General features: G+C 45.1%; 46 protein-coding genes, 2 pseudogenes and 2 riboswitches (2 of these 50 only partly in view). Of the genes and pseudogenes, 27 read left to right on the forward strand and 21 right to left on the reverse strand.

Going from position 1 to position 57671, the window contains the following annotated elements; all coding sequences use genetic code 11:
- Positions 1–1578, reverse strand: partial view of a BglG family transcription antiterminator gene (locus tag H0266_RS11065; RefSeq protein WP_181472447.1) — the 5' portion only. Its footprint begins 534 nt before the window's first position; the window shows 1578 of its 2112 coding nt (coding positions 1–1578); it begins with the start codon at positions 1576–1578; the stop codon falls past the left edge of the window.
- A gap of 515 nt (positions 1579–2093) precedes the next feature.
- Positions 2094–2945: a dimethylarginine dimethylaminohydrolase family protein gene (locus H0266_RS11070; RefSeq protein WP_246363865.1), complete on the reverse strand. Its 852-nt coding sequence runs from the start codon at positions 2943–2945 to the stop codon at positions 2094–2096.
- 216 nt (positions 2946–3161) lie between these two features.
- On the opposite strand from H0266_RS11070, the gene H0266_RS11075 reads away from it, so the two are divergent.
- Together H0266_RS11075 and H0266_RS11080 are read left to right on the forward strand one after the other, a co-directional pair.
- On the forward strand, positions 3162–3995 hold the full coding sequence (locus tag H0266_RS11075; RefSeq protein WP_181472448.1) for an alpha/beta fold hydrolase: 834 nt from the start codon (positions 3162–3164) through the stop codon (positions 3993–3995).
- Between the two features lie 378 nt (positions 3996–4373).
- A complete protein-coding gene (locus H0266_RS11080; protein WP_181472449.1) occupies positions 4374–6602 on the forward strand; it encodes a YcdB/YcdC domain-containing protein in 2229 nt (742 codons plus the stop codon).
- A gap of 559 nt (positions 6603–7161) precedes the next feature.
- Here the strand turns inward: H0266_RS11080 and H0266_RS11085 are convergent.
- Entirely contained in the window at positions 7162–8820 is a 1659-nt protein-coding gene (locus H0266_RS11085; protein WP_181472450.1) for a peptide ABC transporter substrate-binding protein, read from the reverse strand.
- A gap of 342 nt (positions 8821–9162) precedes the next feature.
- Here H0266_RS11085 and H0266_RS11090 point away from each other — a divergent pair, with 342 nt between their 5' ends.
- From H0266_RS11090 to H0266_RS11100, 3 genes are all read left to right on the forward strand, one after another.
- The gene (locus H0266_RS11090) at positions 9163–10695 is read left to right on the forward strand and encodes a BCCT family transporter (protein WP_181472451.1); all 1533 of its coding nucleotides are present in this window, start codon (positions 9163–9165) and stop codon (positions 10693–10695) included.
- Positions 10696–11074: 379 nt separating this feature from the next.
- Positions 11075–12619, forward strand: coding sequence for a hypothetical protein (locus H0266_RS11095; protein ID WP_181472452.1), 1545 nt, complete (start codon positions 11075–11077; stop codon positions 12617–12619).
- A gap of 45 nt (positions 12620–12664) precedes the next feature.
- Positions 12665–13771, forward strand: coding sequence for a glycerate kinase family protein (locus H0266_RS11100; RefSeq protein ID WP_181472453.1), 1107 nt, complete (start codon positions 12665–12667; stop codon positions 13769–13771).
- A 53-nt stretch (positions 13772–13824) separates the two neighbouring features.
- On the opposite strand, the pseudogene H0266_RS11105 reads toward H0266_RS11100, so the two are convergent.
- Positions 13825–15107 (reverse strand): annotated as a pseudogene (locus H0266_RS11105) (sugar porter family MFS transporter).
- A 332-nt stretch (positions 15108–15439) separates the two neighbouring features.
- Here H0266_RS11105 and H0266_RS11110 point away from each other — a divergent pair.
- The 6 genes and pseudogenes from H0266_RS11110 (at position 15440) to H0266_RS11135 (ending at position 23266) form a co-directional block, all read left to right on the forward strand.
- Positions 15440–16360: an LCP family glycopolymer transferase gene (locus H0266_RS11110; RefSeq protein WP_246363867.1), complete on the forward strand. Its 921-nt coding sequence runs from the start codon at positions 15440–15442 to the stop codon at positions 16358–16360.
- A 135-nt stretch (positions 16361–16495) separates the two neighbouring features.
- The gene (locus H0266_RS11115) at positions 16496–17362 is read left to right on the forward strand and encodes a sulfurtransferase (RefSeq protein ID WP_181472454.1); all 867 of its coding nucleotides are present in this window, start codon (positions 16496–16498) and stop codon (positions 17360–17362) included.
- Positions 17363–17896: 534 nt separating this feature from the next.
- Positions 17897–19717, forward strand: a complete 1821-nt coding sequence (locus H0266_RS11120) for a dienelactone hydrolase family protein (protein WP_181472455.1) — start codon at positions 17897–17899, stop codon at positions 19715–19717.
- Between the two features lie 583 nt (positions 19718–20300).
- The gene (locus H0266_RS11125; RefSeq protein ID WP_181472456.1) at positions 20301–20564 is read left to right on the forward strand and encodes a hypothetical protein; all 264 of its coding nucleotides are present in this window, start codon (positions 20301–20303) and stop codon (positions 20562–20564) included.
- 25 nt (positions 20565–20589) lie between these two features.
- Positions 20590–21990 (forward strand): annotated as a pseudogene (locus tag H0266_RS11130) (FAD-binding oxidoreductase).
- On the forward strand, positions 21983–23266 hold the full coding sequence (locus tag H0266_RS11135; RefSeq protein ID WP_181472457.1) for a (Fe-S)-binding protein: 1284 nt from the start codon (positions 21983–21985) through the stop codon (positions 23264–23266). The pseudogene H0266_RS11130 and the gene H0266_RS11135 overlap by 8 nt, the downstream one beginning before the upstream one ends.
- Positions 23267–23535: 269 nt before the next feature.
- Here H0266_RS11135 and H0266_RS11140 read toward each other — a convergent pair whose 3' ends face one another.
- From H0266_RS11140 to H0266_RS11175, 8 genes are all read right to left on the reverse strand, one after another.
- Positions 23536–23673 (reverse strand): hypothetical protein, encoded by a 138-nt coding sequence (locus tag H0266_RS11140; RefSeq protein WP_181472458.1) that lies wholly within the window; start codon positions 23671–23673, stop codon positions 23536–23538.
- Positions 23674–23766: 93 nt separating this feature from the next.
- Positions 23767–24270, reverse strand: coding sequence for a peroxiredoxin family protein (locus tag H0266_RS11145; RefSeq protein ID WP_181472459.1), 504 nt, complete (start codon positions 24268–24270; stop codon positions 23767–23769).
- A gap of 56 nt (positions 24271–24326) precedes the next feature.
- Entirely contained in the window at positions 24327–26732 is a 2406-nt protein-coding gene (locus H0266_RS11150; RefSeq protein ID WP_181472460.1) for a DEAD/DEAH box helicase, read from the reverse strand.
- 521 nt (positions 26733–27253) lie between these two features.
- A complete protein-coding gene (locus tag H0266_RS11155; RefSeq protein ID WP_181472461.1) occupies positions 27254–28342 on the reverse strand; it encodes a glycosyl hydrolase in 1089 nt (362 codons plus the stop codon).
- 27 nt (positions 28343–28369) lie between these two features.
- On the reverse strand, positions 28370–29647 hold the full coding sequence (locus tag H0266_RS11160; RefSeq protein ID WP_181472462.1) for a glycosyltransferase family 2 protein: 1278 nt from the start codon (positions 29645–29647) through the stop codon (positions 28370–28372).
- Positions 29640–31361 (reverse strand): polysaccharide deacetylase family protein, encoded by a 1722-nt coding sequence (locus H0266_RS11165; RefSeq protein WP_181472463.1) that lies wholly within the window; start codon positions 31359–31361, stop codon positions 29640–29642. Before H0266_RS11165 ends, H0266_RS11160 begins: the two co-directional genes overlap by 8 nt.
- A 54-nt stretch (positions 31362–31415) precedes the next feature.
- Positions 31416–33017, reverse strand: a complete 1602-nt coding sequence (locus H0266_RS11170) for a DUF2334 domain-containing protein (protein ID WP_181472464.1) — start codon at positions 33015–33017, stop codon at positions 31416–31418.
- A gap of 281 nt (positions 33018–33298) precedes the next feature.
- Positions 33299–33391 carry a YjcZ family sporulation protein gene (locus tag H0266_RS11175; RefSeq protein ID WP_181472465.1) on the reverse strand — a complete coding sequence of 31 codons (93 nt, stop codon included), beginning with the start codon at positions 33389–33391 and terminating at the stop codon, positions 33299–33301.
- 570 nt (positions 33392–33961) lie between these two features.
- Between H0266_RS11175 and H0266_RS11180 the strand changes: the two genes are divergently transcribed.
- The 4 genes from H0266_RS11180 to H0266_RS11195 all read left to right on the forward strand — a co-directional run bounded on the left by H0266_RS11180 (position 33962) and on the right by H0266_RS11195 (position 36960).
- Positions 33962–34828: a DUF2268 domain-containing putative Zn-dependent protease gene (locus H0266_RS11180; RefSeq protein ID WP_181472466.1), complete on the forward strand. Its 867-nt coding sequence runs from the start codon at positions 33962–33964 to the stop codon at positions 34826–34828.
- 154 nt (positions 34829–34982) lie between these two features.
- A riboswitch (cyclic di-GMP riboswitch) is annotated at positions 34983–35067 on the forward strand.
- Positions 35068–35090: 23 nt separating this feature from the next.
- Positions 35091–35243 (forward strand): anti-repressor SinI family protein, encoded by a 153-nt coding sequence (locus H0266_RS11185; RefSeq protein ID WP_246363869.1) that lies wholly within the window; start codon positions 35091–35093, stop codon positions 35241–35243.
- Positions 35244–35373: 130 nt separating this feature from the next.
- Entirely contained in the window at positions 35374–36018 is a 645-nt protein-coding gene (locus tag H0266_RS11190; RefSeq protein ID WP_246363870.1) for a YczE/YyaS/YitT family protein, read from the forward strand.
- Between the two features lie 498 nt (positions 36019–36516).
- A complete protein-coding gene (locus tag H0266_RS11195; protein WP_181472467.1) occupies positions 36517–36960 on the forward strand; it encodes a DUF2231 domain-containing protein in 444 nt (147 codons plus the stop codon).
- A 66-nt stretch (positions 36961–37026) separates the two neighbouring features.
- On the opposite strand, the gene H0266_RS11200 is transcribed toward H0266_RS11195, so the two are convergent.
- Positions 37027–37494 carry an Lrp/AsnC family transcriptional regulator gene (locus tag H0266_RS11200; protein ID WP_181472468.1) on the reverse strand — a complete coding sequence of 156 codons (468 nt, stop codon included), beginning with the start codon at positions 37492–37494 and terminating at the stop codon, positions 37027–37029.
- Positions 37495–37781: 287 nt separating this feature from the next.
- Between H0266_RS11200 and nikB the strand changes: the two genes are divergently transcribed.
- The 8 genes from nikB (at position 37782) to H0266_RS11240 (ending at position 45928) form a co-directional block, all read left to right on the forward strand.
- Positions 37782–38723, forward strand: a complete 942-nt coding sequence (gene nikB / locus H0266_RS11205; protein ID WP_181472469.1) for a nickel ABC transporter permease — start codon at positions 37782–37784, stop codon at positions 38721–38723.
- A gap of 86 nt (positions 38724–38809) precedes the next feature.
- Positions 38810–39649 carry an ABC transporter permease gene (locus H0266_RS11210; RefSeq protein ID WP_181472850.1) on the forward strand — a complete coding sequence of 280 codons (840 nt, stop codon included), beginning with the start codon at positions 38810–38812 and terminating at the stop codon, positions 39647–39649.
- A gap of 12 nt (positions 39650–39661) precedes the next feature.
- Positions 39662–41215, forward strand: coding sequence for a glutathione ABC transporter substrate-binding protein (locus tag H0266_RS11215; protein WP_181472470.1), 1554 nt, complete (start codon positions 39662–39664; stop codon positions 41213–41215).
- A gap of 4 nt (positions 41216–41219) precedes the next feature.
- Positions 41220–42224 carry an ABC transporter ATP-binding protein gene (locus tag H0266_RS11220; RefSeq protein ID WP_181472471.1) on the forward strand — a complete coding sequence of 335 codons (1005 nt, stop codon included), beginning with the start codon at positions 41220–41222 and terminating at the stop codon, positions 42222–42224.
- On the forward strand, positions 42196–43170 hold the full coding sequence (locus tag H0266_RS11225) for an ABC transporter ATP-binding protein (RefSeq protein ID WP_181472472.1): 975 nt from the start codon (positions 42196–42198) through the stop codon (positions 43168–43170). Before H0266_RS11220 ends, H0266_RS11225 begins: the two co-directional genes overlap by 29 nt.
- Positions 43171–43184: 14 nt before the next feature.
- Positions 43185–44798, forward strand: coding sequence for a gamma-glutamyltransferase family protein (locus H0266_RS11230; RefSeq protein WP_181472473.1), 1614 nt, complete (start codon positions 43185–43187; stop codon positions 44796–44798).
- Positions 44799–44822: 24 nt separating this feature from the next.
- On the forward strand, positions 44823–45395 hold the full coding sequence (locus H0266_RS11235; RefSeq protein WP_181472474.1) for a chromate transporter: 573 nt from the start codon (positions 44823–44825) through the stop codon (positions 45393–45395).
- Positions 45392–45928 (forward strand): chromate transporter, encoded by a 537-nt coding sequence (locus tag H0266_RS11240; RefSeq protein ID WP_181472475.1) that lies wholly within the window; start codon positions 45392–45394, stop codon positions 45926–45928. Before H0266_RS11235 ends, H0266_RS11240 begins: the two co-directional genes overlap by 4 nt.
- A 153-nt stretch (positions 45929–46081) precedes the next feature.
- On the opposite strand, the gene H0266_RS11245 is transcribed toward H0266_RS11240, so the two are convergent.
- Positions 46082–47044 (reverse strand): nuclease-related domain-containing protein, encoded by a 963-nt coding sequence (locus tag H0266_RS11245; RefSeq protein ID WP_181472476.1) that lies wholly within the window; start codon positions 47042–47044, stop codon positions 46082–46084.
- A 410-nt stretch (positions 47045–47454) separates the two neighbouring features.
- Here H0266_RS11245 and purU point away from each other — a divergent pair, with 410 nt between their 5' ends.
- The 3 genes from purU (at position 47455) to H0266_RS19460 (ending at position 51032) form a co-directional block, all read left to right on the forward strand.
- A complete protein-coding gene (gene purU / locus H0266_RS11250) occupies positions 47455–48354 on the forward strand; it encodes a formyltetrahydrofolate deformylase (protein ID WP_181472477.1) in 900 nt (299 codons plus the stop codon).
- Positions 48355–48453: 99 nt separating this feature from the next.
- Positions 48454–49983 carry a cryptochrome/photolyase family protein gene (locus H0266_RS11255; RefSeq protein WP_181472478.1) on the forward strand — a complete coding sequence of 510 codons (1530 nt, stop codon included), beginning with the start codon at positions 48454–48456 and terminating at the stop codon, positions 49981–49983.
- 104 nt (positions 49984–50087) lie between these two features.
- The gene (locus H0266_RS19460; protein WP_246363872.1) at positions 50088–51032 is read left to right on the forward strand and encodes an SEC-C metal-binding domain-containing protein; all 945 of its coding nucleotides are present in this window, start codon (positions 50088–50090) and stop codon (positions 51030–51032) included.
- A 541-nt stretch (positions 51033–51573) separates the two neighbouring features.
- Here the strand turns inward: H0266_RS19460 and H0266_RS11265 are convergent.
- The 7 genes from H0266_RS11265 to H0266_RS11295 form a co-directional block, all read right to left on the reverse strand.
- Positions 51574–52143 carry a YdcF family protein gene (locus H0266_RS11265; protein ID WP_181472479.1) on the reverse strand — a complete coding sequence of 190 codons (570 nt, stop codon included), beginning with the start codon at positions 52141–52143 and terminating at the stop codon, positions 51574–51576.
- Positions 52144–52268: 125 nt separating this feature from the next.
- Complete coding sequence (dapA, locus tag H0266_RS11270) at positions 52269–53156, reverse strand: 4-hydroxy-tetrahydrodipicolinate synthase (protein WP_246363874.1); 888 nt, start codon at positions 53154–53156, stop codon at positions 52269–52271.
- Positions 53157–53253: 97 nt separating this feature from the next.
- Positions 53254–53432: riboswitch (Lysine riboswitch) on the reverse strand.
- 312 nt (positions 53433–53744) lie between these two features.
- Entirely contained in the window at positions 53745–53864 is a 120-nt protein-coding gene (locus H0266_RS11275; protein ID WP_246363875.1) for an anti-repressor SinI family protein, read from the reverse strand.
- 14 nt (positions 53865–53878) lie between these two features.
- Positions 53879–54076: a helix-turn-helix domain-containing protein gene (locus tag H0266_RS11280; protein WP_181472481.1), complete on the reverse strand. Its 198-nt coding sequence runs from the start codon at positions 54074–54076 to the stop codon at positions 53879–53881.
- Positions 54077–54753: 677 nt separating this feature from the next.
- Positions 54754–55962, reverse strand: coding sequence for a helix-turn-helix domain-containing protein (locus H0266_RS19690; RefSeq protein ID WP_181472482.1), 1209 nt, complete (start codon positions 55960–55962; stop codon positions 54754–54756).
- A 62-nt stretch (positions 55963–56024) separates the two neighbouring features.
- A complete protein-coding gene (locus tag H0266_RS11290; protein WP_343063263.1) occupies positions 56025–56165 on the reverse strand; it encodes an anti-repressor SinI family protein in 141 nt (46 codons plus the stop codon).
- A gap of 158 nt (positions 56166–56323) precedes the next feature.
- Complete coding sequence (locus H0266_RS11295; RefSeq protein WP_246363878.1) at positions 56324–57178, reverse strand: GAF domain-containing protein; 855 nt, start codon at positions 57176–57178, stop codon at positions 56324–56326.
- A 229-nt stretch (positions 57179–57407) separates the two neighbouring features.
- Here H0266_RS11295 and H0266_RS11300 point away from each other — a divergent pair, with 229 nt between their 5' ends.
- Positions 57408–57671, forward strand: the start of a protein-coding gene (locus H0266_RS11300) for an Ig-like domain-containing domain (protein ID WP_181472483.1). 1122 nt of this gene lie beyond the right edge of the window; the window shows 264 of its 1386 coding nt (coding positions 1–264); the start codon lies at positions 57408–57410; the stop codon falls past the right edge of the window.

Genomic DNA, 57671 nt, shown 5'->3' on the forward strand with positions numbered 1-57671 from the left:
ATTATGAACCGTGGCATGCTGGTCGATGATCGACATCAGCTGCTCTTGTTTCGTCAACTCGCTCGTTGTATTCGTGAACAGCTCATTCATTTGTTCCAGAACGTGTTCTTTGTCCTGGTTCTTCATAATGACCGGAACATGAATGACAGGTGTATCTTTCGGCTTTATATAATTGGTTGAAAAAATGACGTCGACGGGTTCGGTGAACTGGTGGAATTCCCTGATCGATAACGTATCGGTGATCTCGAGCCCGATGATCATGTTCTCGAGCTGCGTCTTGACCATGTTGGATGTTCCAATCCCGTTCTCACAGACGATGACCGCTTTGTATTGCGTTTCGACTTGTTTCTTTTCCCTCGTCAGCCAGCCACCGAAGTGTATGGCGATGTAGGCGATTTCTTCTTCCGGAATCTTCTTACCGACATAATATTCGAGATGATAGATCGTTCGCTCGGTAAGCCGGTAGATTTCACTGTACTTCTCCTGAATTTGGTTGGACCATTCATTGGAAAGGTTCACTCCATATTTCAGTCGATAGTACGTCGGCTTCAAGTGCGCCATCAAGTTGTTCTCGAGTTCCTTTGTTTGGTCAAAAACAACGCAAGCGTAGGTCTGGAAGTCGCGGATCATACGCTGGATGACTTGTCTCAAGCCTTTAAGCTCTTCTTCCATACGCTCAGGAAATTCATCGTGGTGCACTTTCGACCCGAGAAGAGCCATCGTCAGGAAGTACGTTTCTTCTTCCGGAATCTGCACATCAAAATGCTCTTGTAAGCGCTGAGATAAGTGAACCGCACCTTGATACGCGGCTGTTTCGTGAAGAACCGCTTTTTCTTCCTGGTTCACAGATACGAGCTGGTTCTCCTTGATTCGTCTTAACAAAATGACCACTTGGAGTGACAGTACTTCCATCATGGCATCTGTGAACGTCATCCCGATGTCTTCCTCCGTCTGGTAAAGAAGACGTTTCACCGTTTCACGATTCATCTCATCCGCCTGAGACTCTTGTTGCTGGTTCCAAACGATCTTCTGGATTTCATTCCGGATATTCTCTGACTCGGACTGTGCGAGTACTGTCGTGAAAATGTCCGATAAATATCTCCTTTTCGTTTCCTCCGAACCATCTAGCCGGTAACCGACATTCTTCTTGTAATGAAGATAAAGTCCAGCTTCATTCAAGTCCTGTTTAATGGCCTTCACATCTTTCGCGACGGTCCCGCGACTGACTCCTGTGAGTTCCATCCAATGATTCATGGATGTATTCTCTGGTTGAAGAAGAAGTACAGTCGAGATGAGCAACCGCCTCTCTTCTGAAGAAAAGTGGTAGGTCCACCTCTTTTGGGTGGCAGGTTGATTGAGCGTTTCTTTCGTCTCGCTTTCTAAATAGAAACCTTTTCCACGCTTATTCTGAATAGGTTGCAGGGACTTCCCTTCCAGCCAATCATTGATGCGTTCCATGTCATAATAAATGCTTCGCTGTGAAACATTCATTTGCTCCACCAGCTGTTTCATTGATAATGCGGTGGGCGATTGTTGAAGAATGGATAAAAGGTGCATGCTTCGATTATCCAATGTCATAAGGAGGCCTCCTTATATTATTTGCAAAACTATACTTGTTTGGTTGTGATAATTATCTTGGTTCTTACTATATCAGCGTTCATGCAGTTATGTAAGGGCTTTCGTTGTGCAAACTTCTTCAATGCTGTTTTTGCAAAAATATACTCACTGGACTCGGTTGAGGTGGAAATGATTGACTGTAAAAAAAGCCACGGAAACGATTGGTCGTTTCCGTGGCTTTGATTTTTATTCTTAGATGGGATTGCCTCACCACCTTTTCTAAGTGCTCTAGCACTTAAAATGGTCGAGAGAAGGCTCATCACGTCGGTTTTGAGGTCTATTCATTTTGAAAAGTGAGGAGAGGATGTGTATCACAGCACTTTTATGCATTATCTGATGTCAAAAAGTGACGTGATAGCGCTCCTATCAACCTTTCTGCTTCTTCTTAACTGATAAAAACGTCGTGAACGATTTGGTCTTTGCGTTATTAGCTGATTTAAAGTTTGTTCTCATTGCCATTAACGGTCAGCATCACTTCATGCTCTATAAATCGGTAACGTGCAACAACGGAAGGATCCACCTGATTTGATGATTTCACTGAAATCGATTCCAATCACATTGAATCCTCTTTCTTCCATTAAATGATTCAACCTCTCGTTTTGCTTCAGGCTGATGATCGTGCCATCTCCAATGGATAAGACGTTCGGGCCGAGGGTGAAGTACTCTTCATCTGTGACGGTAATGAAATCAAACCGTTCTTGAAGACGTGTGAAATCTCTTGGGGTAAAGGCGGGCGGATAGATAAGTGCTGCCTGATCACTAATTGGATTAAAGGCGCAATCTAAATGGAGAATGTTTTCTTCCAGCTGAATCGGATGGATTTCAAAGGAAGGCAGTCTCTCTCGCAATTCTTCAATTGCCTCAATAGAAGTCCGTCCACTTTCTCCGACCCAAATGGTGTAGTCATCGACAATGACATCACCGCCTTCTATCGTGCCGCTCGTCAACTCGTGATAGGGAATCGATTGTTGCTCGCACCAATTCATCAAAGGATGGGTTTCTGATTTGCGAAGAGGTTCTTTCATTGTCGCTACAAAAAGTTCGCTTCCAATGGTAAACCCGATATCCCTCGTAAAAACCTGCTCATTGAGTTTAGGAGTGACGGGTAGTTCAATGACTTCTATATGATAGTCTCGTAGGGTGTCGGTGAGGCCGGTATGTTGGTGCATAGCTAGCTTTTGGTCGATGTTTTCATTTTTGAATTGCTTTTGGGTTTGATTCATGATGCTTTCGATTCTCATATACGTAGGGGGAGCAACGACAACACGCTTCAGGGCTGTGTATTCAGAAGTGCAGAGAGTAGAATTGCTTCTGATCGCATCCTTCAACTATGAAACCTCCGTTATAGGGATTTTAGTTTTTCTATAATATGGTCATTTTCCCGTCTTTTGTTCGATTCAAACTAAATCGTTCAGAGAATTGTAAAAGTTGAAGATGGCGAGATGCTAGTGTCTGTGTTATCTTTAGCTAGAGATTGTTTGATTTATGTAAAAATTTCAGTTTTACTGTTGAATATTGCCAGATTGCTAGAAAGAGGTGCGCCATTGTTAGAATACAAAGTCCTTGGTGATAATCCTGCTAAAGAAAACGTTGTGTTACTTCATGGTATCGGAGGGAGTGCCAATATCTTTTTCCCTCAAATCAAAGCTTATAAAGAACATTTCAATGTCATCGTGCTTCATTTGCGTGGGCATAAGAAATCCCCGAGCGTGCATGATGTCGACGACTTTTCTTTTCATAGAGCGGCCCAAGATGTTTTGGATGTCCTAGATGAAGTGGGAGTAGAGAAAGCCCATTTTGTCGGCATTTCACTCGGCTCCGTGTTGACTCATCAAATTCTTGCCATCGCTCCCGAGCGCGTCGAGAGTGCCGTGTTAGGGGGAGCGATCACGAAGATGAACCTAACATCCAAATTCTTATTCACGGTGGGAAAGTTATGTAAAAACTTCATGCCTCACATGTGGTTGTATTCGTTGTTTGCTAGAATCCTGATGCCGAGAGAAAACCACCGGGAATCTAGAAATGCGTTCATCAAGGAAGCATCTCAAATGAAGCGGGAAGAGTTCATGGGTTGGTATGATATCGTTCACAACGTAAGAGGCACCTACTCTCCCGTTCCGAAAACGGCCGCTCATGTTCCGAAGCTCTACGTCATGGGTGAAGGAGATCACATGTTCAAGCGCGATGTCACAAAAGACATCCAGAACACACCGAACTCCCGGTTGATCATCGTCTCAGGTGCCGGTCATGTGGTGAACCTTGATCAGACGGAAGCGTTCAACGAATGTTCCTTAGCCTTCATGCAGTCCAGAGGTGGAGTGCAGCAATCCACGTTGGACGAGAAAGCGAAGGTTACGGAACAAGTGAACGAGCAGTAAGAAATATGAGGCAGGTTTGTTGGCATTTAGCCTGCGAATCTGCCTTATTTGTTTTTAGAGGGTCGTTAGAAGCATAATGCTTTTTGTTTCATGCCAACCACCTATAAGGTCTGTTAGAATTCCTCTATCATCCATCTTTTTACTAGAAAAACATGCCACCTTTAATACCTATCCGTCCAAAAGTAATCAATCTATCCGAATCCCTTAATAATCTGTCCAAACTTTCGTCTAAAACCCTGTCTAAGTCTACATTTTCTAAAGGTCAGTCCCGGGTCCTAGTTCTATCTAAATACCATTTTGGTAATTATGGCAATATTTCACTTTTAGAGAAAATTGTAGTACCCTAATAGTGAACCAAATTCATAGGGGGTACATAATTTGAAGAAAGTAAATAGGACAGGAGTCTTGACTTTGTCGACGCTTCTTTCGTTCGGAGTACTAGCACCGACCGTGAGTGCGACGACAAATGAGAATCCAGAGGAAGAGCAAATGAAAATCGAGATTTTGTCAGCTGAAAAAGTGGTGACGAAAGATGATTTATTAAAGAAATTCAGAGACGTTTTTCCAGAACGTTTTGACTTTCTGAGCGATTCTGAGTTCCATATGAGTGGCAGTCATCGATATCCGGATGAGGACATCATTCGTCACGAATTGAACTTCCACAAACAAGTTGGAGGTAAAGACGTTCATGGTAATATCGCGTTCGTCGGGGAAGACTTGGACATCGAACATTTCTATTATAGTCCTGCCAATGAAGCGGAGGCTCTATTTCCTGCAAAAGTGAGCGAAGAGGAAGCGAAGGAATTAGCGCTGACATTCTTGGATGAGAAGCTAAACGAAACTAATTTTAAAGTAGAAGAAGGCCGAAACTATTATTATAGTAACCAAACGCTTACAGAACCGATTCGTTACTCTTTTTCCTTCGTGCGCTTGAAGAATGATGTTCCGGTATCTGATCAGCGCATTCATGTAGAAGTGCTCGGAAACGGGGACATCGTGCAATTCTCTCGCCACTCAGATGGTGAGGAATCTTCGAGTTACGATGAAGTCACGAACGTATTGTCAGAACAAAAAGTGCTGGATAAGCTGAAAGAGAATTTATCCGTCAATCTAAGGTATCAGATTTGGTCAGATCCGCAAAATGGCGATCGCCAAGTGCAACTTGTTTACCAACCGTTGAATGATGTTCAAGGGATAGACGCTGTTACAGGTAAATGGCTCACTCAGGATGGATTTACGAAGGAGCTGCCTGAGAACAAAGAGGTAACGCCGATCACAGAAGAAGCGTTGGAACCGAGGCAAGTTGACTTTACTGTCGAAGATGCCGAAGCAACGGCCAAAGAGTTGCTTGCGATTGATTCTGAAAATATGACGTTGAGGATTCAAGGCATAGAGGAGCGCAAGAATCATCTTGGAAAAGAGATTATCAGCGTTCACTATATGTATGAATACAGAAATGGTGGCCATGGGGCAGGTTTAGAGTTTGACCGTGATACAGGGGCGATTCTTCAATATCGCGATATTCAGCGTGATGTTCTACGAGAACAAGGCGAGGACGCGGATGAAGAAGAAATCTCGAAAGAAGCCGCTCGTGATCAAGCAGTCGAGTATTTGAAGGAATATGCCCCTTCTTATCTTGATGATTATGCGATGCCGGTAAATGGGGTGCAATATGACGAAGAGCGAGATACCTACCGTTTTGCTTTCCCTAGAGTCGTGGATGGTGTCCTTGTAAATGGTGACCATATTTCGGTTCAATTATCTGGTGCTGGTGAATTGTTAGAGCTGAACGTGAGAAACCATAGTATCGAAGAGTGGCCTTCCAAAGAGGAGGTTCTCTCTGAAGAGGAAGCGCTTGAAACAATCAAAAGTGAATTGAGTATAGACCTTCAGTATATGCAGGATAGACAGTCTGACGAAAATCATTATAATCTTGTCTACACACCTGCGATTAATGACAATCCTTCCAGCTTTTTGAATGCGAATACAGGGGAGTGGGATAGTCAGTTTGATGATGAAACAGATGATGGGAAGATATCTCACCCATGGGCAGAGAAAGAGTTGAATTATCTGCTCCGCGCGAATATCTTAGATGTGGAAGATGCCGAGGCCTTTGATGCCGATCAATCGATTACAAAAGGCGAAGCCATTGAAGTCATCATGAAATCACTCACACGTTTCTATCAGCAACATTATCCAGAGGGACAAGAGAATCTTAGTCAATCCTTTGAGAATATTGATCCCGATCATCCTTTATATCAAGTGATCGAGCGTTCTGTTACGATGGGAATTCTTGATGAGGAAAAAGATACGTTTGACACAGACGAGCCTATGACTAGAGAGCAGCTGGCAGTTTGGTACGTGCGTGCTTTAGGTCTGGAAAAAGCGGCTGAGTTCAGTGGTATCTATCAGCTGGATTTCAAAGACTTGGATAAAGTAGAAGAAGAGAATACAGGTTATGTTGCGCTCGCTGATTCTTTAGGATTACTGACGGATAATCACGGCCGTTTCTATCCGGATCAGGAAGTGACGTATGCGCAGCTTGCGGTATCGAATATCCGCTTAGCCCATGAAGCCTATGAGGAAGATATGAGAATGAGATACTAAGAAACATATTTTAATAAAAAGACGCTTGTGCACTAGACTCAAGCGTCTTTTCAGGTTGCCTGCAGAAGTCTGTGCAGAGGTTGTGTTTGATTTTATAGGGATACCGTGGGATGGAAAACGACTCGCTTTCCTGCGGGGGAGCCGGCAAGCCTCCTCGGTCGTTGACACTCCCTGTGGGGTCTCGCCTAGGTCCTTCTCCCGCGGGAGTCTCCCCGTTTTCCACCCCACTATGCTACAAATAGCGGGAACAGAAACTCACCAAGTATTGGGCTGCCATCAGTAGAGCTCCACGGTGTAGTTGAATCTCTAGAGGTTCAGGCTTCCTTTGTTGAGGTGGCGTGGAAACGGCGACACTCCTGCAGGATTCTGAGGCTTGGGTGAGATCCCGCAGGACGCGAGAGCGATCCGAGGAAGCTCACCGCCTCCTGCGGAAAGGGAGTCGTTTCCACGCCACCGGTCTCTTCTCAACTTGGAAGAACCGAAAGTAGCTTTCCCAGGCACACTGAAAAAGACGCTTGAGCACTAGGCTCAAGCGTCTTTTTGTCATGAAAAATCGATCTTACTTCTCGATATACGCGTATTTATACGTGTACGGTGCACCCATTGGGTTTGCCGTAACATTCTTCACATAAGGCTTACGAAGCTGTGCGATTCCGTCTTGGTAAAGTGGTGCAAGAACGGCGTCTTCCTTGATCAGCGTTTGCTCTGCTTCAAGTAACGTTTCGAAACGCTCGACAGGTTTCAAAGCAAGCTCATCAGCTGATTTCTCGATCAAGCTGTCGTACTGCTCGCTTGAATATCCCGTCTTATTGTTTCCACCGTCTGTAACCCACAAGTTCAAGAAGCTATACGCATCCAAGTAGTCTGGTCCCCATCCGTAGTTCTGCAAGTCGTAATCCATATCGCGATCGCGTTGCAGACGGACTTTGAACGGTACGCTTTCCAGTTGAACCGTCAGTCCTTCTAGTTCCTCAAGTTGCGCTTTCAGGTAAGCGTCCATGTTTTTAGAAACTTCTGTATCGCCACCAAGCAGTCGCAGTTCAGCCGTTTCCATGCCGAGTTCTTCTTTCGCTTCGGTCCACAACTCTTGTGCTTTTTCTTTATCTGTTGTGATCAATTCACTGTTCAGTTCACGGAAATCTTCGTCGGACTCTGGGTGAGATACGAAATCACCAGGTACGATTCCGCTGACCGCTTTCGAACCGTCATTCAAGATGACATCAACCATACTCTGACGGTCAATCACTCGTTGAATCGCTTTGCGTGCTTTTTCATTCGCTAGAATTTCGTTCTCTTCGTTCATCTTCAGGAAGAATGTCGTAGGTGCAGACATCAGTTTGAAGTCATCAGATGTTCTGTACTGGTCTACGAATTCAGCCGTAAGGTTCGTTTGATCGATCGTGTCTGTTTCGTAAAGGTTCACGCCTGCTGCCGTATCCTTCACGACTTTCACGTTGATCGTTTCAAGTTTCACTTGGTCCGCGTCCCAATAATCTTCGTTCTTTACAACCGTCCATCCTTCTCCTTGATTCCATTCGGTCATTTTAAAAGGACCGTTGGATAGAAGGCTGTCCGCGCTCAACGCATAATCGTCGCCTTGCTCGGTAACGAACGCTTCATTCATTGGAAGGAACGTTGGGAATGCGGTCATCGATTGGAAGTACGGAACCGGCTTCTCGAGTGTAACCTCAAGCGTCGTATCGTCGACCGCTTTCACTCCAAGTGTGCTCAGTTCTTTTTCTCCTTTTGATACGGCGGTTGCGTTCTTGATGACGCCGTTCATCATATATGGACCGTATTCAGAACCGGTTTCTGGGTTAACGGCACGCTGCCATGCGAAAACGAAGTCGTTCGCCGTCACCGATGTACCGTTCGACCAAGTTGCATCTTCACGTAAATCGAATGTCCATGTAAGACCGTCTTCACTGACTTCGTGAGACTTCGCAATGCCGGGCTCGGGCTTGGCATCTGGACCTAAACGGTATAGCCCGTCTTTAGTCGATCCCATCCATTGAGAGGCAATTTCATCAATACTAAGAGAGGAGTCCATTGTCGGAATCTCTGCTCCTGCAACTAAGGTCAATTCTTGTTTTGCTTGACTACTGCTATCACCTGAGTCATCGGATGATGATGTGTTCGTGTCTTCTCCAGAACATGCTGCTAGAAAAGCAGTCAAGAGAAGGACCATGGTAAGTACGATTTTCTTAGTGTGTTGCATGCTTTCATCTCCTATATGTTAAGTTTATACAAATTAAGTATGAGCGCCATTATACAGAGTTCGACAATAATTGACAAAAGTGGCATTTGTCAGAATAAAACGTCTAATTGGATATTATTTCATAATATGGTGAGAGAATATCTAATACTTTAATATTATATAACTTCAAAAAAATGTTTTGTAAACGTTGTATACTTTTAGGTCATTTAAAGAGCTAGCGTAATAAAATAAGCGAAAAGATCTAATGATTTATCAATGTGAATGATAAATTCCAGTTTACGACAGTTTTATTCCGGTTACTATACCAACATAATTTAATTTCAGACACCAAGGAGGAGTATCATGAAGCGGAACAGAACAATCGATTATTCAATTTTTCTGCCATCATTATTAATCGTCATCGCCATCAGCATTCCTTTTGCTCTTTATGAAAAGGAGTCTTTGAAACTACTTCAATCTATCTTTGATTACATAGTAGATGTCTTCAGCTGGGGGTACTTATGGTATGGCATTCTATTAGTCGTAGCTGGATTGTATTTATCTTTTTCGAAATATGGAAAAGTCGTACTCGGAGATCCTAGTGAGAAGCCGCGCTTCAGTTTATTTGAGTATGCCTCGATTTTGATTGCCATGGGAATCGGGTCCACTATTATGCGCACAGGCATGTTGCAGTGGACCTCTGTTGCGAACGATCCGCCTGCTGGAGTCGAACCAGGCTCAGCGGAAGCCATCTTATGGGGGAATGCCTATAGTATGTTCTTATGGGGCTTTCAAGTGTTTGCGATTTTCGTCCTGATTGCTCCGGCGATGGGCTATATTCTGCATGTTAGGAAACGTCCTTTGCTGCGCATTTCAGAAGCTTGCCGCGTCTTGTTCGGCGACCGCTTCACAGATGGAATCGGAGGCAAGGTTCTCGACCTGTTGTTTTTAGTGAGCATTTTGACAGGGGCGGCTGTAACCCTTGGACTTGGTGCGCCGATTGTCACATATAATCTATCTGCTTTGATTGGTGTGGAAGTCGACTTCACGATGACGATCATCGTGACCCTCATCTGGGTATTCATGTTTTCGGTAAGTGCTTATTTAGGTGTGGAAAAAGGAATAAAACGGCTGAGTACCTTTAATATGTATCTGGCTGCTTTATTCGGTCTGTTCATCGTCATCGTAGGACCAGGCGTATTCATATTGAATTACTTCTCCGATAGCGTGTCATTCTTACTATCGAACTATATCAATCTATCATTGAACACGGATTCTGTTCATCAAGGAGAGGCGTCACATGTGCAGAGTAATACCGTCTTCTGGTTCGCTTACAGTGCCACATGGGCGATGCTTCACAGTGTGTTTGCTGCGAAAATATCACGTGGGAGAACGATTAAAGAAATGATTCTCACCTATTTCCTGGCTCCGACGTTCATGTCTTGGATTGCAACGGGCATTCTAGGTGGATTAGGGGTTCATCGTTATTTGGTGGGTGACCAAAGCATTTTGCAACTCGTTCAAGAACAAGAGCGTATGTCAGCCATTCCAGAAATCTTACAGACCTTACCTTGGGGTGGATTGGCCATTGTCATCTTCATCATCGTTTCTTTGATATTCTTGACGACGACCTTGGACTCGACGACTTACACGGTCGCCGCTTACACGAGCACACGAGATATGAGTAAATATGAACCACCTAAGATGTTAAGAATCGTCATTGCCGGTGTCATCACGACACTCGCTTTACTATTGATGCGGATTGGCGGCCTTCCTCCACTTGAGGTGATTTCGGGCTTGATGGGACTGCCAGTCATCTTAATCCAGTTCATTTTGATTTATGCAGCGAAACGGATGATGGATGAAGACAGGGCATGGGATTCGAATGTGAGATAGAAGGATCGCAGAAAAATAGGGCAGGCTCTTGATGGGTAGACGCTAGAGAGTCTGTCCGTTTTTTTGCTCTTATTTCCTACATGTTCAGAAAACGAGTTTTCTATTCGTCGTATTAATAGACGTCTTTCACACGATACTTCATCTATTCTTTATTTTATGTCATAGGATTTGCCGTCCTGTTTCTTTCTGGGCTATTGAACTTGTCTCCTTTTTATCGTTTCTACCTCACTTCATCATTGGACTAATAATGATTATTATGAAAATCACAAATAGCAACTTTATTATCAAGAATATTACATTTCCTGTAGAAAGTTCTTCAACCATGAGGGTCGATTCCGATATGAAAAAAAATACACGGTAAATTAAAGGGGAAATGGTAATGCGTACATTATGCAAAGTTCAATTATTTTTAGTGGTTTTATTTACAGCTTTTTTCATCGGTGGACAAGCTTCCTCGGCGGAGATCGATGGCGAGAAAGTATGGGAAGAAGAGAATGTGGTTCCGGAAAAAATGTGGACCGTTACGTTTAACACACCCGTCTCTATGGAGTCCGCGAACCAATACATTTATGTGGAAGAATCATCAGGTGAAGAGTTACCGATCGAGTTATTCTCATTAAAAGATGGTAAGCAGGTCATTGTGTTTGTGGAGGAATGGGGTTTGTATAAGGTAGATGAAAAATACACGTTAGTCGTGGATCAACAATTGACTTTCGAAAATAAACAACAGCTTCAGACTACGATCCAAAAGCCGTTTACTATAGAAGATGCTGTCGAGCGTTATCAATTGGTAGAGAGTGAAAGGTTTATAGACGAACAAGGAACAGATCACGAAATTACATTATTACATAGAAATCGGGAGCTGCCTGAAGTCATCGAGGAGGAAGGAGACCCGTTGAGTTTGTATCAGCTCAAAGTCCGTTCTGGCGACCAGCATGCCTATTATGTAGATGACCTGTTTGGAGAGAAGAACTGGAGCTTATCTCCACAATCAAACGTTTCTGACTTCGTGAATGTAGTCTCTCCTGATCGAGGGTTGCTTGAGATTCATGAGGGGAAATATAATACTGACAGTCACTTCTTTTATTTGAAAAAAGGAAAAATAACACCGACAGTCTTCGAGACTTCCGAGGGGAACATAAGAGATAGCCTTCAATTTATAGGAGGAGAATCACTAGTTCCACAAAGTAATGGAACCTATGAAAGTACAACGTATGATGTTGAACAAGATGCTTTTGTCACAAAGTTATGGAGGTTGAATGAAAACACCGATACCTTTGAGTTCATCGATCAAAAACTTACTCCCTCTCAGGTAAAGAACCTTGTTCAATCACGACTGGATCAAATAGAGGAGATTGTGTATGAAGACATCAATCCGCTCCTTCATGAGAAGAGAGATTTCAATCGTATCGAATCAAGCTTAACCTCCTATATGACGACTGATTATATTGAAAAACTAGAGAGTGCTTATCCGAATCTATGTTATGAATGTGACGTCTCTTTGTATAATCATAATGAGTGGGATACCTTAAGCGAACTGATTGTACATGACTATGATGAAGTCACAATTGAAACAGCTACGTTTGGGGGAGGACCAACATCTGGCGGATTCAACACCTATACGTTGAAACAGATCGATGGGATGTGGAAGTTGTCCTCTCAATCATTTGTACCTTATGGACAGGAAAAAGGTGGTTTGAACTTAAATAAGAAAGAAGCTGTTGAGATTATACAGCGTTCGTACTCTCTGATGGCTTATGATTCTGTACACGTGACGAACATAGTGGAGGAGAACTTTAATGAACCAGGGATGCAAACATCGAATCGTCTACTTTACACCATTGAGTTGGTGCATGAAGCTGTGGTCCAAAGGTATGAAGTAGATAATTATACGGGTGCGCATCGGTTCATCGGGAATTTTTAGGCTTGTTCTTGTTTATGGGGAAATCTATCCAAAGAAGGTGATCGGATGAACATCGTAATGGCACCAGACTCTTTTAAAGGCTCACTCTCTGCTTTGGAAGTTGCAAAAGCGATGGCAGAAGGAGCACGAGCAGCAAATCCTGACGTGAATGTAACGCTTATGCCTATGGCTGATGGCGGGGAGGGGACAATTGATGCACTTGAAAAATCGGTCTCTCGTCATTTTCCTGTGACCGTGAAAAGTCCGACAGGCGATGCGGTTGACACAAACTTCGTCACGCTAACCTATAAGGGGCGGGAAGTGGCGGTCATCGAGTGTGCGAGAAGTACAGGATTGGCGCTTGTTCCTGAGCATGAGCGAGATCAGGCGGTATTGAACTCATTCGGGCTCGGGGAACAGATGAAGTACGCCGTAAAGGCCGGCGTGCGGAAGCTGGTCGTTTCTCTTGGCGGGAGTGCCACGACGGATGGTGGAACCGGTATGCTGCAGGCGCTCGGTTTCAGGCTTTTCAATGAGAAAAATGAGGAACTGCCTAACGACCGGAATGCCTTAGGAGAGGTTGCGCGTATTGATGATCGGAACGTACTTCCTGAACTTGTGGAATGTGATGTGACGAATCCGTTCTATGGTGAAAATGGGGCGGCTTATGTGTATGGGCCACAAAAGGGGGCGACAGGTGAGCAGGTACTCCGGCTTGATGAGGGACTCAGGCAGTTTGCTTCTGTGGTGTTCGATCAAATGGGAGTGGACTTGCAGCAGGTCGAGGGTGCTGGAGCGGCTGGCGGACTTGGTGGTGCGCTTGCTGGTGTGCTCGGTGCTCGGATGGAGTCAGGATTTTTGATTGTGGCGGATTTAGTCGGCCTGGAAGACGCGATACGCACGGCTGACCTTGTCTTGACGGGTGAAGGGAGCTTGGATGCTCAGTCGGCTCACGGAAAGGTTCCGATGTCGGTGGCTAAGCTGGCCGAGTCATATGGAATAATGGCTGTTGGACTTGCTGGCGCGGTGGATATCGCTGGGCGGTACGACCCGCTACGGGCTGTGTTTTCTGTTCAAACGGGTCCTTGTGCGCTTGAGGAAGCGTTAGAGGAAACAAATGCCTATGGGAATATCAGACATGTTTCGGAGCAAGTGGTTCGGATGTTTGTATAAAATGAGGGGCGGATACTCTAGATTGGTCTAGAGTACCTGTCCCTTTTCAAATATTACATATTCGCACGCAAATCATTTTCAATATCCTCAAGACTCCTGCCTTTCGTTTCCGGTACATACTTCAGAACGAATAAGAAGGCGAAGACACCGATGATCGCAAAGATGACGAATACCCAAGCCGTTCCGATCGCACTTAATAAGATCTGGAAAAACAGTGATACGATCAAGTTCGCTGCGCCGCGGGCTTTATTTGGGAACAGCTCAGGGAGCACGACCCAAACGACAGGTCCCCATGTCGCCGCGAAGAACATGATGAATAGTCCTAGAAAGACGACGGTCAACCAGGCGATGGTGGTCGTCAGTTCAAACGAGAATAAAATCGCGGCAAGAGCGGCTAAGCTTCCGGTCATGCCGGCATTCCCGATCAGCAGCAGTTTCTTTCTGCCTAGTTTATCGATCGTAGCAATGGCCACTAAGGTCATCAGTACATTCAATACCCCGATTCCGACGGTTCCTAGAATCGAAGCCGAATCGTCAAGTCCCGCTTTTGTGAAAATGGTAGGGCGTAATAGATGACGGAATTGATCCCGATAAACTGCTTGAAAACGGCAATTCCGCTCCCGACAATCAGCATCGGGCGTACCCATTTCGCTTTCAGGACATCCCACGTGCTTTCTCTCTCTGCTTCAATCTTCTTCATTTCCTCGACTTCATCATCAATTTCTTGATCATCCCGCGTCAGAGCCAAGACTTTTCTGGCTTCTTTTGCACGGTTCTGCTTTAATAACCATTTCGGACTTTCTGGTATGAAGAGAACACCGACCATAAGGACGAGCGCATGTACAGCGGCGAGTCCGAGCATCCACCGCCAGCCTTCGATGGGAGTGAAGGCATAGTTGATTAAGTAGGCCAGCACAATACCGGTGGTGATCATCAGTTGGTTTAAAGAAGCCAAAGCCCCTCGTTGTTCGGTCGGTGCCCTATCGGATAAATATACGGGTACGATGGCTGTCGAGCCACCTACACCGAGACTAAGAATCACGCGTCCTACAACCAATAGGGCGACGTTCGGTGCGAATGCGAGCACAAGCACGAGCGAGCCGATAATATAGATGGGGGCAATCACGAAAACGACGCGTCTGCGCCCGAATCGGTCTGAAACGTACCCGCTCATCCCAGCGCCTGCGATGGCTCCGACAAGCAGGGAGCTGACGAGGAATCCCTCAAGAAAACTTGAGAGAGGGATGTCATCTTCAATAAATAGCAAGGCCCCAGAAATCACGGCTGTGTCATATCCGTACAACAAGCCACCTAAGGCGCCGAAGAAAAAATCCATCCTTTACTCAAATTCCTGTTCATAACGAGTCCACCTTTTCATCTTTATCTGAGTTTCTACGCTTTGCGCCACGAATTGACAATTGAGAAACCTACACAACTTCTTTTTCCAATTTGTACTACACTTTTTGTTCTTAATAAAGTACAATAATGGAAAGAGATGATTGTTTTCCTTATTGAAACTTTCCTTGTATAAAGATTTAATCAAGCTGTGTATTCGTTTTTTTAATATATTCTCAAAGGGTTCTTACGGGATATATAGAGCTTCGTGTGCCGTTTTTTGTTCTTTTTAACGCATTCATACGTTTGATTTTTCTTAAGGAGGAGATTGGCTTGTTGAGAAGCAGAAAATGGAAAGTCGTGCTCGGTTTGTTGACAGCGGTCGTGTTAGCTGGAGGTTTCTATACGTATCATTGGTACAGCGGTGTGAAGGAAACGTTCAATGTCAGCATGCATCAGAAGGTTGAGGCCATCGACTCTAGCGTCACGAAAGAGAAAATAGAGAAAAAAGATCCTTTGAATGTCTTGCTCTTAGGTGTAGATGAACGGGAGGGGGACCGGGGGAGATCGGATTCGATGATGATTCTTTCATTGAACCCCGGAACGCAGGAAACCAAAATCATCAGTATCCCTAGAGACACACGCACCGTTATGGAGGGGAATGAACCAGAAGCGGGCAGGCTCGATAAAATAAACCATGCGTATGCCTTCGGCGGAACGAACATGTCTGTTTCAACGGTCGAACGCTTCTTGGACATCGATCTCGATCACTATGTTCGCGTGAACATGGAAGGGCTAGCGATGCTTGTGGACACGGTTGGCGGCATCACGGTTGATAATCCACTGGACTGGTACGATGAGGGGGATTATTCGGAGGGGTACCATTATAAAGAAGGGGAGATTACGCTTGATGGACCCCAAGCGCTCGGTTATGTAAGGATGCGATACGAAGATCCGAACGGGGATGCAGGAAGAAATGAACGACAAAGGCAGGTCATTGAAGCGATTTTGGAAAAAGGGAATCAGATCGGTTCTGTGACGAAATTGAATGAATTCATGAGCGTGCTCGGAAATCACGTTAAGACGGATATTGATTTGGGTGGGGCTCGGGATCTGTTTTTCCATTACAGGCAAGCAAGTCAGCAGATCTCCAATTATCAGATGACCGGTAGGGATGCGATGATTGATGGGATTTATTATCTTCAGGTGGATCCTCAAGAAATCGATCGTGTCCATCACATGATCATGAACTAGGAGAAGAGGGGAGTGTTGGACACAACAACGTTCCTTTTTAGTGAGCTTAATTCTTCGGAAGTCGTGAGGAATGATGATAAACTAGAATAAATCCTAGTCATTTGGTTTGAATTAAAACAGAAGGAAGGGGATTCTATGGAACATTTACCTTTATTTGTGTCAACAGAGTGGTTAGCGGAAAGGTTGGACGATTCTGATTTGCGGATCGTGGATGCTACCACTTATTTACAACCTGGGGCTGACGGAGTAAAAGTCTGGTCGGGGGAGGAGACGTATAAAGAAAACCATATCCCGTCTGCAGTCTATGCCGATTTACTTCATGATTTCTCAGATCCGGATTCTGACCTGGGATTCACCAAGCCCTCCAGGGAGCGGTTCCTAGAAAAGATTGAGAATCTTGGCATCGGTGATGATAATACGTACACCGTGATTTATGATCAAGGTTATGCAGTTGTCGGATCTGACGTCATTGCGTCTGATTGGGCATCGCGTTTTGCTTGGCAGCTATTATATGAAGGATACGATCATATCGCCATTCTTGACGGAGGGCTCGCAAAGTGGAAAGAAGAAGGACGTCCGTTATCTTCCGGCATTGAAACTTACCCGAATTCTGAGTTCAGCGGCGAACGCCGTTCGGATTTATTCGTCGGGAAGGAAGAAGTGGAAAAAGCTGTGCACGATGATGATGTGCTATTAGTGAACAGCTTGTCTGAACAGGAGTTCAACAATGGTCATATCCCGAGCAGTTGCAATATCCCCTTCATCAATCATTCAGACCAAGAGTCGAAAGCCTTGCATTCAGACGAGCAGTTGAAAGAGGCGTTCGAGAAAGCAGGCGCACTTGATCCCGGAAAAAAGGTCATCACGTATTGTGGTGGAGGAATTGCCGCAACATGGAACGCGCTGCTTCTTAAGAAGTTAGGGCACAAGAATGTGGTCGTGTACGACGGTTCGATGGCCGAGTGGACATCTGATCCGAATGCTGAAATAGAGAAAAAATAAAAAAATGAAAGGGCAGGTTCATCGGTGAGACTTATGAACCTGTCCTTTTTTAAAAAAGAGGAGACAAAAGACGTGGCTCTTTCTTTTTACAGGTTAAAAAGGTGCGTTTTTCTTGCATAATCATCGCCGTATAATGACCTTAAAGCAGAGATTCTGACTAGGACTTTCCCAAGTCTATATTCTAGCGATATCTATTGTAATCCACCTGATTTTTGTTAGACTTTGAGTATATTGCTTCACCTAGTAGAAGCAGAAATGGCGCAAAACAAAAGAAACCTAGACCTCCCCTTAGTTAGGATATTCTTTAGGAACAGTCTGTCGATCATTCGGCAGGCTGTTTTTTCGTCTGTTCGATGTGGACTTCTCTAGGGCTTATTCATTTTTTGGAACGATCATGAATACGTTACTAGTGGACGACTTTACTATGTCAGATGGAAAAAGGGGGACTGTTTACGTACGGTTTAATGTCAGCGCTTACATCGTCAGATAGTCGAAGACCCGTTTTTTCACAAAAATATAGAAAGAAGGAAAACCATGAAAAAGGCAAAGGTGTGGTTGTTCGTTGCTCTGGCATTCTGTTTTATTGGCATGATTGGTGCCGCTTTTGTCCAGTCTTCAGGTGGAAACGTCGAAGTGAAATATCTGCGGTGGGAAACGCCGTCTGGACATATGATGAGTGCGCTATTGTTCGTTCCAGACGGTGTCTCTCAAGATAATCCGGCACCTGGGATTGTAACCAGTCACGGCTGGTTCAACAACCGTGAGATGCAAGATCTAAATTTTGTTGAATTATCACGACGCGGATATGTGGTCATGTCGATTGATATGTATGGTCATGGAAATTCGGACGCGGTGAAGCCTGAGGAATGGCCGAACCGTGGGACAGGTATGTATGACGCTGTGGAACTGATGGCGGATCTTCCTTATGTGGACACATCCAAAATCGGAGTGACCGGCCACTCATACGGGGCGAGAGCAGCGGATTGGTCGGTGGATGCGGATAATGAGAAGGACAATCCACTCATTTCTTCCGTCCTTTTGATCGGAAATGACGCGACTTACATGAACCTTGATACAGGTGAATATATCAACAAGTATGGCAATCGTGATGTCGGCATTGTCGCCGCGAAATACGATGAATTCTTCTTCCGTACTCCAAAAGAGGATGGCACATTTACGCAACCGAAAGAGTACATCAACTCGGACAACGCTCAATCGTTCTTGCATTTCGGGGCATCCCCCGAGGACTTTGACGATACTCGTTCAAGCTACGAACTGTACACAGAAAATGTAGACGGTGACGAAGCGACACGTGTTATTTACAACCCGGATCAAACGCATCCGTGGAATCATTTTTCTCAACATGTCGTGAAGCAAACATTGGAGTTCTTCGATGCGACGCTTGGGTCTCCAGAATCGATTGCTCCAACGAATCAAATCTGGCCATTTAAAGTACTCTTCAACTTCTTAGGACTGATCGGGTTCGGGATATTCTTAGTCAGTTTCACAAAAGTCCTGATTCAGACGAAGCCATTCGCCATGCTCCGTGCGACAGAAACACCAGCAGCCGGGGTGTTGTCGAGTGGAAAACAGAAGGCATGGTTCTGGGGAGGATTAGTGGTCAGTGCCATCTTCTCTGGTCTCTCATATTTATGGCTGTTTGGTTTCGGCATGACGCAGCGACCGGACTTCTTCCCTCAAGGCTACACGTTTTACATTGGAGTTTGGGCAGCAGTAAACGGAATTTTTGCGATCGTGTTAATGGTTGTCTTAAGAAAGCTGACTCCGAAAGAAAATCGTCCGTCTCTCGAAGCACTAGGAGTGAAGCTTTCCTTCAAAGCGCTTATGAAGACGATCGTGCTGGCACTCACGGTCTGTGCTTCTGCCTATGCGCTCGTGTTCTTGAGTGATTATTTATTCAAAACGGACTTTCGACTCTGGGTGCTCGGCGTGAAAGCTTTCACACCAGATAAACTGATCATTGCCCTGAAATACTTGCCGTTCTTCCTGCTGTTTTTTGTAGCGAATTCAGTGGCGATCAACAGCTTCAATTATGTACGTAATGGCAAGAGCGAATGGATCAATACCGCTTTGGTCGCTTTGTTTAACGGGCTCGGTGTCATGGTCGTCTTTGCGCTTCAATATGTGACGTTCTTTGCGACAGGAGAAGTGTTCTTCAAGAACGTATCTCCGATAGCGGGCATCTGGCTGACGTCGATCATCTTCATTCTTCCGATTGGGGCGATCATTTCTCGTAAGATTTTCAAAGCTACGCTCAATCCGTACTTGGGCGGTATCATTTTCGCGATCATCGTCACGTTGATTTCTGTCACGAACACGTTGACTCAGCTTTGATGTGGGTTTTAGGTCCTTCATGATAAAAGAGCAGAGTGTAGGAGGGAAATAACTCGCTTTCCTGCGGGGGAACCGCCGAGCCTCCTCGGTCGTTGACACTCCCTGTGGGGTCTCGCCTAGGTCCTTCTCCCGCGGGAGTCTCGTCATTTCCCTCCTACACTCAACCAAATGTAGATAATCGGACCTTCCTATCATGGTGAGATTGGAGGCTGACTGTTGAGGGAGCGGGTGTCCGGAAAAGCGCGTTCTTTGTCTGAATTGTTTGAGCAAATGTCCGAATTAGGGGGAAATGTCCGATAAAGCAGGGGACTTGTCCGAATTAGGTGTGAAGATGTCTGAAATCTTGCATGTCTTGTCCGAATAGCTTTAGAAGTTGTCCGGAAAACCTCGTGTTTCCCCTGCCTAATAAAACATAACCTTATAGATGTTGTAGGGACAGGTGCGTGGGCTCATATTTGCGGAGCCTGCGTGCCTGTCCCCTTTGTCTGTCTCTATGATACACTCGAATTATAAGAATTTTCCTTCTATTAGAGTCGTTGTGTCGGTTGTACATAATGCTAGAAAGGAAAGGGTGTCCCGTTTGGTGAAATTCGTTGGCCTCATCCTGCTTGTCCTCTTTATTATCTGGATCAACTCTGAAATCACCTTTCGAAAAGGATACATCCGCATCCGCTTCGATCGGACATTTAGGAGAGACCTTTATGTACAAGCGGTCCTAGATGAACTCACGAAGCGTGGAAGACAAGTCTATTATGAAAGTGGACGGGATTTTCGGATCGATGGACAACTTTATACCGCAGGAGAGAGCCTTTTCATCCGACACATGACGATCCTTGAACCCATCTAAAGCTCGACGGAGAGGAGAACTACGTATGACCTGGTTGCAAGAATTAGAGAACTGTATCACGGAAGGTCAAGTGCTGACATCATTAGCCAATCGATATAGTTATAGTTTCGATGCTTCATTCGGTGAACACTTGCCAGAGGCTGTTGTAAAGGTGAAACAAAAGCAGGAAGTTGTCCAAGTGTTGAAACTTGCGAACAAACATCTGATACCTGTTTATCCTCGTGGTTCTGGCACGTGTTTGAGTGGGGGACCGCTCCCTGTTCACGGTGGAATCGTGCTGGATCTATCACAGTTTCCGAAGAAAATCGATATGCGTCCGGAGGATTTGACGGTAACGGTGACACCGAGTGTGTTAACCGCGAAAATCAATGACGAAGCGGAAAAACACGGATTGATGTACGCCCCGGACCCGAGTAGCGCTCACGTTGCCACAATCGGTGGGAATTTAGCTGAGAATTCTGGCGGACCGAGAGGCTTGAAGTATGGTGTCACGAAGGATCATGTTCTAGGACTTGAAGTGGTGACACCAGAAGGCGATGTAATCCGCACCGGCGGGCAGACGATCAAGAATGTGACCGGGTACGACCTGACGAAATTGATTGTCGGTTCTGAGGGGACGCTCGGAGTGATTGTAGAAGCGACATTAAAGCTCATGCCGAAGCCTCCAGCTGTCCAAACGATGATGATCGCTTTTTCCAACGTGAGAAAAGCAGGCGAAGCGATATCGAAAACGCTGACGTCAGGGATTTTACCAGCCAAAATGGAGTTCATGGACCAAGCCTGTATTCAAGCGGTCGAGAATTTTCAGCCGATCGGGTTACCCGTGGACGCTGCGGCGATTATTATCGTCGAACTTGATGGTCATCCAGAGGCACTTCAAGTGGAACGGAAAATCGTCGAGGAGATCATGAACGATATGGGCGCAGAAGACATCATCATTCCGAAAACAGATAAGGAAGCGAAGGATCTATGGCATGCGAGAAAGCAAGTGTCCCCGGCTATCGCCAAAATCAAACCGACGAAAGTATCGGAAGACGCGACCGTTCCAAGGAGTAAAATCCCTGATTTTATGGACCGGTTGCAAGCCATAAAAGAAAAGCATAAAGTCGAAATCGTCGTGTTCGGCCATGCAGGAGATGGCAATCTTCACCCGAATATTTTGTGCGATCAAAGGGATGCAGAAGAAATGAAACGGGCTGAACTGGCAGTTGAGGAGATGTTCGAGGCAGCGCTCGAGCTTGGTGGAACGCTCTCGGGAGAACATGGCATTGGTACGATGAAAGCTCCTTTTTTGGAACTCGAATTAGGCGAGGTGGGCGTCGACATGACGAAGCGGATCAAGGACGCGTGGGACCCGAATTAAATCATGAACCCAGGCAAGATTTTTGCAGAAAAGGGTCAACGGTTGGTGTTGCGAGATGAGTAGCCTGCTCAAACAACGACTCGCCTATGATGCTACGTTCGATTGTGTGCAATGTGGGTATTGTCTCCCAGCCTGCCCGACGTATGAAACGATGGAGAGCGAGACGCACTCACCCAGAGGTCGGATCAACTTAGTGAAAATGGTGGCAGAGGGAAAAGCCGAAATCGATGATTTGAGAGAGCCGATTGAGAAGTGTCTCGGCTGCATGGCGTGTACTACCGTTTGTCCGACGAACGTACAATATGGAAAAATCTTAGAAAGCGCTCAAGACGTGATTGAGGATTCAACGGAAAAAAGGAGAAGTGGAAGGTTCGTAGAGGATTTTCTATTCAACGCATTCTTCCCATCAACTAAATGGATGGATGTGCTTGGAAACGCGACATGGCTTTTTCAAAAGTCAGGACTCGATCAACGGATAAACGATTGGGACTGGCTCCCCTTGCATCTGAATGAATTTGCGTCGGCCTTACCGAGCATCCCGTCACCGAAGGAGCGGAAATCTCGTGCAACACGTTACGTTCGGACACGCCCAGCAACCGCTAAAGTCGGCTTCTTCAAAGGGTGCGTCATGGATAGTGTGTTTTTCGAATCCAATCAGAATACGATTGAATTGTTGTTGAGGAGCGGGGCCGAAGTCGTTCTGCCTGAAAGCCAGACGTGCTGCGGGGCGCTCCATGGACATGCCGGAAAAGCGGAAAAAGCAGTGGAGCTTGCGAAAGAGAATATACGTGCGTTCGAGGCTGAAGCGTTTGATTATATCGTCAACAATGCGGGCGGCTGCGGAGCGAAATTGATCGAATATCCTCACCTATTTGAGGAGGGTTCTGCATGGAAGGAAAGAGCCATCGCTTTTTCTGATCACGTCGTCGATATCTCCCAGGTGCTCGTAGAGATGGATCGGCTGACGTTCACGAGACCTCTCGAGGAAACGGTAACCTACCAACCGTCTTGTCATATGCAACATGTACAGAAGGTGATCGAACCGCCTCTTGCTATGCTTGAAAAAGTCCCAGGGTTGCAGCTCGAAGAACTGGAGCGTCCAGACTTCTGCTGCGGATCGGCCGGTATTTACAATATCGTGAATTACGAAGAGTCGATGAAGATCCTAGATGTGAAGATGGGCGATGTATCTCGCACAAACGCAGGGTCCGTGGTCACGTGTAACCCGGGGTGCTTGCTACAGATGAAGCTCGGCATTAAGCGTGAAGGCATGGAAGATAGGATGGACGCTGTTCATCTTGTGGATCTGCTGATGCGAGCGGAGCCGCGGATGAAATGATCTGGTGTTCCTCATGACGATTCTGTTCATCGAAGAACATTAAAAGTGCTGAGAGAGTTTCGATCACTACACTTTTACGAACAATCCTACACTAGAAGTGTGGTGATTCCTTTCTTCTCAACACTTTTGGAGAGTAAGCGTATGTAAAACCGCTTTGAGGCTTTCTCTCTCTACGGTTTTACGAGAAGATGCGGGTCAAAAAGGTCGTGACTTATCGATTTAAAATAAAAAGACACACGGGAACCGTAATCCGTGTGTCTTTTTCAACATCAGGTATTAGCTCCAGGCCCTCGTTTCGGGCGGCTTTGGTTCGTACGGTGGTGATGCTCCTCTTCTTTAGGCAGGCTTTCTTTGGGCGTGTTGTTATTGGTGAGCGCTGCATCGCGTTGAGCTTTACGTTTCTTCATATCGATTCATCCTCCTTTTGATTGTATGTTTTGCTTCAAAGGGAGAGATTATACGAAAAAACAGGAGCGTTGAGGTCAACGCTCCTGTACCTTTTATTTCAAGTTGTTTTTGATGTATTTAATGATTTTGCGTAATTCGTTCGGGTGTGGTCGGCCGAATGGGCTTGTCTGTCTTTGCTGGTAAAGCAGTTTTCCGTTTTCATCAGTCAGGAAGTAGGCTGGTTCGCCGTGTGCGCCGTGATCTTCATAAGGGGCGCTTTCATTATGGTAGTGCACGTCATAAGACTCGAGGAACTCGAAATTCTCATCGATGAGGACTGGGAACGAAAACCCGTGCTCATTCACGACTTTTGTCAACTCATCTTTGTCATCATGGGTAATCGTCGTCAGTTGAATGTTCTGCTTCTCGAAATAACCTTTGCTTTCTTCGAGTTCGTCCAGTTCCCCCATGCAGGCAGGGCACCACGATCCGCGGAAATAAATGATCAAGTGCCACGAGTCATTATTTTCTAGGGCATTCGAGAAATTGAATTCATCGCCAGACACGCGCGGCAGTGTAAATGTTGGGACTTCGTCATTCAGTTTAAATTTCGGCATCATCAAACACTCCTTTATTGGTTTCCATATCCTGTTTACCCGTTATGGAACTCGAATTAACTATTGTCAGCGAGTCGAGCGAGTAAACCGGAAGGAAGGTTCGAATCTGGGTTGAAGATCTGCTGGTTGCCGAAGACGAGAAAGCTCTCTTTCGCGCGGGATACGGCAACATTGAGCAGCGTTTCATCTTCATCAAAGGAAAGTACCTTCGATTGATTGTCTTGGTAAACGGGTGAAAATAATACGACGGGACTTGAGGACCCTTGCATCATGTGAATGGTTCCTACCGTTACTCGATTCAATTCGCGTTCGGACAGCTTATTTTCAAGCAGTTGTTTTTGTTCAGGAAATGGGGTGATGATCGCAATGATATTCTCAACTCTTTTCCTTTCATAGTACTCTTTCAACTTGTCTTTATGATCAAGGATCCATTGAACGACGGTTTCCGCTTCCTTCTCATTTGAGAGTCCGGCTTGGTGGTGTGTCACTTCACCTTCTGTGTGCTGGATGCCGAGGTGAGAAAAAGGATAATCTGCAATCGATTCCCTGATCGGCGTCAGCCAGCTCTTATATATCAACTGATTGCAATACTCGATCACTTCCGGCACACTGCGACGGTGTTCCGTCAGAAAAACGCCGCCGATATCAGGGTGGACTTGGTGTTTACTCAAACGCTGGGCAATGAGTAAAGCGGACCCATTGCTTGAAGCGATTCCGCTATTGAAAAACTTCTCAGGACTATTCTCCGTCCAACCACTATTCAGCACATTGACGACATCGAATGTCTTCGTAATATTCCATTGCGGCTTGACTTGGTGAATGTCTCCGACCGCGATGAGGCTTTTCGTAAAGGCCGCCATGATAGGTGCGAGTTCCGGCAGCATCTGTCCAGCCTCTTCAATCATGAGCCAGTCGATCCGATCGTACACCGGACGTTCAAAGTTTTCTCCTTCTGTGAAAAAGTAAGGCATGTGCAAGGATGGCATCACGATCAATGGCGTCAGCTTACTTAGAAACTTGATATCATGATGAAGGGAATAAGGTTCGTTTTGCCCTTTTTTGGCTTCTATAATCCATCGGCCCTCCCAGTAATGGCTGGCCAATAGAAACGCTTGGTAGCGGTGTTGGATGTCCAAATAGTGGAGCATATCTTCTGTGGAGCCGCTCTCACCCGTCTGTTCTCGCATCCACAACTCCACATCACTCTCATTTTCTTTCTCAACAATCGAGAACGCATTTTGCATGTCATCACACAACGCCTGTAGCTCTTCATGAATCGCTGATGTCGCCTCTTCCACACTTGCAAGTTTTTGTCCTGCATACGTTTCGTAATGGGAAAGGAACGAATCTTCCGCTTTTTTCACATAGTCCGGATCCCTCAACCGTTTTTGATAAGCGGAGGGGTCGTTTTGATAAAAAAGCGGAAGGGAGGAAACATTCATCGAATCGACGGTTGCGTAAAGAGAGTAGCTGTCGACGTCAGGAATCCAGCGTCCGGCAAGTGTCAGACCGGAATCATGATCGGCTTTATATTGGTGGGCCAAGTCTAACGATGTAAAATGATCAATGGCTGACGCAACGAGAAAGTCTGGCTCCGATTGTTCTAAGGCTCGTTCCACCCAAGATGAGGCGACGATACAGTTCAACAGCATCGATTTTCCTGTTCCGGGTGGACCGTTGATGGCGAATGTGCTCCCTTCTTCTTCCTCAAAGAAGTAATACAATGCCTGCCGCTGCGAAGTGGACAAGGGGGAAGTGGCGCTCATGTGCCCCAGGTGTCTTTTATGTTGGGTGATGAACGTTTCCGGACGGTCGAGCAGTTGCTTTTCCGTTTTCTCTAAATTCGTGAAGGCGCGAAACATGAGTGGATGTTCATCTGCTGGGGTGTTTTGCAAGTCGTCCAGAACAGAAATGAATCCTTGTTTTCGATTGGTTCCTTGTGGGTTGATACTGAGTGCCGCGCCCTCCAATAATGTATAAGAATCATGACTGAACCCGTCAAAGGAATAGCCGGTGATCTGCTCGAACAACTGTTGGGAGAAATCCCAGCATTCATCCCAGTTCTCCAAAGTCAGGGTGCGGTCTTCATAAAACATTTCATATTCCTCCACATAACCGATAGACGACTCTCCGGTACGGGAAGGGAATAAATAATAAACCGACATCCAAGGGAGATCGCGAGGGTGGGGAGACAAGTGCCCGTCTTGATTCAAAAGAGCGGGAATCCAGAGCGGGGCAATCATTTCGTCGGTCATGTGTTGATGCTTCTTTTTTAGACGGACAGGATTGATTAACACATCAATCTCTTGTTGGGGCAGGTTATTTAATAATTCTTTGGATACGTTCCCTGATTGTAAGTCTTCACGAGAAATGATGTAGGCTTCGTCTTGGATATCCGTGTATTTTGTAGCGAAGCGTTCGGAGTCGATGAGACTATTCTTCAAGTATTCGATCATTTGCATGGGGGCACCTCATTTATTCGTATATACATACGTATGTACCCTGTTTATGCTCCGGTGAAAAGTTCTTAGGAATAACAAAAAGAGTTTTCATTCTTCGATAGAAACCTAACAATTGCTTACGAAGATAAACGTGATGGTATTGATCTTGATCCGAAATTATGCATATGAATTGTGTTTAAGGATTTAGAAAGAAATGACTAGAGGGATATTGAGTATCTTTTCAGCCATGGAGAACGACCTTAGCATATTCAGTGATAAAAAAGCGTCTGGTTTCGTAAAAGGAAGTCCAGCGGTTTTAAACGATAAGAATTAATAGGAGTAGAAGGGGGAGGCTCTTTTAAAAATTGGCCGTCCTTCTTTTGCCAATAACAACGTAATACATCCAATTCAAACAATTTAGCCGCTTTTCATGGCTAACAAAATGTCCAGAATATGAGTGGGGGTTAACAAATGCTTGGTATATTCAAATGTAATACTCTCGATAGTCGTAATTCTTCCACACTCGAATAATCTTCCCTTTCTTATTTCTCAATCCAACCATTTGTTTTCATTTTTTCGATGGCAAGAAGCGGCATAAGGTTATCAAATACATGGGTGTTCTGATTTGTGAGAGAGTAGGCTCCTTTATATTTAGAACTACTACTTCTGAAACGAATCATTCGCATGTATGCTTGTTTTGCTAGTTCCTTGTCTTCCAATTCAATTGCTTTCATAATGACTAGGCTGTAAACGGCCGGTGATTCATAGCTCACAGTAGGTTCTTTCGTTTCCAGATTGTATCTTCCGTAAATTGCTTGGCGATGATCAAGTTCTTTTTTAATGAAAGGAATAAGTTCGTCTTTGTGACTTTGTGAGTGTAGCGACACGAGTAGCTGATCTATTAAGTTGATTTCTTTAGTAAACTCAAACCTATTCTCACTGACATGATAGGACATGGGATAGAAGCCATTCTTAGTCGGCATAGTATTGAGCAGTTCAAGCATACGGTTGAACGTGGTATGCTCTAATCCTACTTCTTCACGTAACAAAAATAAGGCCTCAATGTCCACATAGGACAATGTTAAAACAGGGGAAAGGTAGTCGCTTTTATTGTCATAATAGTCCGCAAAATAGGAGTTGCTCACTAGATGTTCTATAAGAAATTCACCAATTATCTCTGCAGTGTGCCCATACTTTTCGTCTCCCCAACGATTACAAGCTAGTTGGAGGACCTTGTAAATTCTGAAGTCGTCAACCAGTGCATTCGTCGTGACTTCTGCTTCTCCTATAGGCGAGAGTCTCCAATAAATAAATCCTGAATCCTCTAAAAACCATTGTTGAAGCTGTAAATAGCTTTCTTCGAATAAGTCTTGGTCATCTTTTTCAAGTGCGTACTGCATCCATAACCCTAATGACTCTGAGAGGGCTTCGCGCCCTTGTACTTGGTCAGTATCTTGAGTAGAGTCACCTTTTAGAAATGTAGCGAGTGTGCCATTGTCGTTTGTCATCCACTTAGATATGAACGTTTCTGTCTCTATATTTTCCACTCTCCCACCTGATTGAATGATGAATAAGAGGAGGGTGATCACGAGAATTATGCTAAAGAGTGCAAACAGCATATTTTTTTTCATTCAATCAATCATCCTCCAAATTTCATGTTAAGAAGCGGAGCGTTTTTCGCTTGTGTCTTGTTTGAAGCGTTGCGTTTTATACCAGGTCACCTCTTGATTGAAAAGCACCCGTTTCGTCTCTAAATAAGTGGCGTAAACGACCAGGATGATCCACAACTGAGAGTATGTGAAATACATGAACAAAATAATGAAGAAGTTTTTAATGGTTAATTGTTTTTTTTCAAAGCTGAGGGCGAGTGTAACTTCTGTGACAAATAGTAAAAAACCGAGAACCAGTAATAAATAAGAGACTAGCCCCCCAGATAGGTTCAAATCAAAGAATAAATTGGTCACAAATAGCGTGTGTGAAACTATCACACCACCAAAGAACAAGAGATAAGTGAATAAAAAATACACTAAGTCAATTACGATTTTTTTCCGTTCCAACTTGTGAAAGCTTAGGATGTATTTCAATATGACATATTCATTACCCCTGGCCCAACGTGTGCGTTGCTTCCACCATACACGTATAGTTTCAGGCTCTTGTTCCCATGTAATCGCTGCTGGAAAGAAGCGAATATGATAGCCCAGGTTGTACACACGAAAGCTGAGCTCTGTATCTTCTGAGAGCGCTTTTTCATCCCAACCGCCAAGTTCTTCTAGAATTGAACGTCGAATCGCGAAGTTTGTCCCTGGAATGGTGCTCATTTTAAACCAAAACCAGCGTCCTGCTTGAGCTAGCCATTGAAAGGTGAGGGTTTCAATATTGATCAGACGTGTTAAAAGGTTGGTTTCGGCATTTATTACGCGGAATTTCCCTACAACTGCTCCAGCCTTTGGGTCGTTTTTGAGGCCTAAAGCAAGAGATTTTAAGGCTTCTGGTTCTGGAGTGTTGTCAGCATCATAAACTACAATGACCTCTCCTGAGGATACCTTGAGTCCTTGGTTTAATGCCCCGGATTTTCCTTTACCTGCATGAGGAGGACGGGTATGCACGACGTGAATAAATGAATGCTTGCGCGCGTAATGATCAGCGATTTCTCCGGTTCGGTCGCTTGAGTTATCGTTGATAATAATAACCTCTAGTTTATTCTCTGGATATTGAAGACTGAGCATCGCCTCAATAGTCTTCTCGATTACGACTTCTTCATTGTGCGCAGGAATCAATATACTTACAGTCGGTAGATTCATGGCACCATTTAACCATTTATCAGCTGTCTTACGGTAGTGAATCGAGTGGAGATAACCACCTTGCATAAGGAACATATGGTAAAACAGCATGATCCAGATGAGGAATAGAGACGTGTATAAAAGTATATTAGCCAATTTTTTCATCTCCTTCATCTTTTAATAAACGACGATAAGAAAGAACGGTGTAACTGGAAAAGAATAGAACAGCTAACGATCCAACGCCCACCATTCCCCATGTAACTTTGTCGACTGTTGTTCTCACAAAGTAATTGAAACTCATCTTCGAACTAATAATGGCTGACAGTTGATTTTTATCTACATGTATAGTTCCATTATTTGCCTCTATAGTTATATCAGAAGTCTCAACTTTCGTTCCTTGTTTTTTGAGGTCGATCCATTGAATATCTGGTAAGGTTTCTAGTTGATCAAGTAGCTCGGTGAATCTCTCGATACCAAGGTACGGATGGTAAAAAACAGAAACCATACCATCCCGAACGGTCAAATACTGTTCGGCATCTTTCATAATCTTTGAAACTGCTGATTCATCATCTGGTGCTATATAACCTAACGTCTCAGGGAGTAAAGTCATTCCGCCTAGAAATGAAGGCCGAGTGATATATGGCGACCCCTCCATCACTTCCCAATTGTCGTCACTCAATTGGAGTTGACCGACATACATGGAAAAATAGTTGGAAAGCGTTTGGTATCCGTTTTGTGACATCGTATAATGAGGGGCTTCAAATGCTAAAGGGTGCAAACCGAATCCGTGAAGTTCATGAATGCCTTTCGTGATTTTATTCGAAATGTATGAGGTTTCGAAATCCTTAAGCCCATCAAGGTACTCGCGGTATGCTTGATTGTTATGGAAGTCTTTTCTACTTTTGATTGCGCCACTCTCGTTGGCTGGTTTATAAATAGGTGTGTTATTTTCGACGTCCCAGAATTCAAAACCTTCCCCTGTTTCCGTTGATCGGTACTGGTGTGTGTAGCCGTGAAGAACGATAGAGCCACCGTTTTTTTGCATGTATTTTAGTACTTCTAGCACTTCTGGATAATCAGACATGTGTACTTGTTTACCAGACTTTTCTTTGGTATAAACTGGAATAACAGCAACCATGTAAGGTATTCCTCTATCTTTAAGTTCTCTAGCGACTTGCTTTAACTTCACCGGATCGACTAGCGGATGAACATCTTCTAATCGAATGTAACCTTGTTTCTCATTGGTATGAGGTTGAGCGAATACGTCATGAAATACTTCTGCAAGTAAGATTTTTAATTGAGAGTTAATAATACCAGTCGCTATATAATAGCTTTGACCGTTTTTTATGATCATAGGGTGAGTTTGGTGACCTCCTTTTGCCCACGCTAAAACTCTAGATTCGGATGTTATCTTTACTGATAAGACTTCTTGGATGGATGTCTCTATTACACTTTCGGGTTTGTTTGCTAATATTAGTTCATTGTAGTTCTCTCTATGTGGGGAATGGACAAATGAATAAGTTGATTCGAGCTGCTCAAAATTGTTTCCAAAAGCTACTATTGTCCCTTCAAACGAACTCAAAGCCTTTGATAGGTTATCTAAATTGTCTTTCTGAATCCCTTGATAGAATACGTGTGTTACTCCCTCTAGGTGTTTGGGCTCAAACTCATTGGTCGAAACAAATTCTGTGTCAGAAGTGAAGTGTCCAATCAGTAGATCTAGCTTTCGCTGATGTTCATCAATGGAAGAATTATTGGAAGAATACACGACCAACGCTTTTGCCACCGAATTCTCTGAAGCAAGAGTTGTGTATGGATGATAAAGGAAGGTGAATAAGAGAAACGAAATACACATGAACGAACGAATCATTGGTTACACTCCTTTTAAACGCAATCAATTGTACTTAATAAAGAACGGCGAGATTTAAAAAAAGGATGATTGTTTTTCTGAACGTCTGATTTTCCAACTGATTATATAAGAAGAGAGAATCATACAAGCGCCTAGGATTAATCCAATCAGTAAAGATGACCATTTAGTGGACAATAATAAAAAGTAAGAAATTGGAAAAAATTCTGAATTGTTTTTAACCGGGTTTTTTAAGTGACCATTTAGTAAAGGAGTAGGTGGATTAAGTTTCTGCAAATTCATCCATTGTATCTGCTGGATACTTTCAACTTCATTAATCATTTCCTCGAGCCCTTTTACCCCCAAATAAGGATGATAGATAGCACTCATTACACTATCTCTAGCTAAAGTTAGGTTTCTTGCTCTTGTATTCAATTGATTTATTGATACTGAAAAGTCATAGTCGTCTTCCATGTAGCGTAATGTCTCAGGAATAAGAGTCATGCCTTCAATGAAAGTTGGAGTTGTAATAAACGGCGATTCACTCATTATTCTCCAGTTTTCATCAGTTAATTGAAGTTGTCCGATATAAAGCGAGAAGTGTTTGGCAACCGCTTGATAGCCATTCTGTGAAATCGAATAGTGGGGAGTTTCAAAGGCGATAGGTTCTAGTCCATACCTACGTAATTCATTAACTCCTCTTTCGATTCGAGCATCCATCTGACTAGGTTGATGAGTGTTTCCAAACTCGAAACCGTCTCCTGATATACCATTCCCAGATTGATCGGTATAGCCGTGAAGAATGATGGCAGCTCCTTTAGTCTGCAAATCTTGAAGTACGGTGACTAAATCTGGTGAGTCTGATAAGTGATACATTTCTCCTGTGGAAGGGTTCTTATATACAGGTGTAACTGAAATCATAAATGGGATTTCTTTTTTTGTGAGCACTTCACCGCATTCTTCCAACAGGGATGGATCAAGCATCGGATTAACGTCTTCTAATAAAAGCGTGGCCGGATGTACTTGGTTATGGGGTATTTTAAATATGTCATGAAGCACTTCACCTAATAAAATCGAGTCATTTAAAGAAATGTGTACGTCTGCGTAATAGAATTGAGAGTTGTTTTCGATAAGTACCGGAAATTCATTCGATTCATTTGAAGCCGTGAGCCACGAGCGAATGTATGTACTTTTTCGAATGTCGAATAGTTGTTCCGGTCCTGACAATTCTATTGCGTCTGATTGAGATGGGATAGAGAGCTTTGTCATATTAGCAATGCCGTTAGCTTTTACAAATTGAAACCCAGGAAGCTGATCATGGTTATGACCGATTACCATTTTTGTTTTATTGAATGCTTCAAATTCTTTAATAAAAGAATTTGGCAAGGTTTCTCTGATTTCTCCAAAATAAATCAGGTGTGTAGTGTTGGATAACTCTTTGGCTTTTAATTTATGAACATTTGTAAATGTAATGGATGATGAGAAGTGACTGAGTAACATATCCAGTCTTTTTTGTTGCTCACTCAAGACCTGGCGTTCGGAAGAAAAGACGACCGTTAAATTCAGAGGTTCGGATGTTGACGATTGCAGGGCTGAAATATGAGAAGATGTGAAAAGGCTAATGACAATAACTATTCCTATGAGCAACCTTCGATAGTTGGATTGATTCAAACGCCTCAACTTGAGTACCTCCTTGTATAATAAAACGTTCTCTATAATGAACGATACAGCATAAATAAACCATGTTCAACCCTTTTTACCAAAATTGTACATAATGCATTCATTATAAAGAACAAAATCATGCTTCCTAGACATAAGGAGATAATCACTTTTCCTTGGTATGAACTAGAAGGCAAGGCTGTGCCTATATTGCAGGCGATGGGTAGATACCTTTGTTGTGTGGGACAAATGCAATGTTTAATTGGTCAAAAAAAGCGCCTCTTAAAAGGCGCCTATACCTATTAGCTTACGAAAGCTGCTCCGACGATGATCAACAGAATGAACAATACAACGATCAAAGCGAAACCTCCGCCGTATCCACGACCGTATCCCATGAGATCAACTCCTCTCTTTCAATTTCTCATTACATCATTAATCTATGAACATTTAGGTGAACATGCGTGTGCAGTAGTCTAGCAAACCTTCCATTTACCAGAAAAAGGCGGACGCTAGGGCAACACCGGTAATCGCTCCGATGACGAAGGGAATACCGAAACCGCCGTAGAAAAAAACGAAACCTTCAGGAAATCGAAATGGTCGCAACCAAACGTAGTTCGGGTCGACCCGCGTAATTGTGCCGAAGTGAACGCGGCCATCGCGGTCCGTCAGGCGCACATCTCTTCCTTGAAAACGGCAGCACCGTCCGTAAAGTGAAACTTCACTCAGTGAATGGTTCTTCCACTGAGTGTTAGTTGAACCAATCGGACCTTTAAATGCCGTTTACCCCCACGCTGATCTTTCGATTGTCTCTAAGTATTGAAAAGGGGGTATTACGGCATGTTAAGGCGGGATAAATATCTCCAGGAAACATAGAAAGCACATCCTTTCTTTTCTAAATGATCCTCTCTTCACATACGTATGAGAGAGAGGGTGATCTTGCTTAGACGATGCTAGATTTTCCACGAATGTCTATGAATGAAAGGGAGATTACTATGGGCGTCATCGATACAAGGAAATCATTGAGACGTTTTATAGAAAAGTGTAAGAACAAGACGATGTTTGAATCGACTTCCCGTCTTCAAAAAGAAGTACTGTGTGATCCCATCCTTCATCCTTTCTCAAAGTGGGGAGCCGATGAAGTGCACGATTTATTGATGTCGTATGGACTCTTCCATGCCGACCAATGGAGGAAGGTGGAGAAATCACTAGAGTCTTGGGATAAGGAACAGTTATTTTCAAAAATCGAGAAAGAACTCGGTCGTTTAAGAAAAAAATGGAACGGCCCGGATGTTCCGGTATACCTTTATCCGATCCACGAATCGTTTATCGGGGAACGTGAGAACAAAGGAGGCGTAGCGTTCCAAGAAGCGGTCTACCTTTTTTATGGTCAACCGAAGAACTTGAAAGACGATTGGCGGTCGATACTAGCACATGAATACCACCATGCCTGCCGCTTGACAGAGAAGAAAGTCGATTTGGAAAAAGTCTCGTTGCTAGAGTCAGTCATCATCGAGGGCTTAGCCGAGTATGCCGTCTATGACACGTACGGAGCACGGTACACGGCGCCTTGGGTGAATCAACTGAAAGAGGAAGAGCTGCTTAGGATTTGGAAGGAGAAGTTCGTACCAGAGTTGAATCTGCGGGGTCAACAAAAACATAGAGAATACTTGTATGGAAATCGTATGAGCAAGCTTCCACGGTGGATCGGATACCAGCTCGGCTATAAGATTATCGAGAGTTATCACGCCTCCCACCCTAAAGCGACGCTGCAATCGATGACGAAGATGGATGCGGACGATCTGCTTCTTGGGACAAAGTTCAACCAATTGTGATGAGGGTACTCCCTGCTCGACTATGAAAACCAAATAATGGTATTTTACTACTGTAAGACAAAAGTTATGAATATTTTTATTTATACTCGACAAACTCTAACACACTTCCAAATTTTCCTTATGTATAATCAGTGATAACATATTCAATTCTTGTATCAGTAAAAGGCAAACCTTGTTGAAAAAGAGGGGCGCAAAGCTACCAGGTCTAAGGCTTCGGCTATGACGGCTGGGCTGTCTGAACTACATAGGAATAGGAGGAACTATGGAAAACAGAATGGAGTTCGTGATTAGTAGAGGTTCAGATTGCTCAGTGGATGTTGTAGATCAGGAGTGGATCGCATTAATGAAAGAAGCGAAAGCGTCCGGTTTCACGAAGGAAGAAATCCAACGTTTTCTAAATAGCATCCAACAATAACGGGACAGGCTCTTTCAACATAGAGCCTGTCCTTAACAATTTCATCCATTCTATTCAAGTGATTGACGGTGCTTTTCATGACTAATAAAATGTCCCGAAGATGAGAAATGAATTTAACAAAAAGCGAGGGATGGACATGATCTATCGCCTGTCAATCTATATATTCGGGATGTTCGTCAACTTCTTCGGTGTCGCGCTGATCATCAACGCAACCCTCGGAGCGGGCTTCTGGACCGCCATGTTCGTCGGCCTCTCTGACCGCTTCGGTTTTACCGTAGGCGTCTGGTACGCCATCGCCCAGCTCTTCTTTATTTTTGTAAATGGCTGGCTGATGAAGAAAGGACCTGAACTGAAAGCCTTGCTACCACTCGTACTTGAAAGTTTAATCCTGGACTTTTGGCTCGAAATCGTGTTCAAAAATCTCAACATGACGGCAGCCCCGTTCGCCGGCCAACTCGTCATGCTCATGTCCGGAGTAGCCTTCACAGCACTCGGAGTATCGATTTACATTCTGCCGCAACTGCCACGAGCACCTGTTGACCAACTGTTCTTAGTCGTCGCAGAGAAATTCAACTTGAGCCTGCGCGTCAGCCAAACCGTGATTGCCATCACAACATCATCGATCGCACTCCTCATCGGAGGACCCGTCGGCATCGGAACGCTAGCCGGGGTGCTGTTTTTAGGTACGTTCATCCAGTTCTTCTATGGACACACGTATCCACTCTATTATCAGCTTCACCCGATGTACAAAGAACGTTTGCAGCCAATGGTATAATAAAAAGCCCGGAATGATGGATGTGATCCATCATTCCGGGCTTTTTTTGTTTGGGTGTCCTGATGCGGTGGGGCGGGTGGTGTCCGAATTATGCTGCGGAGTGTCCGGAATATGGGGAAGAATGTCCGAATTATTCGCAAATGTCCGAAATGTGGGAGCAGATGTCCGAAATCCAGCCTCGGCAGTCCGGAATCCTTGATCAAAAGTCCGAATCCCGGCTCGTGTCCGAATTGCGCGGCCGGATGTCCGAAATCCGAGGCGAAATGTCCGAATTCCCGTCAAATGTCTGAAAAGTGGGAGCAGGTGTCCGAATTCCGGCCCCCGCTGTCCTGAATACATAATCAAAAGTCCGAATCCCAAATGTCCAAATCACCCACCGCAACGACCGCCCCCCCTACCAAACCCAATCTCAAATCGGCTCACAATGTGTCGATTCCCGACTATATGGCAACCATAGGGGAATCAAAAGATTAATAGACTATCTAGGAGGTAACACCCATGAGTATTTTAGGCGCATACATTATACCGGATCCTCTTCACCCCGCTATCGTCCACTTGCCGATTGCTTTGTGGCTTGTGAGTTCCTTGTTTTTGTTGCTCGCATTATGGAGGCCTGACTTTTTCATGAAAGCAGCTAGCTGGCTGCTCGTGATCGGGACAATCGGAGGGATTATTTCATACTACACCGGTCCGAACGCAATCGGCGTAGCGGCGCAAATTTTCCCGAGTTCATCCTTGAATGAACATTTAAATACCCATCGTGTACTCGCCCAATGGTCGACCATCACATATATCGTGACAACGATCGGCGTCTTTTCCTATCTTTTCTGGAAAAAGAACAAGTATTTGAAGATAAGTCTTGCTGTACTTGGTGTCATTGGTGGTTTGTTGGTCTTCTTTACCGGTCACTATGCAGGTCGCATGCTATATGAGGATTTATAAAAGAGGGCTATGGGCCTTTCAGATAAATGATAAAAGGACAAGTTCCCTGCTCGGGGACTTGTCCTTTTATAGTTTCAGGCCACTACGGCTCTTGAAACGCCGCAATAATGTATGACTTTCGACACGGGTGATGCCATCCAGCGCATACAATTCTGTATTTATAAACGATTCCAGCTCCTTGAAATCTTTGACGAGCACGTGCATGTGCAGGGTGCTCGGACCTGTCATTTGGTAGCAACTCGCTACGTATGGATTATTCGCTAAGTTCTCGGCCACTTCAACGAGGGATTTCGGTTCACAGTCCACTTCGAAAAAGGCGGAGACTTGCTTGCCGACTTTTTCACTGTTCACGACGGCTGTGAAGCGTTCGATTACACCGCAATCAATGAGCTGATTGACACGGGAGCGTACAGCAACACGTGATAAGCCAAGCGTTTTACCGATGTCGGTATAGGACAACCGTCCATCTTCTATAAGGAGTTCAAGGATTTTTTTATCCATGTCATCAATCTTTTGGGATGAGTCTTCTTTCATATTATCTATCACCTACCTCAGTGAAGAAAGTTTACCATGAGTGATGCGTGCATTTCAATTGAGTCTAATTAAATTTAAGAAAAATAAGAAAATTTAATCTTTTTGACGAAAGGGGGTTTTAATTTTCTGAATATTAAACTATAATCGTTTACAACACATAGACGTTTGTTAATCAAAAATGGTTATTTGATTAACTTTCGGATGCACATAGGGTGGTTTAAGTGAATAATAGTTCATTTTATGTTTGGATCGCTTTCATGTGATTTCATTTGTTAAGGAGGGGTGACATGGTTGGGTTAATCATGAAACGTTTTTTGCAACTGCTTCTATTATTAGTAGGCATTTCGTTTCTTGTGTTCATGAGTATGCACTTGGCGCCAGGCGATCCAGCGACGATCATCGGTGGACCGACAGCTACAGAATCTGATTTACAGGCGATCCGGACCGATCTGGGATTGGATAAGCCAGTGCTTGTTCAGTACTTTGATTACATACGCGGCGTGGTACAAGGGGATCTTGGATTCTCTTTCCAAAACAACCAATCCGTATCAGAGGCGATTACTTCTCGTTTTCCACAAACGCTCAACTTGGCTATTGCCAGTATGATTGTAGCGATCGTCATCGGGGTGCCAGCAGGGATTATTTCCGCTATTAAGCAAAATTCTTGGTTCGATGTGTCGAGTACGACAGTGGCGCTAGCGGGGATTTCGATTCCGAACTTTTGGCTGGGAGCCATGCTGATCCTCATTTTTTCAGTCGAACTACAATGGTTGCCTGTCGGTGGACTGAGTGCTCCGTTTTGGACGATTGAAGGAATGAAGCAATTGATTCTTCCAGCTATTACGCTCGGGACCGCATCCGCTGCGATGATTGCTCGGATGAGCCGATCCGCTATGTTGGAAGTGATCAGAGCCGACTACATTCGGACGGCTCGCGCCAAAGGAGTCAAACGCAACACGGTCGTATGGGTGCATGCGCTCAGGAACGCGATGATTCCTGTGATTACCGTCATCGGATTGAATTTCGGATTTTTACTTGGAGGGACCATCATCACCGAGCAAGTCTTCGCCATCAATGGGGTCGGACGCTTGATGATCGATGCGATAGCCGCTCGAGACTTCCCGGTTGTTCAAGGGACGGTCTTGCTGGTCGCTACGTTGTTTGTTGTGGTGAACCTGTTGGTCGATATCATTTACGCCTTTGTCGATCCACGTATCAGTTATGACTAAAGAGAGGAGGGAGTCCCTTGGCAGATTCAAGTGCTTTAGCACAAAAAAACATCAATACGAACAAGCAGGAAAGTAAGAAGGAGAAAATGGTCGTCCAAACGTTTAAGCGTTTGGTGAAGAACAAGCTTGCTCTTTTCGGATTAGTCATCATTGTCATACAAGTTATTTTAGCGGCTTTTGCTCCGTGGTTTGCTACCTATCCGCCAGCTGAACAGGATTTAGTCAATTCCGAACTTGGGATCGGATCGGAAGGCCACTGGCTCGGCACTGACAACTATGGGCGTGATGTTTGGTCGCGACTCGTGTTCGGTGCCAGGGTTTCATTACTCGTCGGGATCGGGTCCGTTGCGCTTGGACTCGTCGGAGGCATCGCACTTGGACTTTTATCCGGTTATTTCAAAAAGCTTGACGGAGTGATCATGCGATTCGTCGACTTGCTCTTCGCATTCCCTGGAATTCTACTAGCGATGCTGATCATTGCGATGCTAGGAACAAGCTTGATCAACGTTGTGATTGCCATCAGTATTTGGTCGATTCCGACGTGCGCACGAATTGTTCGAGGAAGTGTTCTTTCTGTCAAAAAACAAGAGTACATTCTCGCCATGCGCTCACTCGGAGCCAGCAATACTCGTATTCTCATGAAGCACGTATTGCCGAACTGTACAGCGCCGATTATCGTTTTTGCCACGATGCGAATGGCGACGGCGATTCTATCGACGGCTGCCTTGAGTTTCTTAGGATTAGGTGCACAACCTCCTACAGCAGAGTGGGGAGCGATGATTGCAGCAGGACAAGACTTTATGTTCACCTCTCCACACCTAACGATTGTGCCCGGAATTGCCATTATGCTTGTCGTGTTTGCCTTTAACGTCGTTGGAGATGGATTGAGAGATGCACTCGATCCGAATATGGAGTTGGATCAATAAAAGGGAGGAATCATGTTGAAGAATTTTCGTTTACTAAGTGTCTCATTGTTTGTATTAGTCCTTATCGCTCTAGCCGGGTGTAGTGAAGAGTCGGGAGCCGATTCTGGTGATGACGGTGAAAGCAGTTCAGATGTCGCCCAGGAATTGACGTATGCGACAACTTCCGATGTTGTCGGCTTATCCCCGATTGATACGAATGATTCCGTATCGTCCGCTATGATTGAGCAAGTCTATGAAACATTGTTTGTCCGTGATCCAGAAACGATGGAGATCAAACCGCATTTAGCAGAATCCTATGAAAACCCGGACGACCTTACGTGGGTGATCCACTTGAAAGAAGACGTAACCTTCCACGATGGTACACCGTTCAACGCAGAAGCCGTTAAATATACATTCGATGAATTCAAAAGTGAAGAAAGAGCAGCGCCTCGTGCCTCTCTATTAGAACCAGTCGAATCAATCGAAGTGCAAGATGAGTACACGGTCGTACTGAAAACGAAAGAGCCTTATGGTCCATTGCTTGCTGCACTTTCCCATACGAACGCGTCTATCGTAAGCCCAGAAGCAGATAAAGCTGGGGACTTGAACCAGAATCCAGTCGGAACCGGTCCATTTGTTTTTGACGAGTGGGTGCAAGGGGATAGTGTTTCTCTTTCTGCTAATGAAGACTACTGGCAGGGAGCTCCGGAACTCGAAAGTGTCACGATGAAGGTCGTTCCAGAATACTCGACAGCCGTTTCTATGCTGCAAACGGGTGAAGTTCAATTCATCGATGCGATTCCGACAGAACAGCTGCCTCGTTTAGAATCGATGGAAAACGTAGAAATCCAGCAAAAAGAAGGAACGCCGGTTTACTATCTAGGTTTCAACATGAACAAAGAGCCGTTCAATGATATCAACTTCCGTAAAGCCGTATCGTATGCTGTCGATCGTGAAGCGTACGTGAGCCAGTTGAATGGTCTTGGCGTGAAGAACAACAGCATCATCGGCCCGAAAGTGTTCGGTTACAATGAAGAGGCGAAAGATGCCGGGTATTCTTATGATCCAGAAAAAGCGAAGAGTCTAATAGAAGAGAACGGATTTGAAGGACAAGAGATCACCCTTCTTGCTGCTAACCGTGATATGTACATGAAGATGGCTGAAATTGTACAAGCGCAATTAACGGAAGCTGGACTCGATGTCAGCATTGAAACGATGGAGTGGGGTACATTCCTGGACACGACATCTGAGGGGAACTTTGAAATGACGTTCCTAGGTTGGTCCAACAGTACGGCAGATGGTAGTGAGTTGCTTTACCCGAACCTTCACTCAGACAATATCGGCTCCTCGAACCGTATGGCGTATGAAAATGCTGAGTTCGATCAGCTTGTGAATGAATCCCGCGTAACCGTTGATCAAGATGTTCGAAAAGAGAAATTGCATGAAGCGAATATGATGGCGATTGAAGATGGAGTGTGGGTTCCGATGCACCACGGAATCGTAACAGCTGCTTTCGATCAATCTGTTGAAGGGTTGCAGCTCGATCCGACAGGTCAATGGTCTCTATATAACGTGAGCAGAAAGTAGGTATATGATGGAATCCCTATTGAACGTTCAAAACTTAGTGACATCTTTCCGCACGGCTGATGGGAAACTCCCGGCTGTGCGGGGAGTTTCTTTTTCCGTCCAAGAAGGGGAAACGTTGTGCATCGTCGGCGAATCCGGCTGCGGTAAAAGTATCACCACCTTGTCCGTGATGGGATTGCTTCCAGATAATGGAGAAATCAGTGAAGGCTCGATCACATTCCAAGGTGAGGAATTGACGCACAAAAAAGAAGAAGAGATGAGAAAGCATCGAGGCAATGATATTTCGATGATCTTTCAGGAACCGATGACCGCTCTGAACCCTGTGTTCACGGTCGGCTATCAAATGATGGAGCCCCTCCATTTGCATACGAAGCTGAATAAGAAAGAGAAGAAGAGCCGCGCGGTTGAACTACTTACTCAAGTCGGTTTGTCCGATGCGGAAAAAGTCCTGAAGAAGTACCCACACGAATTGAGTGGCGGCATGCGTCAACGCGTCATGATCGCTATTGCTCTTGCCTGTAACCCGTCTTTGCTGATCGCAGACGAACCGACGACGGCCCTCGATGTGACCATCCAGGCTCAAATCCTCGATTTGATCGATGATTTGAAACGAGATCTCGGCATGGGCGTCGTGATGGTAACGCATGACATGGGCGTTGTTGCGGAGGTCGCCGATCGAGTGATGGTGATGTATGCCGGACACGTCGTCGAAACGGGGACTGTCGAGGAAATTTTCGAAAATCCTAAACATCCCTATACGAAGGGGCTGCTCGCTTCTGTTCCTAACGTTGATGATGAGGAGCATTCACTCGAGGCGATCCCTGGTTCCTTGCCGAACTTGAATGAGAAAATCAGCGGCTGCCGTTTCCATCCAAGGTGTCCGTTTGCCACTGAAAAGTGTAAAGAGGAAGATCCACCACGTTTCCAAATCTCAAATCAACACCAGTCGAAATGCTGGTTACATGAGGAGGCGACAACCAATGAGTCACGCCACGAAGCCTATTCTTGAAGTCGATCAGGTAAAAAAATATTTTCCGATTAAAAGCAGTTTCCTTAAGCGGACGGTTTCCAATGTGCAGGCGGTCGAGAACGTATCGGTCGACGTGATGGAAGGCGAAACGCTGGGAGTCGTCGGGGAATCGGGGTGTGGGAAGTCGACGTTTGGTCGTACGATCCTCGGCTTAGAAAGTCTGACAGACGGTTCGATTAAGTTCCGTGGAGAGGAAATTGGTGGACTTTCGGAACGACAATTGAAAAAATATAAAAAAGAGATGCAAATGATTTTTCAAGATCCCTATGCTTCGTTGAACCCAAGACAACGGATTGGGGACGCACTTGAAGAAGCGTTTATCATTCATACCAATATTGGAAAAAAAGAACGCAGACAGCGCGTGAGAGACCTGCTTGTCGAAGTCGGATTGAATGAAGAACATGCCGATCGATACCCGCACGAATTCAGTGGGGGACAACGGCAGCGGATCGGGATCGCTCGTGCGGTTTCGTTAAACCCGTCGCTTATCGTGTGCGACGAAGCGGTTTCCGCGCTGGACGTATCCGTTCAAGCGCAAATCATTCAATTGTTGAAGAAACTGCAGCAGTCCCACCAACTGACGTATCTGTTCATTTCGCATGATTTAGGTGTCGTCAAACATATATCAGACAGAGTGCTCGTGATGTACTTAGGAGCAACGATGGAACTAGCGCCCTCTGATCAACTGTTTGCCAATCCGCTGCACCCTTATACAAAAGCGCTATTATCCGCGATTCCCCGTCCGGTCGTCGGTGGAAAAAAGGAACGCATCCGATTGAAGGGGGAGCTTCCGAATGCGGCGAACTATCCGAGTGGCTGTCCGTTTCATACGAGATGTCCGCTTGCGACAGAGCAATGTAGACAAGTTCGACCAGAATGGCGCGAAGTCGAAGAGGGGCATTTTGTCGCTTGTCATGAAGTATGAGAAAGGAGTTTACAATGAAGCATTTAGATACGCTCTATAATCCATATCAAACCACAAGGCATACGACGGTCGCGAAGAACGGCATGGTCGCGACCTCACAACCGCTTGCCGCGCAGGCGGGACTTACGATTTTGCAGAAAGGTGGAAACGCCATTGATGCGGCGATTGCGACAGCCGCGACGCTCACGGTGGTGGAGCCGACGTCTAATGGCATTGGCGGAGATGCGTTCGCGCTCGTATGGGTGAAAGATCAGCTATATGGCTTGAATGGAAGCGGCCATTCACCGTCATCCATATCGATTGAGGAATTGAAAAAGCGGGGCTATGATGAGATTCCGAAGTTCGGCTTCACTCCTGTGACCGTACCTGGTGCGCCTGGAGCCTGGGCTGAACTGTCCGAGCGATTCGGGAAACTTCCATTTGAGGAAGTGCTCGAACCGGCGATTCAATATGCGGAAGAAGGGTATCCGGTCTCGCCTGTACTAGGGAAATTTTGGGCAGCGGCCGCCGAGAAATTCAAAACGGAACTCCAAGGAGAAGAGTTCACCCATTGGTTCGATACATTTGCGCCAGACGGTGAGGCGCCGAAAGTCGGTGATGTATGGAAGTCAGAAGGGCACGCTCATACGTTACGAAAAATCGCTGAAACGAAGGCGGAATCGTTTTACAGAGGGGAACTGGCTGACCAGATCGATGCCTTTAGTCAAAAGCACGATGGGTACATAACGAAGGAAGACTTGACCCAGTACAAGCCGGAGTGGGTCGATCCGATTTCGGTCGACTATCGTGACTACAACGTTTGGGAGATTCCGCCTAATGGGCAGGGCATCGTCGCCTTGTCTGCCTTGAATATGCTGAAAGGATACGACATCCAGGATAAAGAATCCGTCGACACCTACCATAAACAAATCGAAGCGATGAAACTCGCTTTTGCTGATGGAGAGAAGTTCGTAGCGGAAGAGTCACACATGAACGTATCGAGCCGTGATTTATTGAATGATGACTATGCTGCTGAACGCCGCGCACTTATCGGTGAGAAGGCGCTCACTCCGGAGGCAGGCAACCCGCCTAAAGGAGGTACGGTTTACTTATCGACCGCTGATTCAGAAGGGAATATGGTCTCCTTCATCCAGTCCAATTACATGGGCTTTGGATCTGGCCTTGTCGTCCCAGGAACAGGCATTGCGTTACAAAACCGTGGCCACAACTTCTCGATGGACCCGGATCACGCCAACGCTCTAGCTGGTAATAAACGATCGTACCATACCATCATTCCAGGCTTTTTAACAAAAGGAAGCGAAGCGGTCGGTCCGTTCGGTGTCATGGGTGGCTTCATGCAGCCTCAAGGACACGTTCAAGTCGCGATGAATACGATCGATTTCCACTTGAATCCACAAGCGGCCTTGGATTCACCGAGGTGGCAATGGATGAAAGAGAAAACGGTGTGGGTAGAACCCGATTTCCCTGCCCATGTTGCGGAAGCACTGAAGAGAAAAGGCCACACCATTGAGGTTCAACTCGAAACAGGAGCGTTCGGTCGTGGGCAAGCCATTTGGCGCAATCCTGAAACGGGCACACTTTATGGTGGCACGGAATCGAGGACGGATGGTACAATTGCCGCTTATTGATAGATAAAGAAAGGAGATGATGGAGTGCAGCAATGGAACCTCTTTATCGCTTTTTTCCGTGTCGGAATGCTTGGCTACGGGGGTGGACCAGCCTCCATTCCTCTCGTTCACAAAGAAGTTGTCGAAAAATACAAGTGGTTGGATGACGATGATTTCGGTGATGTCCTCGCTTTAGGGAACTCGCTTCCCGGTCCGATTGCGACCAAAATGGCGGGCTACATCGGTTACCGTGTCTCTGGAATCATTGGGATGATCAACGCTGTTCTTGCGACGATTCTACCGACAATTGTGATTATGATTGTTCTGATCACATCATTAAATAGTTTGCGGGACCAACCGTGGGTGAACGGCATGACCCATGCTGTCGTACCCGTTGTCGGCGTCATGCTTGCCAAGCTGACGTATGACTTTTTCAAAAAAGCACAAGTGAACATGGGCTGGATGTGGACCATTATTCTCGGGATCGGATCGCTTCTGTTGATTGAATGGTTGGGCGTCCATCCAGGAATCGTCATCTTTGCCTTGTTATTGTACGCCCTCCTCCGCCCGAAGAAGAAGGAACAAGCTGATCTTGAAAAGCAGGAGCAATCATTATGATCCATTGGAAAATATTCATCGCATTCTTCATCCCGGGAATCGTCGGTTATGGTGGAGGACCAGCCTCGATTCCCTTAGTCGAAAATGAAGTCGTCGGGCGTTTCTCATGGATGTCCGTCAGTGAATTCAGTGAAATGCTCGCCATGGCGAACGCATTACCAGGCCCGATTGCGACGAAAATGGCCGGATTCATCGGTTATCAGCAAGCCGGTGTTCTAGGCGCGGTCGTCGGCGTATTTGCGACCGTCGCACCTTCGTTGATTTTGATGATCGTATTGTTGAGTCTGTTGGCGAAATTCAAGAATTCACCACGCGTGAAGACAATGACCAATTTGATTCGTCCTGCCATCGCCGTATTACTCGGCGTTATGGCGTTTCAATTCTTCCAAACATCGTATGAAGGAGCGGGGCTACTGCAAACCTCGTTCTTGATCGTCGCAAGCTTTTTATTACTGGAAAAAGTAAAGCTGCACCCAGCGTTCGTGATTCTTGGTGCACTTGTATATGGCGCCGTGTTTCTTGGTGGTGCGTGACTAGCATAGACAGGTTCTATGGCTCTGATGGGAGCTGTGGAGCCTGTTTTTTTGATGGTGGTGAAATGTCCGAATTAGAGGTAAGGGTGTCCGAATTGCAAGAGCACTAGTCCGAATCCAACTCTAAAATGTCCGATAAACATCACTCAGACACTAGAATTTTTGATGAAAAGGAAGATGATAGACTCTCCCTTTCGTTTCACCACTCGTCTTCAACTGCAAAGAGACCATCAGCCGGTGAGCAGCTTTCGGGCAACTCATCCTCAAAAAGCGTCGGAGCTTAGCATTGCTGATCAGAGAACCATGAATCAGTACATAATCTTTCAATGCCTGAACATGCGCCTCTTTATCAACTTTTTTACACGTAGCACATTCCCAACGATTATATTTTTTGTGAATAGACAGCGAGTGGCAATGGTCGCAGTAGGCACCTGGGAGAATGTCGCTTTCTCGAATATTGTATTGTTCGAAGAAATCCGGCTTCAATGGGGTGTCCAGTTTGACCAATGAGGAAGATAATTTCTTTAGGTCTTTTGAAGACATGCTGTTCGGGTTGTGAGGCAGGGTTTTGATTTTTTCTGGGAGACTGTACGTACGTGTAACGATATTGAGCGTAGGGTCATCGAAGGAAGAGACGCAGCGTGGGTGGCTGTTGGAGACTAAGCAGTGAATGGGGAGGGTGTCAGGCAATTGATTGTTGGATAGCCATTTTTGGAGTTGCCTTTTGTGACGCAGCACTTGCGTAACGGGATTGTTGAAGCCCTCTTTCATTCCTGTTTCCGTCGTTCTGATCAGCTGGTCTTTTGTCTGGTCATAAAAAAGGTGACCTGCTATATTCTTGGCCTCAATTAACAAAATCCACTTTCTTGTTAAGATGATGCAGTCGTTTTGGAAATAATGCGTTCCGTCATGTAATCGGACGTTGTGAAGAATCAGGTGATCGTTCGGGAGGTGGGATAGAGGGTAATCCAGTTCTTTTTCACCTTTCCAACCGGCGAGTTCAATCGTCAATGCTTCCTGGAGGAGTGAGTAGCTCGGGTGACTAGGCTTTAATCGTCTGCTTAACATGAGGAGAAATTCTAACTTGTAGTGTAGGGTTCTTGGTTTAATGATCATTATTTGGCCACCTTTCTGAATTACTTTATTAGGCAATAGCAGCACTTTTTCCTGCATGAGATTGAGAAAAAAATTCTGATTCGGACAATTGGAATGGTATTTCGGACACCGCGTTTCTCATTTCGGACATTTGCTTTCGGATATCGGACAACCTATGCCATATATCGGACGCCTGCGCTTAATTCGGACAAGCTGTCACGCAAATCGGACAATCATCTCTATAATTCAGACATCCGAGCTCATAATTCGGACACCCGCCCCTGATTCGGACAATTAGGAACGTAAACCGGACAAGTCGCCCCGTAATTCAGACAAACCCAGCCTTAATTCAGATACCACACCAAGACCCCACCGCAGCCCCCAACCGTTTCTGCTATAATGGAGCAAACAGTCAACGAAAGGTGAGGAATATGACATCCATCAACCCCCAAATCGATCACTATATGAACAAAAATAAAAATAGAGCGCGACTGCTTGTGAGCTGCCCTGACCAGCCAGGCATCGTATCGACGATCTCCACACTCCTTTTCAATCATCAAGCGAATATCGTCGAGTCCAGTCAATATACAACGGATCCATCTGACGGACGATTCTTCTTGCGTATTGTATTTGAATCCGAGCATCTGCAAGAGAACGAAGAGCAGATTCGTTCCTCCATTAAAGAGGTAGCGGAACGATTTGATATGAAATGGACGCTCTCCTTCCTCTATCAACTCAAAAAAACAGCTATTTTTGCATCAAAAGATATTACTTGTCTGCGAGAGTTGCTTTATCAGTGGGAGAGTGGAGACTTGGTCACGGATATTGCGCTCGTGATCAGTAATCACGAAACGGGGCGTGACATTGTCGAATCGTTCGGCATTCCGTTTTATCATATTCCGGCCAACAAGGATATCCGGAAAGAAGTCGAGGCGAAACAGCTGAAACTCCTTGAAGAGCACCAAGTTGATTTAATAGTGCTCGCGCGTTATATGCAAATTCTGACACCCGATTTCGTGGCAGCCTATCCATCCAAAATCATCAATATCCATCACTCCTTCCTGCCGGCGTTTATCGGGGCGAATCCTCATAAGCGTGCGTATGAGCGCGGCGTGAAATTGATCGGGGCGACGTCTCACTATGTTACGGACGACTTGGATGAAGGGCCGATCATTGAACAGGATTTGATCAGAGTCGATCACCGCAATCATGTGGAGGATTTGAAGAAGAAGGGACGCCTGATAGAGCGCAGTGTTCTCGCTCGAGGTGTGAAATGGGACCTTGAAGATCGTGTGCTTGTTCATGAAAATAAAACCATCGTATTCGACTAACGATAAAAGGGGCAGGTTCCGCGGCACATATAGCGTCATGGAGCCTGTCCCTTTGGTTATGGATCATCGATTATGGGAATGGTTTATGGAGGTGATTCGATGGTGACACGATGGATTTTTGGAAACCAACTATGTAAGGACTTACCCATTTTGAAGGATGCCGATAAAGACGAAGATGTCATCTTGATGGTGGAAGCGGAATCCCGAGCTTTGTGGGAGTCTTATCATAAGCAAAAGCTGACGTTGATTTTTTCGGGTATGCGACATTTTGCAAAAGAGTTAGAGGAAAAAGGGTTCACGGTGGATTACCGTAAAGCGGACTCTTTCCGTGAAGGGTGGAAGGAGCATAAGAAAGCGTTCAATCCGAATCACGTGCATATCACGCAGGTGACCGATGACCGGATGCGCCGGGCGCTTGAAAAATGGGAAGATGAGCTCCCAGAAAAGATAGAGGTTCACTATGAATCTGAAAAGCCGATGTTTTTGTTGTCAAAAGATGAGGTGAAAGAACGGCTGCCGGGAGATGGTCCGTGGCAGGCGGACTCTTTTTATCGTAATTTACGAAAAGACTTGGGTGTCTTGATGGATGGGGACGACCCTATAGGAGGCAAGTGGTCATTCGATCAGGAAAACCGGAAGCCGGCGAAGAGTGGAATGGATTTTCCGAAAAAGAGAACGTTTCGTCCTGATGAGATCACGCAGCAAGTGATGGATGAAGTGAATGAAAACTATGGAGACAATCCAGGTGAGCTGGATTCATTCGAGTGGCCCGTGACGCGAAAAGAGGCGCTCAAGGCACTGAATCAGTTCATTTCGGATCGGTTGCCGACTTTCGGTACGTACCAAGATGCGATGCTGATCGGAAACGCTGATATGTCCCATTCTCTTTTATCTTCGGCCATCAATATGGGTCTTCTTCAACCGATGGAAGTGATTGAAAAAGCAGAGCAGGCTTATCATGACGGCGAGGCCCCTCTCAATGCCGTAGAGGGGTTCATTCGCCAAATCATCGGATGGCGTGAATATATGCGGGGCATTTATGTGAAAAAGATGCCGGACTATAAACAGGTGAACGAACTGAATCACGATACCGATCTGCCGTCCTTCTTTTACACGGGAAAAACGAAGATGAAGTGTATGGAACAATCCATCCAGCCGGTTATTGAAAAAGGGTATAGTCACCACATTCAGCGGTTGATGGTACTCGGCAACTTCGCCAATTTATTCGGAATCTCCCCGCAGCAGACAGCGGATTGGTTTAACGAAATGTACATTGATGCCTATGACTGGGTGGTGCTGCCGAACGTATTAGGAATGGCGTTGTTTGCAGATGGTGGGCTTCTTTCGACAAAACCTTACGTGTCTTCGGCCAACTATATTCATAAAATGAGCGACTATTGTAACGAGTGCCCGTTCCATCCTAAGCATAAAACAGAGGAGGATGCTTGTCCGTTCAATGCGCTGTATTGGGATTTTCTTGATCGTCACGAAGACAGGTTAGGTGATAATCCGCGGATGAAATTGATCTACAGTCAATGGTCAAAAAAGGATCAGGATGATAAACAAGCGATCAAGAAGAAGGCCTCGAGTTTGAAGCAACAACTGACAAAAGGATCGTTTCATGAGTAGAATTCAGGGGGAATGACCTAGAGGGTGAACCTCTCCCCCTGGTACATAAGCACTTCTTCCTTTATAATGTAGTACGGACAACAAGGTACGAGAGGAGTTACATCATGAGTAAAGTCGGAAGGAATGAGCCGTGCCCTTGTGGGAGCGGTAAAAAATATAAGAAGTGCTGTGGAAATAGTAAGGTGATCGAATTTCCTAGTGTAACGATTAAAGAAGAGTTGGACCGCGCTTTCCAACGTTTCCAGGATCACATTGTCAATCACTATGCGGAGCTTTTGCCTACTTCGAAGCCACAATCCCAAGAGGAGCATCTAGGACAGTTTTTCTCCTTGCTTCAAGGGAGTGTGTTCGACAAGCAAGAGGACGGAACGACGATTATGGACGATTTCGTCGAGCAGGAAAAAGAGAAGGTATCACGCCCTCTATCTAAGGAATCCCTTGTCGCCTGGACGGACGCAGCGGCAGGCGTTTTCGCGTTAGACGATCATGAGGATGCCGTAATCGTGAAGAGCGTGTTCGATGATTCGACTTTTTCCATCGTCAAAGAATCGATTCCTTTAGAGGATATTGCAAGCGCGCCGTATTATTTCGGAGTATTGATGAAGTGGGGCGATGTGCACCAGTTCATGCCGATTGCGATTCCTCAGGACGAGGAGCGCTTCAAAGCGTATATGGAGAAGTTGAGTGACGAGCAAAAGACAGAAGAGTATTTCACAGCCCATTTAGCGGAGCAGTTCCGGATGTGGGTTCGCCAGGAAACGGGCGAGCGTGAATGGGATGCCCGTCCTGAAGATAAGGAAGTGCTCGACTTGTTTGAAGAGACAGTGGAGGACGATGTTGTAGGGAAGAAAGCGTATGATCGAGTGAGAAATGCATGGGGCAATTTCTGTGAGACGGAAGTGCCTACGATTCGGAAGGCAGGCGTATTTGCGGCGGCTCTTGAATTTATGGCTTCTGAAAATGTGACGAAGAAGCAAATTGCCGAGAAGTATAGTGTGAGCCCTTCGAGTATGACGCGCCGGATTAAGGAAATCGAAGTTTATATGTAGCAAGAAAAACCCGTCATCGCTGGCGGGTTTCTTTTTTTACTCTCATATCTCTTCAAATACGTATTTGAGAATTCTTCACCAAAAAAGGGACGGGTGGTTTTGAAACAACTCGCTTTCCTGCGGGGGAACCGCCGAGCCTCCTCGGTCGTTGACACTCCCTGGGGGGTCTTCCTTCAGTCCTTATCCCGCGGGAGTCTCGCTGTTTCAAAACCACCTCTTTCGACATAGCGAGGAACGAACCCTCAACGTGGTGGGTGTATCATGACTGGTAAAACTACGCGCTAGGTAGCAAGGTTTTCGCGCATCTGGTTTATTTGACGTGAACCAGTTCGTCTGATGTTTCCGTTTTTCTTATGTAAGCAAGAAGGGCGGGGAAATGGGGAGACTCCTGTCGGATGTACATGATCGGTGAGATCCCGGAAGGCGAAGCCTGAGGAAGCTCAGCACATGCCCACGGAAAGCAAGTCATTTCCCGGCCCTTCAAAAGGCTATACTATGCAACGGAAACCACCAGGATTTCCCGTAACTGTGCTTCGAGATACTAGAATAAAAACAAGCGTAGCCAGTAGCCGGTCAGTTTCGCATATTCACTGAACGCGATCCGGTGCTCATAGCGCGTCATCGAACCGGTCGTAGAGAACGACGAAGGTGCGACAGCATAGCTGAGATCGATGTCAGTAGATTCGTAGATTTTGTTGAACGTCATCCGCGTTCGCCTCGTGTGATAGTTGCTGGTCACGACAATAGCCGAACTCAGCTGCTGCTCGTTCATGATGTCTCGGCTGAGCGTGGCATTGGTATAAGTGCTCGTGGCCTCGTTCTCTTCTACTATGTCGTCAGCCTGGATTCCGAGTTCAATGGCCAGTGATCTGGTCGTGTTCGGTTCCGTCGCATTCGTCAAGATGACACGCTGACCCGGTTCGTATAAATCAGCGCCATATTCGAGTCTTCCATCATCACCGCTCAGAACAATGATCGCCTCTGATGGGTTGATCTTCTCTTCGATGACTAAGAAGGAACGGCCAAGCATTATGAACGTAATGGCTATCCCGAATAACAGGAGAAGAATGGAAATGAAGCTGATCAGCAGAACTCTTTTGATAGTCGGCATAATAAGGGGTCCTTTTCTAGTAAGCTATTTTATCAACATTATAATGTTTATAGGATGAAAAGGGAAAAGAGACTGCCTCGTCCTCTACTAAAAACCCCCCACCTAGCGAGTAGGTGGGGGAGGGATTAGTCAGCTGAAATCAAGTCTTTCGTCAAAGTTGCCACCAATTCTTCCGATTCCTCTTCCGTCAAAGGCAGTAAAGGGAGCCTGACCCCACCTACATTCACACCCTGCTTGTTGAGGGCGGCTTTGACGGGTCCAGGACTTGGCGCAGAGAAAATAGCTTGCATTTTAGGCAACAGTTGACGATGGATACGTGAGGCGTAAACCGTATCGCCGGAGCGGAAAGATTCGATCATTTTCTGCATATCATCCCCGAGTACGTGAGCTGAGACGGACACGATGCCCGTTGCACCGATGGCTAAGGATGGTAACGTCAACCCGTCTTCACCGCTATATACGGTAAAGGTCTCTGGTGTTCTCGTAATCATTTCCGCCATTGCATCAAGATCCCCGCTTGCATCTTTGATTGAGACGATATTATCAATTGAAGAAAGGCGGACGACTGTATCAGGTTCCATGCTCACGACACTTCGTCCTGGAACGTTGTACAGCATAATCGGAAGGGAAGTGGATTCAGCGATGGCCTTGAAATGCTGATACAATCCTTCCTGCGTCGGTTTATTATAGTAAGGGACGACGAGCATAGCAGCGTCTACCCCGGCAGCTTCTGCTTGTTTTGTCAGTTCAATGGAGGCTTGTGTGTTGTTGGATCCTGTGCCGGCAATGACGGGAACACGACCATCGACTTTTTGGACGACATGCTTATATAAGCTCACTTTTTCATCCACGGTTAAAGTCGGTGATTCCCCTGTCGTGCCAGTGATGACGAGAGCGTCTGATCCGTGAGCGATTAAATAATCGATGAGTTGGTTGGTTCTGTCAAAATCAATGGCACCAGTCTGATCGAATGGAGTCACCATAGCTGTTAGTACTTGACCGAAATTCATCATTCCACACCCTTTTATAAATATTGTGTGGAGGGCGCTGATAAAAGCAAAAAGGCAACAACGAGGGCTCGTTGTTGCCGTAGAAACTAAGTTCGTTCCTGCGTAAGATAGCCCTCCATATAGTCTCCTATATGACAGTCCTCGGATTGTTCAGCCGAGAAACCAGCTTCCGGAATATGAGATTCCTTCCACTTCGGCAACGTCCCCTTTCGGCATGAATCAAAGGATCTCATTCTCCTCCTCATACGTACTGATGGTTGTCGCACCTCTATCCTTACTTCAAGGTTTGATTGAAATAAGAAAAGTATTTAGTTAATTAAACTATAGCAAATATCAGACAGTATCACAACCAATTATTTCTGCAGTTCCTCAATCAAATGGTTGATGACATCTTTCGAGGATAAATTGTGGTCCGTCTCTGAAACGTGAATGATATCTTGAAGTATTTCTTTTAGATTGTCCATTGAAATCACCTTTTTTATGTGAATATTCACCAAATGTTGTCAAACGAAACGTCTATTTTTGCAGAATCTATCCATTAGACGATTTGGTTAAGGTTTCGTTTCATCATGGACGAAAAATAAATAGGCGTTACAATTCTTCCTCAAGGAACGATTTGATTTGTTCTTTGGTCATGCCGAGTCGTTTAGCTTCTAGAATTAAATAGACCCAGTCTTCATACGAGTTTTCAGGAATCATAGAATCACCCATCTGTGAACTCCTTTCTAAGAGATCAACTCATCCAAAGGCACACCAAGCGTTTTAGCAAGTTTATTCAAAACAATGAGAGACGGATTCTTTTGAACGCCGCGTTCGATATTGCTGATATAAGACTTTGATACGTTGGAAAGCCTAGAAAATTCGTTGACGGACAAGCCTTTTTCAGTCCTGAGGAATTTAATTTTTTCACCAAGGGTACCCATCGTTTACTAAACCCCCTTCTCCAGAAGACTTTCACGTATTTTTTGTTCTTTATTGAGAATATTATAATTCTTTTTACAGAACAAATAAATACCTGTATTCCTTTATTAAGAACAGAAAAACAGTAAATATCTGCGCTTTTCTCCCTCTGCCGTCGAATTTAGTGGAATTATAAAAGGTTAGCGAATGATTTCGCTAACCTTTTCAGGCTGCCTGCAGAAGTCAGGGAAACGGTTCTGTTAGATCGTATGAGAATACCGTGGGATGGAAAACGACTCGCTTTATTGCGGGGGAGCCGGCAAGCCTCCTCGCTCGTTAACACTCCCTGTGGGGTCTTCCTTGAGTCCTTCTCCCGCGGGAGTCTCCCCGTTTTCCATCCCACTATGCGATAAATAGTGGGAACAGAACCTCGTCAAGCATGGTGCAGTCATCCGTAGAGTTCCTCATTTTCGTTGAATTCTCTAGAGGTTCAGTCTTGCTATTGTGAGGTGGCGTGGAAACGGCGACACTCCTGCAGGATCCTGAGGCTTGGGTGAGATCCCCCAGGTCGCGTAGCGAACGAGGAAGCTCACCGCCTCCTGCGGAAAGGGAGTCGTTTCCACGCTACCGGCTCCTTCTCATTTTGGCAGAACCGAAAGTGGCTTTCTCAACAAACTGAAAAGGTTAGCGAATGATTTCGCTAACCTTTGGTGTTCATTTTATATCGTACACGGAACTCTTTTGGTCCGATTCCTTCCATTTGCTTAAAAACACGAGTGAAATAGCTTTGACTATTGTAGCCGAGCATCGAGCTGATATCCAATAAAGAGTAATCGGTAATGCTCAATAATTCTTTCGCTTCCTTGATCCGCAGTCTATTGATGTATTGAGAGACAGGTTCACCGACTTCTTTCTTAAAGACGCTAGATAAGTAGCCTTTATGAACATTGATTTCCTTGGCAATATCCTTAAGGCTCAGTTCATCTGATAAATGTTGAAAAATATAGCGGCGTGCGCGTTCAATGATGGGAGAGTACCTCGGTTTATCCGATTGGTGGAGTCGTTGGTAGAATGAAAAAATAATGTTTTGTTCAAGTTCAGCCAGTTCATCAGGTGAGGTGATCGTTTCTAAGAAGTTTATGTAGAACTCGTTGAGGAGAATCATTTCACCTTGGGGGCCACCTACCTCAGTACTAAGATGCGTCAGCTCTGTAACTAAACGAATCAGTCTGTTTTTCTCCGATCGCAAAGCATCCCCATTTCCAAGGTCTGCGGTATCGTGCGCTTTATATTCTTCGTACACTTCCATCGTACGGCCATCGCCGTTTTTAAACGAGTTGAAAAACCTGAATCTCCATTGCTCCACTAATGTGGAGGAAACATATTGATTTGAAAAATCGGAATAAGCTGTACTGTAGGCAAGGTTCGATTGTTCTTGTTTCATTTCTCCTTCGGATTGCATGGGCAGAAGTCTGGCTAATACACGTTCAAGAACAGGAACCTGATAGGGCATCCATAAAGGCTGTTGCTCAAAGTATAAAAATAATTCCTGCTCATCGGTAGAAAGATCATGCTTCTCCTTCACTTTTCGAATATGCTTACGTCCCATATCTTGTTGAAGAAAAGGACCAATGGCAATAGTAGCGCTCTCACCACTTGTTGTCCTGATCGAGTAAAGGAAAAAACACTGTCCGACCACATCGATCGAGAAGTGTAAAGAGTAAGGCAATCTGTTGCTTTGGTCGACATCTTGATCAAGGGTAGATTTCAGCTCTTCTGGAGGCGCCTTGAAACTTTCGGGAAACTGGTATAGCGTACGTTTTTGGTGATTGAGTAAGAAGACGGGAGTGTTCAAAGCAATGGAACAGTCTTTTAACAACTGAAGCAATTCATGATTCACAACGGTCACGAAGAAACCTCCTCACCTGTACCTGTTGCTTCTATTATACAGGAATCAAAAAAATAACACCTCTATTGAGAGAGATGTTGTACTTGTTCAGTTTCTCGTAAAAAGTTCTGAATATCTTGTTTGCTTAACCCCATTGACTTAGCCTGCTCCATCAACTGCACCCATTCCCGATCAAGCATCAAAACATCAGGTTTTGTTCTCACACTCTTCAACTCCCCTGTAAGTTAAATGAGTGAGCGCCAGTTCCATGAATGAGACTAGAACCAGTCTACTCTCTTCTCAAGATCTTGTGATTAGTATAAAAGCTCCAGCCTATAAGGGTTTGCACTATTTTCATAATTTTTTAAAAATTTGCGTTTATTCACGTAGTATGAAGCTGAAACCCTATGAGTTCTAACGCGGATTCTAGGTCCGCTACGGTTTTTACATTCAAGTTACGTAAGGAGACATTACCGACTTCATGCTTGGCGATTTCTGGAGTCATACCAGTGATAATCGCCTCAATTCCCATTAATTGAAGAGATTGTACGAGTTGAGTGAGAACGGTCGGAAAATGGTCATCTAAAATGATTAGTCCAGATAAGTCAATGATGAAGTACGTCATTTGTTTCTCCGCACCGACTTTCAAGACAGTCTCTAAAATGATCTGCGCCCTTTTTTCATCAATCACACCCTGGAGTGGTAAAGCAGACACACCTTTTGTAATGGGAATAATCGGCACATTCAAAAAGCCCATATGATATTGTGTTTGATCCAGTTCAATTAAGTATGAAAGCACCTCAGACATCGATTTCATGAATTCGATATCCTTGTCATCAAAATGTTTTTCTTCTTTATCTAATGCACAGAGGGTACCGAATACTTCCCCGTTTGAGTCTAATAGGGATACACCTAAAAATCCTTTCACCCCAAGGGCGGATGTGGCTTCCAGTTCTTTGGCTAACTCATCTTTTTGCAAGTTAACAGCATTCAAAGCCGCTTGTTCATTATTTATGATCAATCGACAAAACGTATCTCCATAGTCGACAGCAAGACCTTCTTCGATGACTACTTCATCTTCATTATACGAACTGATGACAGTCATAGCGTTTGAGCCTTTTTGTGTAATATATGCGGAATTAACATTTAATTGTTGAGTAATCACTGAGAACATCTTCTGTGAAGCTTTTTTTAATGATTGAAATTCAGAAGATGCGAAATTCGATTCTTGGACCAAAGTCGACGCCCCTTTCAAGTGGTTATATTTACTATTCTAGCATAGTCACAAGGTAATCGTTTACTATTTCGGGTTGAGATGGATACACCTTTTGTTATGATTAATTGTCTAATCATGGAATTTTTCCGAAAATTCAAAAGTGAAAAAATATACTTTTGGCTTATTTAGAAACAATGGTTTTACCCGATATGATAGAGTAGAACGTTTATTACTCTAGGAGGTATGTCGAATGAATAAACAATGGAAGAAGATTTTCGCGACCGTATCCACGGCTGCTTTTTTGACAACAGCACCTGTAACCGTATTTGCTGATCAGGCGGATAAAGGTTTAAAAGGACAGGAAAGAGCAGAAATCATTCAACTGAAAAAAGTTGAAAAAGTGAACGAGAAAAAAGAACAAGCATTTTCAAGGGCCATCGAGAAAAGGGTTGAAGTACTTAAGAAGCGTCTAGAGAAAATTGACGAGAAGAATGAGCGCATCGACGATCGCATG

This window comes from Halobacillus locisalis (assembly GCF_013694105.1).
Taxonomy (GTDB): domain Bacteria; phylum Bacillota; class Bacilli; order Bacillales; family Halobacillaceae; genus Halobacillus; species Halobacillus locisalis.

Excerpts from the sequence above, each read along its gene's own strand:
- H0266_RS11220 (WP_181472471.1), top strand. The coding sequence starts at position 41,220 with ATGATGGAATCCCTATTGAACGTTCAAAACTTAGTGACATCTTTCCGC.
- H0266_RS11175 (WP_181472465.1), bottom strand. The coding sequence starts at position 33,391 with ATGGGATACGGTCGTGGATACGGCGGAGGTTTCGCTTTGATCGTTGTA.
- H0266_RS11190 (WP_246363870.1), top strand. The coding sequence starts at position 35,374 with ATGGACATGATCTATCGCCTGTCAATCTATATATTCGGGATGTTCGTC.
- H0266_RS11200 (WP_181472468.1), bottom strand. The coding sequence starts at position 37,494 with ATGAAAGAAGACTCATCCCAAAAGATTGATGACATGGATAAAAAAATC.
- nikB (WP_181472469.1), top strand. The coding sequence starts at position 37,782 with ATGGTTGGGTTAATCATGAAACGTTTTTTGCAACTGCTTCTATTATTA.
- H0266_RS11225 (WP_181472472.1), top strand. The coding sequence starts at position 42,196 with ATGAGTCACGCCACGAAGCCTATTCTTGAAGTCGATCAGGTAAAAAAA.
- H0266_RS11215 (WP_181472470.1), top strand. The coding sequence starts at position 39,662 with ATGTTGAAGAATTTTCGTTTACTAAGTGTCTCATTGTTTGTATTAGTC.
- H0266_RS11090 (WP_181472451.1), top strand. The coding sequence starts at position 9,163 with ATGAAGCGGAACAGAACAATCGATTATTCAATTTTTCTGCCATCATTA.
- H0266_RS11265 (WP_181472479.1), bottom strand. The coding sequence starts at position 52,143 with ATGCCGACTATCAAAAGAGTTCTGCTGATCAGCTTCATTTCCATTCTT.
- H0266_RS11185 (WP_246363869.1), top strand. The coding sequence starts at position 35,091 with ATGGAAAACAGAATGGAGTTCGTGATTAGTAGAGGTTCAGATTGCTCA.
- H0266_RS11275 (WP_246363875.1), bottom strand. The coding sequence starts at position 53,864 with ATGGGTGATTCTATGATTCCTGAAAACTCGTATGAAGACTGGGTCTAT.
- H0266_RS11255 (WP_181472478.1), top strand. The coding sequence starts at position 48,454 with ATGGTGACACGATGGATTTTTGGAAACCAACTATGTAAGGACTTACCC.
- H0266_RS11095 (WP_181472452.1), top strand. The coding sequence starts at position 11,075 with ATGCGTACATTATGCAAAGTTCAATTATTTTTAGTGGTTTTATTTACA.
- H0266_RS11165 (WP_181472463.1), bottom strand. The coding sequence starts at position 31,361 with ATGATTCGTTCGTTCATGTGTATTTCGTTTCTCTTATTCACCTTCCTT.
- H0266_RS11145 (WP_181472459.1), bottom strand. The coding sequence starts at position 24,270 with ATGCCGAAATTTAAACTGAATGACGAAGTCCCAACATTTACACTGCCG.
- purU (WP_181472477.1), top strand. The coding sequence starts at position 47,455 with ATGACATCCATCAACCCCCAAATCGATCACTATATGAACAAAAATAAA.
- H0266_RS11150 (WP_181472460.1), bottom strand. The coding sequence starts at position 26,732 with ATGCAAATGATCGAATACTTGAAGAATAGTCTCATCGACTCCGAACGC.
- H0266_RS11100 (WP_181472453.1), top strand. The coding sequence starts at position 12,665 with ATGAACATCGTAATGGCACCAGACTCTTTTAAAGGCTCACTCTCTGCT.
- H0266_RS11115 (WP_181472454.1), top strand. The coding sequence starts at position 16,496 with ATGGAACATTTACCTTTATTTGTGTCAACAGAGTGGTTAGCGGAAAGG.
- H0266_RS11140 (WP_181472458.1), bottom strand. The coding sequence starts at position 23,673 with ATGAAGAAACGTAAAGCTCAACGCGATGCAGCGCTCACCAATAACAAC.
- H0266_RS11240 (WP_181472475.1), top strand. The coding sequence starts at position 45,392 with ATGATCCATTGGAAAATATTCATCGCATTCTTCATCCCGGGAATCGTC.
- H0266_RS11085 (WP_181472450.1), bottom strand. The coding sequence starts at position 8,820 with ATGCAACACACTAAGAAAATCGTACTTACCATGGTCCTTCTCTTGACT.
- H0266_RS11245 (WP_181472476.1), bottom strand. The coding sequence starts at position 47,044 with ATGATCATTAAACCAAGAACCCTACACTACAAGTTAGAATTTCTCCTC.
- H0266_RS11155 (WP_181472461.1), bottom strand. The coding sequence starts at position 28,342 with ATGAAAAAAAATATGCTGTTTGCACTCTTTAGCATAATTCTCGTGATC.
- H0266_RS11135 (WP_181472457.1), top strand. The coding sequence starts at position 21,983 with ATGAGTAGCCTGCTCAAACAACGACTCGCCTATGATGCTACGTTCGAT.
- H0266_RS11120 (WP_181472455.1), top strand. The coding sequence starts at position 17,897 with ATGAAAAAGGCAAAGGTGTGGTTGTTCGTTGCTCTGGCATTCTGTTTT.
- H0266_RS19460 (WP_246363872.1), top strand. The coding sequence starts at position 50,088 with ATGAGTAAAGTCGGAAGGAATGAGCCGTGCCCTTGTGGGAGCGGTAAA.
- dapA (WP_246363874.1), bottom strand. The coding sequence starts at position 53,156 with ATGATGAATTTCGGTCAAGTACTAACAGCTATGGTGACTCCATTCGAT.
- H0266_RS11230 (WP_181472473.1), top strand. The coding sequence starts at position 43,185 with ATGAAGCATTTAGATACGCTCTATAATCCATATCAAACCACAAGGCAT.
- H0266_RS11195 (WP_181472467.1), top strand. The coding sequence starts at position 36,517 with ATGAGTATTTTAGGCGCATACATTATACCGGATCCTCTTCACCCCGCT.
- H0266_RS11180 (WP_181472466.1), top strand. The coding sequence starts at position 33,962 with ATGTCTATGAATGAAAGGGAGATTACTATGGGCGTCATCGATACAAGG.
- H0266_RS11280 (WP_181472481.1), bottom strand. The coding sequence starts at position 54,076 with ATGGGTACCCTTGGTGAAAAAATTAAATTCCTCAGGACTGAAAAAGGC.
- H0266_RS11210 (WP_181472850.1), top strand. The coding sequence starts at position 38,810 with ATGGTCGTCCAAACGTTTAAGCGTTTGGTGAAGAACAAGCTTGCTCTT.